General features: G+C 46.3%; 52 protein-coding genes and 1 pseudogene (2 of these 53 cut by a window edge). 51 read left to right on the top strand and 2 right to left on the bottom strand.

Annotation, left to right across the window (positions count from 1 at the left end; genetic code table 11):
• The 10 genes from rfbC (DFP95_RS17360) to DFP95_RS17315 form a co-directional block, all read left to right on the top strand.
• Positions 1–304, top strand: the 3' portion of a protein-coding gene (gene rfbC, locus DFP95_RS17360; protein ID WP_115993917.1) for a dTDP-4-dehydrorhamnose 3,5-epimerase. It extends 254 nt beyond the left edge of the window; only the last 304 of its 558 coding nucleotides appear in the window; the start codon falls outside the window, past its left edge; the stop codon is at positions 302–304.
• Positions 305–312: 8 nt separating this feature from the next.
• Positions 313–1,329 (top strand): dTDP-glucose 4,6-dehydratase, encoded by a 1,017-nt coding sequence (rfbB, locus tag DFP95_RS17355; RefSeq protein WP_115993916.1) that lies wholly within the window; start codon positions 313–315, stop codon positions 1,327–1,329.
• Positions 1,330–1,331: 2 nt separating this feature from the next.
• Positions 1,332–2,189, top strand: coding sequence for a dTDP-4-dehydrorhamnose reductase (rfbD, locus tag DFP95_RS17350; protein ID WP_245987708.1), 858 nt, complete (start codon positions 1,332–1,334; stop codon positions 2,187–2,189).
• A gap of 112 nt (positions 2,190–2,301) precedes the next feature.
• Positions 2,302–2,568, top strand: a complete 267-nt coding sequence (locus DFP95_RS17345) for an alpha/beta-type small acid-soluble spore protein (protein WP_115993915.1) — start codon at positions 2,302–2,304, stop codon at positions 2,566–2,568.
• A gap of 135 nt (positions 2,569–2,703) precedes the next feature.
• Positions 2,704–3,906: a methionine adenosyltransferase gene (gene metK, locus DFP95_RS17340; RefSeq protein ID WP_115993914.1), complete on the top strand. Its 1,203-nt coding sequence runs from the start codon at positions 2,704–2,706 to the stop codon at positions 3,904–3,906.
• A gap of 144 nt (positions 3,907–4,050) precedes the next feature.
• Positions 4,051–8,127 carry a SwmB domain-containing protein gene (locus DFP95_RS17335; protein ID WP_181907484.1) on the top strand — a complete coding sequence of 1,359 codons (4,077 nt, stop codon included), beginning with the start codon at positions 4,051–4,053 and terminating at the stop codon, positions 8,125–8,127.
• The gene (locus tag DFP95_RS17330; RefSeq protein ID WP_115993912.1) at positions 8,124–8,477 is read left to right on the top strand and encodes an MmcQ/YjbR family DNA-binding protein; all 354 of its coding nucleotides are present in this window, start codon (positions 8,124–8,126) and stop codon (positions 8,475–8,477) included. The genes DFP95_RS17335 and DFP95_RS17330 overlap by 4 nt, the downstream gene beginning before the upstream one ends.
• 161 nt (positions 8,478–8,638) lie before the next feature.
• The gene (locus tag DFP95_RS17325) at positions 8,639–11,344 is read left to right on the top strand and encodes a phosphodiester glycosidase family protein (RefSeq protein WP_115993911.1); all 2,706 of its coding nucleotides are present in this window, start codon (positions 8,639–8,641) and stop codon (positions 11,342–11,344) included.
• 148 nt (positions 11,345–11,492) lie between these two features.
• Complete coding sequence (locus tag DFP95_RS17320; protein ID WP_115993910.1) at positions 11,493–12,671, top strand: sensor histidine kinase; 1,179 nt, start codon at positions 11,493–11,495, stop codon at positions 12,669–12,671.
• The gene (locus tag DFP95_RS17315) at positions 12,661–13,383 is read left to right on the top strand and encodes a response regulator (protein ID WP_115993909.1); all 723 of its coding nucleotides are present in this window, start codon (positions 12,661–12,663) and stop codon (positions 13,381–13,383) included. The genes DFP95_RS17320 and DFP95_RS17315 overlap by 11 nt, the downstream gene beginning before the upstream one ends.
• Before the next feature lie 465 nt (positions 13,384–13,848).
• On the opposite strand, the gene DFP95_RS17305 is transcribed toward DFP95_RS17315, so the two are convergent.
• The gene (locus DFP95_RS17305) at positions 13,849–14,529 is read right to left on the bottom strand and encodes a DNA-binding response regulator (RefSeq protein ID WP_115993908.1); all 681 of its coding nucleotides are present in this window, start codon (positions 14,527–14,529) and stop codon (positions 13,849–13,851) included.
• Between the two features lie 318 nt (positions 14,530–14,847).
• Here DFP95_RS17305 and DFP95_RS17300 point away from each other — a divergent pair, with 318 nt between their 5' ends.
• From DFP95_RS17300 to fliT, 18 genes are all read left to right on the top strand, one after another.
• On the top strand, positions 14,848–15,288 hold the full coding sequence (locus DFP95_RS17300) for a hypothetical protein (RefSeq protein ID WP_115993907.1): 441 nt from the start codon (positions 14,848–14,850) through the stop codon (positions 15,286–15,288).
• A 166-nt stretch (positions 15,289–15,454) separates the two neighbouring features.
• Complete coding sequence (locus DFP95_RS17295) at positions 15,455–17,413, top strand: ATP-dependent helicase ComFA (protein WP_115993906.1); 1,959 nt, start codon at positions 15,455–15,457, stop codon at positions 17,411–17,413.
• Between the two features lie 169 nt (positions 17,414–17,582).
• Entirely contained in the window at positions 17,583–18,344 is a 762-nt protein-coding gene (locus DFP95_RS17290) for a ComFC family protein (RefSeq protein ID WP_147304180.1), read from the top strand.
• 124 nt (positions 18,345–18,468) lie between these two features.
• On the top strand, positions 18,469–19,656 hold the full coding sequence (locus DFP95_RS17285) for an acyltransferase (RefSeq protein WP_115993904.1): 1,188 nt from the start codon (positions 18,469–18,471) through the stop codon (positions 19,654–19,656).
• An 84-nt stretch (positions 19,657–19,740) separates the two neighbouring features.
• Positions 19,741–20,154, top strand: coding sequence for a flagellar protein (locus DFP95_RS17280; protein ID WP_181907483.1), 414 nt, complete (start codon positions 19,741–19,743; stop codon positions 20,152–20,154).
• A gap of 181 nt (positions 20,155–20,335) precedes the next feature.
• Positions 20,336–20,602 carry a flagellar biosynthesis anti-sigma factor FlgM gene (flgM, locus tag DFP95_RS17275; RefSeq protein WP_115993903.1) on the top strand — a complete coding sequence of 89 codons (267 nt, stop codon included), beginning with the start codon at positions 20,336–20,338 and terminating at the stop codon, positions 20,600–20,602.
• Between the two features lie 33 nt (positions 20,603–20,635).
• Entirely contained in the window at positions 20,636–21,139 is a 504-nt protein-coding gene (locus tag DFP95_RS17270) for a flagellar protein FlgN (RefSeq protein WP_115993902.1), read from the top strand.
• A 36-nt stretch (positions 21,140–21,175) separates the two neighbouring features.
• Positions 21,176–22,735 (top strand): flagellar hook-associated protein FlgK, encoded by a 1,560-nt coding sequence (gene flgK, locus DFP95_RS17265; protein WP_115993901.1) that lies wholly within the window; start codon positions 21,176–21,178, stop codon positions 22,733–22,735.
• A 32-nt stretch (positions 22,736–22,767) separates the two neighbouring features.
• A complete protein-coding gene (gene flgL, locus DFP95_RS17260) occupies positions 22,768–23,691 on the top strand; it encodes a flagellar hook-associated protein FlgL (RefSeq protein WP_115993900.1) in 924 nt (307 codons plus the stop codon).
• Positions 23,692–23,718: 27 nt separating this feature from the next.
• Positions 23,719–24,285, top strand: a complete 567-nt coding sequence (locus DFP95_RS17255; protein ID WP_115993899.1) for a DUF6470 family protein — start codon at positions 23,719–23,721, stop codon at positions 24,283–24,285.
• Positions 24,286–24,368: 83 nt separating this feature from the next.
• The gene (gene fliW / locus DFP95_RS17250; protein ID WP_115993898.1) at positions 24,369–24,803 is read left to right on the top strand and encodes a flagellar assembly protein FliW; all 435 of its coding nucleotides are present in this window, start codon (positions 24,369–24,371) and stop codon (positions 24,801–24,803) included.
• Positions 24,804–24,817: 14 nt separating this feature from the next.
• Complete coding sequence (gene csrA / locus DFP95_RS17245; RefSeq protein WP_115993897.1) at positions 24,818–25,057, top strand: carbon storage regulator CsrA; 240 nt, start codon at positions 24,818–24,820, stop codon at positions 25,055–25,057.
• Positions 25,058–25,192: 135 nt separating this feature from the next.
• Positions 25,193–25,960 (top strand): flagellin N-terminal helical domain-containing protein, encoded by a 768-nt coding sequence (locus tag DFP95_RS17240; RefSeq protein ID WP_115993896.1) that lies wholly within the window; start codon positions 25,193–25,195, stop codon positions 25,958–25,960.
• Between the two features lie 120 nt (positions 25,961–26,080).
• Positions 26,081–26,476, top strand: a complete 396-nt coding sequence (locus DFP95_RS17235) for a flagellar protein FlaG (protein WP_115993895.1) — start codon at positions 26,081–26,083, stop codon at positions 26,474–26,476.
• 22 nt (positions 26,477–26,498) lie between these two features.
• Positions 26,499–28,007, top strand: coding sequence for a flagellar filament capping protein FliD (gene fliD / locus DFP95_RS17230; protein WP_115993894.1), 1,509 nt, complete (start codon positions 26,499–26,501; stop codon positions 28,005–28,007).
• Between the two features lie 11 nt (positions 28,008–28,018).
• Entirely contained in the window at positions 28,019–29,089 is a 1,071-nt protein-coding gene (locus DFP95_RS17225) for a glycosyltransferase family 2 protein (protein ID WP_115993893.1), read from the top strand.
• Between the two features lie 5 nt (positions 29,090–29,094).
• The gene (gene fliS, locus DFP95_RS17220; RefSeq protein ID WP_115993892.1) at positions 29,095–29,487 is read left to right on the top strand and encodes a flagellar export chaperone FliS; all 393 of its coding nucleotides are present in this window, start codon (positions 29,095–29,097) and stop codon (positions 29,485–29,487) included.
• Complete coding sequence (gene fliT / locus DFP95_RS17215; RefSeq protein WP_115993891.1) at positions 29,480–29,809, top strand: flagellar protein FliT; 330 nt, start codon at positions 29,480–29,482, stop codon at positions 29,807–29,809. The genes fliS and fliT overlap by 8 nt, the downstream gene beginning before the upstream one ends.
• A gap of 26 nt (positions 29,810–29,835) precedes the next feature.
• Here fliT and DFP95_RS17210 read toward each other — a convergent pair whose 3' ends face one another.
• Entirely contained in the window at positions 29,836–31,752 is a 1,917-nt protein-coding gene (locus DFP95_RS17210) for a glycosyltransferase family 2 protein (protein ID WP_181907482.1), read from the bottom strand.
• A 189-nt stretch (positions 31,753–31,941) separates the two neighbouring features.
• On the opposite strand from DFP95_RS17210, the gene fliB reads away from it, so the two are divergent.
• The 23 genes and pseudogenes from fliB to secA all read left to right on the top strand — a co-directional run.
• Entirely contained in the window at positions 31,942–33,177 is a 1,236-nt protein-coding gene (gene fliB, locus DFP95_RS17205) for a flagellin lysine-N-methylase (protein WP_147304179.1), read from the top strand.
• A gap of 482 nt (positions 33,178–33,659) precedes the next feature.
• A complete protein-coding gene (locus tag DFP95_RS17200) occupies positions 33,660–34,703 on the top strand; it encodes an NAD-dependent epimerase/dehydratase family protein (RefSeq protein ID WP_115993888.1) in 1,044 nt (347 codons plus the stop codon).
• Positions 34,704–34,741: 38 nt separating this feature from the next.
• Complete coding sequence (locus DFP95_RS28955; protein ID WP_181907481.1) at positions 34,742–37,378, top strand: hypothetical protein; 2,637 nt, start codon at positions 34,742–34,744, stop codon at positions 37,376–37,378.
• A complete protein-coding gene (locus DFP95_RS17190; protein WP_115993887.1) occupies positions 37,375–38,091 on the top strand; it encodes an IspD/TarI family cytidylyltransferase in 717 nt (238 codons plus the stop codon). The genes DFP95_RS28955 and DFP95_RS17190 overlap by 4 nt, the downstream gene beginning before the upstream one ends.
• A gap of 18 nt (positions 38,092–38,109) precedes the next feature.
• Positions 38,110–40,233 carry a hypothetical protein gene (locus DFP95_RS17185; protein ID WP_115993886.1) on the top strand — a complete coding sequence of 708 codons (2,124 nt, stop codon included), beginning with the start codon at positions 38,110–38,112 and terminating at the stop codon, positions 40,231–40,233.
• 40 nt (positions 40,234–40,273) lie between these two features.
• Entirely contained in the window at positions 40,274–41,554 is a 1,281-nt protein-coding gene (locus DFP95_RS17180) for a glycosyltransferase family 2 protein (protein WP_115993885.1), read from the top strand.
• A gap of 20 nt (positions 41,555–41,574) precedes the next feature.
• Complete coding sequence (locus DFP95_RS17175; protein ID WP_115993884.1) at positions 41,575–42,588, top strand: polysaccharide biosynthesis protein; 1,014 nt, start codon at positions 41,575–41,577, stop codon at positions 42,586–42,588.
• Positions 42,576–43,427 carry a sugar nucleotide-binding protein gene (locus DFP95_RS17170; protein WP_115993883.1) on the top strand — a complete coding sequence of 284 codons (852 nt, stop codon included), beginning with the start codon at positions 42,576–42,578 and terminating at the stop codon, positions 43,425–43,427. The genes DFP95_RS17175 and DFP95_RS17170 overlap by 13 nt, the downstream gene beginning before the upstream one ends.
• A gap of 13 nt (positions 43,428–43,440) precedes the next feature.
• The gene (wecB, locus tag DFP95_RS17165) at positions 43,441–44,565 is read left to right on the top strand and encodes a non-hydrolyzing UDP-N-acetylglucosamine 2-epimerase (protein ID WP_115993882.1); all 1,125 of its coding nucleotides are present in this window, start codon (positions 43,441–43,443) and stop codon (positions 44,563–44,565) included.
• Between the two features lie 12 nt (positions 44,566–44,577).
• Positions 44,578–45,810 (top strand): glycosyltransferase, encoded by a 1,233-nt coding sequence (locus DFP95_RS17160; RefSeq protein WP_115993881.1) that lies wholly within the window; start codon positions 44,578–44,580, stop codon positions 45,808–45,810.
• Positions 45,811–45,818: 8 nt separating this feature from the next.
• On the top strand, positions 45,819–46,892 hold the full coding sequence (locus tag DFP95_RS17155; RefSeq protein WP_181907480.1) for a glycosyltransferase family 2 protein: 1,074 nt from the start codon (positions 45,819–45,821) through the stop codon (positions 46,890–46,892).
• Between the two features lie 31 nt (positions 46,893–46,923).
• Complete coding sequence (rfbF, locus tag DFP95_RS17150) at positions 46,924–47,694, top strand: glucose-1-phosphate cytidylyltransferase (RefSeq protein WP_115993985.1); 771 nt, start codon at positions 46,924–46,926, stop codon at positions 47,692–47,694.
• Complete coding sequence (gene rfbG, locus DFP95_RS17145; RefSeq protein WP_115993879.1) at positions 47,691–48,758, top strand: CDP-glucose 4,6-dehydratase; 1,068 nt, start codon at positions 47,691–47,693, stop codon at positions 48,756–48,758. Before rfbF ends, rfbG begins: the two co-directional genes overlap by 4 nt.
• A gap of 3 nt (positions 48,759–48,761) precedes the next feature.
• Entirely contained in the window at positions 48,762–49,997 is a 1,236-nt protein-coding gene (locus DFP95_RS17140; RefSeq protein ID WP_115993878.1) for a class I SAM-dependent methyltransferase, read from the top strand.
• Positions 49,997–50,530 (top strand): dTDP-4-dehydrorhamnose 3,5-epimerase, encoded by a 534-nt coding sequence (gene rfbC / locus DFP95_RS17135; protein ID WP_115993877.1) that lies wholly within the window; start codon positions 49,997–49,999, stop codon positions 50,528–50,530. The genes DFP95_RS17140 and rfbC (DFP95_RS17135) overlap by 1 nt, the downstream gene beginning before the upstream one ends.
• A 293-nt stretch (positions 50,531–50,823) precedes the next feature.
• Positions 50,824–51,471, top strand: a complete 648-nt coding sequence (locus DFP95_RS17130; protein ID WP_245987713.1) for an acetyltransferase — start codon at positions 50,824–50,826, stop codon at positions 51,469–51,471.
• Positions 51,465–52,637 carry a DegT/DnrJ/EryC1/StrS family aminotransferase gene (locus tag DFP95_RS17125; RefSeq protein WP_115993876.1) on the top strand — a complete coding sequence of 391 codons (1,173 nt, stop codon included), beginning with the start codon at positions 51,465–51,467 and terminating at the stop codon, positions 52,635–52,637. Before DFP95_RS17130 ends, DFP95_RS17125 begins: the two co-directional genes overlap by 7 nt.
• Positions 52,630–54,039: a glycosyltransferase gene (locus DFP95_RS17120; protein WP_115993875.1), complete on the top strand. Its 1,410-nt coding sequence runs from the start codon at positions 52,630–52,632 to the stop codon at positions 54,037–54,039. Before DFP95_RS17125 ends, DFP95_RS17120 begins: the two co-directional genes overlap by 8 nt.
• 113 nt (positions 54,040–54,152) lie before the next feature.
• Positions 54,153–54,380 (top strand): hypothetical protein, encoded by a 228-nt coding sequence (locus DFP95_RS17115; RefSeq protein ID WP_115993874.1) that lies wholly within the window; start codon positions 54,153–54,155, stop codon positions 54,378–54,380.
• A 769-nt stretch (positions 54,381–55,149) separates the two neighbouring features.
• Positions 55,150–55,707: pseudogene (locus tag DFP95_RS29815) on the top strand (CatB-related O-acetyltransferase); the annotation flags it as partial.
• 402 nt (positions 55,708–56,109) lie between these two features.
• Positions 56,110–56,307 (top strand): cold shock domain-containing protein, encoded by a 198-nt coding sequence (locus tag DFP95_RS17100; RefSeq protein ID WP_115993872.1) that lies wholly within the window; start codon positions 56,110–56,112, stop codon positions 56,305–56,307.
• 233 nt (positions 56,308–56,540) lie between these two features.
• Entirely contained in the window at positions 56,541–57,107 is a 567-nt protein-coding gene (gene hpf, locus DFP95_RS17095) for a ribosome hibernation-promoting factor, HPF/YfiA family (RefSeq protein WP_115993871.1), read from the top strand.
• A gap of 212 nt (positions 57,108–57,319) precedes the next feature.
• Positions 57,320–57,671, top strand: the 5' end (the start) of a protein-coding gene (gene secA / locus DFP95_RS17090) for a preprotein translocase subunit SecA (RefSeq protein ID WP_115993870.1). Its footprint extends 2,162 nt past the window's final position; only the first 352 of its 2,514 coding nucleotides appear in the window; the start codon lies at positions 57,320–57,322; the stop codon falls past the right edge of the window.

Here is a 57,671-nt window from a genome sequence, read left to right as displayed (position 1 = left end):
CGTAGACCTCAGACAAGGATCGCCCACTTTCGGGCATTGGGAGGGTTTTATTTTATCATTTTCAAATAAACGTCAATTATTTGTTCCGCAGGGATTCGCCCATGGATTCTGTACTTTGGTGCCGCAAACAGAAGTGACGTATAAAGTAAATGAGTTCTACTCTCCGGAGAACGACAGGGGGATCGCTTGGAACGATCCGGCTCTCGGAATCGATTGGCCGCTCCGTAATCCGATTCTTTCGGCCAAAGATTCTCAACATCCGATTTTGGCCGATGCGGAAATTAATTTCAAATATGAAGGGTGAAATATGCAATGAAGCTACTGGTAACTGGGGGGGCTGGTTTTATTGGCAGCAACTTCGTTCATTACTGTCTCCGGGAGCATCCCCAAGACGAAATAATAAATGTCGACATTCTGACCTATGCAGGGAACCTGGAGAATCTAAGATTGATTGATTCCAATCCGAATTATCGGTTCGTCAAAGCCGACATTACGGATCGGGCAGCTTTGGAGCCATTATTTCAGGCTGGAATTGACGTAGTCGTGAACTTCGCCGCGGAATCTCACGTGGACCGTAGCATCCTTGATCCAAGCATTTTTGTTATGACGAATATCATGGGAACGCAAGTATTACTTGACCTTGCCAAGCTGCATGGCATTGCTAAATTCGTTCAGGTATCTACGGATGAAGTGTATGGGACTTTGGGAGAGACGGGATTGTTTACGGAAGAGACGCCTCTTCAAGCGAATAGTCCTTACTCAGCAAGTAAGGCGGGTGCGGATCTTCTTGTCCGAGCGTATCACGAGACATTCGGTTTGAACGTCAATATTACTCGTTGTTCGAATAACTATGGGCCTTACCAGTTCCCCGAGAAGCTGATCCCTCTTATGATTCAGAATGCTTTAGCTGACAAATCGCTTCCGGTTTACGGAGATGGTTTGAATATTCGCGATTGGTTGTACGTTGAGGATCATTGCAGCGCGATCGACCTTGTCATACGAAAAGGCAGAACCGGCGAAATATATAACATCGGCGGTAATAACGAGCGGAATAATATTCAAGTCGTGAATACGATTCTTCATGAGTTAAATAAACCGGAGTCATTAATCACATACGTTCAGGATCGGCTGGGACATGACCGTCGTTACGCAATCGATGCCACTAAGATTAGCGAACAATTAGGCTGGAAGCCGAAACATAATTACGAATCGGGTATTCTTGAAACGATTCGGTGGTACCTTAGCAATCTTGAATGGATGGAGCAAGTCCGATCCGGCGCCTATCAACAATATTATGAGAAGCAGTACGGTGAACGCTTGGGAGGGTAATGATGGGCGAGTACAAAATTACGATACTGGTTACGGGGGCAAACGGACAACTTGGTCGTGAATTAATCGGATTTTCCGATCAGCGATTCAGGATTATTGGGTTCGGTCGACTAGAACTTGATGTGACCAACTTAGCTCAATGCCGAGCTGTAGTTGCCGAGGTTCATCCGGACGCGATAATCCATGCGGGAGCCTATACTGCCGTTGACAAAGCGGAGACCGACGCTGATGAGGCTTATCGAGTAAATGCCATCGGGACTCGAAACCTGACGATTGCTGCTAACGAGATTGGCGCAAAGCTCTGTTACGTCAGTACGGATTATGTCTTCGATGGAATGGGATCGCTGCCTTACAACGAATACGACAATACGAATCCTCAATCCGTCTACGGAAAGTCCAAACGTGCCGGAGAGGTGCTTCTTCAATCGCTTAGCCAACGTTATTTTATCGTAAGAACGTCTTGGGTATACGGCAAGTATGGCAACAATTTTGTGAAAACGATGCTGAAACTTGCATCCGAAAGAGATTCCTTATCGGTCGTTCATGATCAGGTCGGGTCGCCGACATATACTTACGACTTGGGACGATTTCTTATCGAGTTGGTACAGACTGAAGCTTATGGGATTTATCATGCCTCGAATACGGAAACCTGCACTTGGTATGAGTTCGCGCAGGCTATTTTCGAAGAAAGTGGACTATCTACTAAAGTCGAACCCTGCTCGACCGATCAATTCCCTCGACCGGCGCCTCGACCGGCATATTCCGTTATGGATCATTCGGCTATCCGCCAGAATGGCTTCAGTCAACTGAGACCTTGGCGCGAAGGGTTGAAGGCGTTTTTAATAGATTTGAATTCTTAGGTCCGACTGTTACGCAATCCTAATTTTCCCCCAACCCCCAACATCTAATACGCCTTGAATAGGATGCCCCGGCACATACTATGTCCATCACATTCAAGGAGGTTCTAATCACATGGCGAGAAGCAACAAATTAGTGGTTCCGGAATGCGCGAACGCGCTGAAGCAGATGAAGTATGAGATTGCGGCGGAGCTTGGCGTGCCGATTAGTGGGTTCGGCGGGGGAACCGCGGATACGGAATTCGCGGGGGAACTCGGAGGTATATCCTCGGCGAGCTACGGGAAACAATATTATGGAGATTTGACGTCGCGGGAAGCCGGAGCTTTAGGCGGGGGAATAACCCAAAGGCTGATTAGGCAAGCGCAACAAACAATCGTATAACTTGACAATCTTCAACATAGTCTGATGTACGTTGACACCTCTCGACAATTCCGGTATTATTATTAATCGAAGGTTTCTCTTAACAACCTTTTCCCATTGGAAAAGGTTGATTTTTATATGTGGAGGTTGGAGACTTTGTCGATTAAAGGACGGCATCTCTTCACATCCGAATCGGTCACCGAAGGCCATCCGGATAAAATATGTGATCAAATATCGGACGCGGTACTGGACGCGTTCTTGGAAGCGGACCCTTACGCCCGCGTAGCATGCGAAGTATCCGTTGCAACAGGACTGGTTCTTGTCATTGGCGAAATCAGCAGCAAAGCTGATTATATCGATATTTCCGCAATCGCGCGTCGCACGATTAAAGAAATCGGTTATACTCGCGCCAAATACGGTTTTGATTCCAGCACTTGCGCAGTTTTGACTTCCCTGAACGAACAATCCGCTGATATCGCGCAAGGCGTTAACGCGGCGTTGGAAACTCGCGACGGAAAAGACATTTTGCTCGAAAACGAAGATATCGGCGCTGGAGATCAAGGACTTATGTTCGGTTTTGCGACGAACGAAACTCCTGAACTCATGCCTCTTCCGATTGCATTAGCGCATCGTTTATCCCGTCGTTTATCCGAAGTTCGCAAGAACGGTACGCTGCCTTACTTGCGTCCGGACGGTAAAACGCAAGTTACCGTTCAATACGAAGACGGTAAACCTGTTCGCGTAGATGCGATCGTCGTATCGACGCAGCATTCCGAAGATATGACTTTGGAGCAAATCCAAAGCGATATTCGCGAGCATGTTATCTACCCTGAAGTTCCTTCGGAGTGGTTGGATGCGGACACTAAATTCTTCATCAACCCGACAGGACGTTTCGTCATCGGTGGACCTCAAGGAGATGCCGGATTGACAGGCCGCAAAATTATCGTTGATACTTACGGCGGATACGCCCGTCATGGCGGCGGTGCTTTCTCCGGTAAGGATCCGACTAAGGTTGACCGTTCCGCGGCTTACGCGGCGCGTTACGTAGCGAAGAACATCGTTGCTGCCGGCTTAGCCGACAAATGCGAAATTCAACTCGCTTACGCGATCGGAGTAGCCAAGCCGGTTTCCATCAACGTGGATACTTACGGTACGGGTAAAGTGGAAGAAGAGAAGCTCGTGGAGCTGATCGTCAACAACTTCGACCTTCGTCCGGCTGGCATCATCAAAATGCTGGATCTTCGTCGTCCGATCTATCGTCAAACCGCTGCTTACGGCCACTTCGGCCGCACGGACGTCGATCTTCCTTGGGAGCGTCTAGACCGTGTCGAAGCGTTGAAACAAGGCGCGCAGGCATAATTCACCGGTTATCGAAAGGCTTCCGCGAATGCGGAAGTCTTTTTTCGTGCGAAAAATAGGAAATAAGTCCTTCGTCCCTAATTTTATTGCCGTTCGATGCCGAAATATAGAATACTATGTGTGTTCACCGGGAGGTATTTTCTTTTGCAGCTTAAACGTACTCTTTCACTTGCTTTGATTCTCGCACTTCTTGTCCAATCCCTATTTTCCATGGTTACGTTTGCCGCTCCGAAAGGCAATGAAGTTCATGCCTTGGCGGGACCTAGCGGACCAACGCTAACCAATATGATTCCGAGCAATGGAGCGACATCGGTCGTGACCGACACGGTTTTGAAGCTTTCGTTCGACGAAGAGATTACTCGGGGAACGGGATCGATTGAACTTTATCAAGTCGTTTCTGGAATTCCAACTCTTAAAGCTCAATACGATATCACCAATACGACTTCTCCTGTCGTTCAGTTAGACGATGCGAATAGATCGATTGTGATCAGACCGCAAGCTAGTCTTGATTCAGGCGGTTCTTATTATGTTCTAGTTCCAAACGGAGCTATCTTAAGTTATGCAACGGGTGAGAAATTTACGGGGACGACGAGTACGCAATGGGCATTCACAGCGCAATTACTCGCTCCCAACGCAAACAATTTTAGTCCCCCCAATAATTATTTAGCAGTTGATCCAGCTAATTCAGGCAGTCTTTCTTTCGATTTTACGCGGGAGGTTATTAAGGGAAGCGGTTTTATTCAAGTGAAGCGCGTATCCGATAACGTTACGGTTAAGACAATCGATGTAACTAACGCCGAAGTGGCGGTTACTGCTATTAACGCTAATATATGGAGGGTTAGCGCCCCTTTAACTGGGCTGGATTATAATACTTCCTATTATGTTCTCATTACTCCAGGGGCGATTACCTCAAAGGTTATAAATAATGGTCCTTATGCCGGAATATCGAGTCCTGGAATCTGGGGATTCAAGACTAAGCCGGCATTGGATACGACGAAGCCGAAGGCCATCCTATTTACGCCGGCTAACAATGGAGTACTGGCCAATCTTGCTAGTAATGTATTGTCCTTGAAGTTTGACGAGACCGTGTTCGCGAATTCTAATAAAAGCCTTATCATCCGCAATGGAGCCAATGCGGTCATGTGTACGGTTTCGGCGGCAAATACGGTACCCATCTCCGGGAGCGACACCGCTACGATTAATCTAAGCGGCGCGTCCTGTCCGCAGCTCGTTAATAACACGGATCTGACCGTTGCGATTGATTCTGACATATTCCGCGATGCCAGCGGTAATTATTTCGATGGCGTCTCTTGGAGATTTAAAGTGCTTGCCGATTCGACTGCTCCGGCGATTACCGCTTATTCGCCTGCTGTAGCTTCAACAACGATTAGTGTGTCGACAACGCAATTCATCGTCACTTTTAACGAACCCTTAGTGGCGCTCGCTTCATCTTCCGTAGCTCAAATTCTGCCGCAGAACAGTCCGGCGGCGGCAACTAACCTGCCCATGGTGGTTGATCCCACCAACAATACAAGATTACTTATAAACTTGGGGAACTACAGGCTAAGCCCAACGACGTCTTATTCCGTGCTTATTCCTAACGGTATCGTTAAAGATACGTCAGGTAACACTTTTTCAGGGATTACCACCCCGTATCAATGGACCTTCCAAACGGCAACGAATAGCGTGCCAACAATTAATAACGCTACTATAGATGGGACCGGTATTCTGATTACTTATAGCGAGAATCTGGATTCTACTAAGGTTCCTTACACCAATAACTTTTATGTGACTGTAAACGATGTAGCAAGATTGGTGACAGGCGTAACCATTAATAATAACGAGGTGCGCTTAACGCTTCAGAGCGCTGCTTTAGCTGGGCAGGCCGTAAAGCTGTCTTATTTCCCCGACAGCTACTCCACTGACAGGAGATTGAAGAACGTAGCCGGTAACGAGGCAGCGGCGTTCAGCAATCGGGTTGTCGCTAATTCGACGGATACTGCGATCGTGAAGCCTACAAGTGGAATATTTAATGGTTCCTCGATCATTCTAATATTTAATCGTTCCTTGACAACGCCAGCCAGTACGATCGGTCTTCAGAGTCAATTCGTCGTGAAGCAGGGCGGAGTTCCAGTTAGTATAAGTTCTGTTTCGGTCACGGGAACTTTTGTGACCATGACTTTAAGCTCTGCTTCTACGAGCGCGTTACCGGTATCCGTATCCTATATCCCGGGCACGAATCCGGTTAAGGATCAAAACGGTAGCTTGCTCCTGACGTTTACGGATTATTACATCCGGAATGTTCTCGATACGCTTGCGCCGCAGATGTCGTCGGCCATGTTGACCGGTAACAAGCTGATACTCTCCTACAACGAAGGCTTGAATACGGCCACGGTTCCCGACAAAGCGAGCTTCTCCGTGGTCACTAGCGGAGCTGCGGCTACGATAACCGCAATCACGGTCGTCAATAATACGCTTGAGATGACGTTGTCTCAGAGCGTCAACAGCAACGTGCCCGTGCAGCTCTTCTACTATCCGGGCAGTCCGGCCATTACGGATCTCTCGGGCAACCCTGCTCCGGCGATCGCAGGGTACTCATTTACATCGGGTACGGCGGGCGCTCTTGCACAATTGTCGTCGTCGACCATTTCGAATAGTCAGGTTTCCTTAGTCTACTCTTCGACTTTAAATGCTTATTCGACGCCTAACGCATCGCAATATTCACTTAAATATGATGGAGTTGTCATTCCGGTCAATAGCGTATCCGTCTCCGGCGCGCAAGTCGTACTTACGGTATCGACTGCGGTTAGATCCGGCCAACGAGTTACACTCTCCTATACGAGCAGCATAGGAAATCCGCTTAAGGATTCTTTGAGTCAGCAAGTCGCCTCGTTCAGCGAAATCGCCGTCACCAATCAGGGTGGCGGGGGGAATGTAGGCATAGGCGTTCTACCCGAGTATCTCGAATCGGACGGAGCGGGTGCTCTGAGGTTTATTAACGACAAGGCGGCAACGCCTGTTTCCGCAGCGACATCTTCGGGCAGATCGGCTAATCGGTACATGATTAACGGCGACAAGTTCATCGCTGCTTTCGACGCGTCGAAGTCTACGGCAGGGGTAACCGTACCAATGGTCACGTTTAAGATTCCGACATCCGAAGCCGGCGCTCTGGTCGGAATTCCTCTGAGATCGCTGATGGATGCCGCCTCGAGGTCGACAAACGCATCGTTCCGATTGGATTACGGCGATCTGTTATTCACTCTTCCGCTCAAAGCGATTAATTATAGCGTGCAGCTTCAGAAGAACGGCGGGGATGTGTCGTCCGCCTATCTGTTGCTTAATATCGAGAAAGCGACGAATTCGGCCCTTCTATCGAAGCTGAGCGGTAAAGGCGCGCAAATGCTGACGACGCCGGCCAATTTCTCTGCGGCGATATTGTCGGGCGGCAGGGAGCGGGAAATAGACGCGTATGAAACCTATGTCACCAGAACGTTCGTGCTCCCTTCGACGGGCGGGGCGGCGACGTCCGATATCGCGGTCGTTCGCATGGACAACGATTCGGGAGATGTGTCGTACGTTCCGACGACGGTTGCGACTTCTACTTCGGGAATCAATGTGAATTTCATGAGAAAAGGAAACAGCTCGTACGTGGTTATCCGTAACTCGGTTTCGTTCTCGGACATGAAGAGTCACTGGGCCAATGGAGATGTATCCGAACTCGCAGCGAAGTTCGTCGTTACCGGACCTACAGCAATTACCTTCGCGCCGGGTAAAAATATCACCAGGTCCGAATTTGCCGAATACATCGCGCGAGGATTAGGGTTGAGCGGTGCCAGCGCTTCCGCTGCGAAGTTCAAAGATGTCGGAGCGGGATTCAGAACAGCTTCATACATTGGAGCAGTAAGCGACGCGGGTATTGTGGAGGGCAGCGATGGCAAATTCCGACCGAACTCGCCGATCACGCGCGAAGAAATGGCAACGATCCTCGTGAGAGCGATGAAATATGCCGGGGTAAGCGATACGGCCAGCAGCACGGAGCTTAACGCGTTCAAGGATCGGACGAAAGTAAGCTCATGGGCGAAGGATGGAGTTTCCATCAGCGTTAAAGCGGGTTTCATTAAAGGCTCTACGACGAAAACGATCAACCCGCAAAGCAATGCTACCAGAGCCGAAGCCGCCATTATGATCAAGCGATTCCTTGAGTACGTGGATTTCCTATGAACCATGAACGGCTAATTAAGCATGGATTGCAGTGGTCGGGCACTCAATTGAAATACCCTTTCTATCCCGATCTTCCGGTACTCTTCGTGGGCAGTAAAATGTTCGCGTTGTTCGGTAGGACGGGAGACAGGGAGAGCGTAAATTTAAAGGCGGACCCGGAAGAGTCTTGGTTGCTTAGGCAGCAATACCCGGAAACGGTTCTCCCGGGCTACCACATGAATAAGAGGCATTGGAATACAGTCGTTCTCGACGGCAAGCTGCCTGATGACGAATTGCTTGCGATGCTTAAGCAATCTTACCGACTCTCCTGGAGCAAGTTGACCAAGCGGGAGCGCGAAGCTATAGAGTAAGGAAAGAAGAAGCGGCGCCCGTTGCCGCTTCTTTTCTATTATTTTTTTTCGGAGGACCTATGTCATGTAACTTTTCGGCTATTTAAGAGTCTAATAGAATAGAGAGTTCAGGAGGCTTCGACGCTTTCGCTCAAATTCTAATAGACTTACAGGAGACTTACATGCCACAACTAACCCCACAAGCTCGACATAAGCGTTCGCGCTTTATTTTGCCGTTCCTCGCAGGAGTGCTCGTATTCACAGGACCATTGAACGCTGGATTCCCTCCCGTTGCTCATGCCGCATCCGTTTCCGAGAAGGCGGCGCTCACTTATAAACTAGTCAAGCAATCCGAAACTACAGTTACTTCGGGCGTACGTCAAATCAACTACGCATGGGTACCCTCCGACGCTTCCAAGCCGACCGAAATGCTTTATGTCTTGCAAGTAGACCTTAAGAACCCCTATGTGCAATTAAACGCGATGGGCGGACCTAAAGGTAGCGTAACCGCAAGACAATCCGTCGGTGCAATGGCCACGGAAACCGGAGCCGTCGCCGGAATTAATGGAGACGTGTTCAGGACGAATATCAGCAGCGAGGGCGTTCCGATGGGAGCCCAGATAACTAACGGTCAATTGCTGGTCAGTACGGAAAAACTGAAGGGCATGTATGCGTTCGGCGTTACTAAGGACAAAAAACCGATCATAGACAGCTTTACGTTCTCCGGATCCGTTACGGCTGCCGACGGCGTGACGACTTTCCCTCTGGCGGGATTAAATAAATCGGCTTATCGCACGGAGCCGGACAAGGCCTATAGTCATGTCGATGCTCTGTATATGTATACAAATGCTTGGACGGCACCCGAGAGGCCCACAAACAGTGCCGCTACTCCAACCGAAGCATTGGTCGTTGACGGCATAGTCACGGAAGTTTCCGTCGACAGCCCGATTACGACTCCGATACCGGCTAACGGTTATATTTTGCGGGGGCATGGGAAGAAGACGGCATCTAATTTCATTACCGCGCATCTGGCGGTAGGAGATAGAATTACTTCGCAATACTCTCTTCAAACGGCCGACGGGAAATCCTATAATCAAGAAGATTTTCAGATGATGGTGAGCGGGCACACGTTACTGTTGGACAATGGAGCTGCGGTTCCTTTTACTAGGGACGTCAGCGGAGTCGATGGCGCTTATGCCCGCGGCCGCACGGCAGTCGGTTACTCGCAAGACGGCGGTACCGCTTATCTTCTGACGGTCGAGGAAAACGGCGGGCGCGAAGGCGTTACGCTGAAGGAGCTCCAGCAGATGATGGTCGAGTTGAACGTCTGGAAAGCCGTCAATCTGGATGGCGGAAGCTCGACGACGATGGTGACCAGGCCGCTCGGCGAGTTCCAGACGCAGTTGACTCATCCGACCATCTACGGAACGACCCAACGTCAAGTGACGAACGGAATCGGCGTGTATACGACGGCTCCGCAAGGGAGCTTGGAAGGGATCGCGGCAAGCGGACCGCGTACTTTATTCATCGGGCAAACCGCGACATATTCTCTGAAAGCCTACGACAATTATTTTAACCCGATGGATCCAAACGGACTCCAGCCCACTTGGAACCTGGATAAGCCGCTAGGGACATTCACGGATGGCACGTTACTGGTTGCCCAGCAGGGCACGGCCGAGCTTAGCGTCAATGCGGGAAGCGCAACGGACAAGATTCCTCTGGAAGTCGTCGGGGAGGCGCAGATCGCTAAGTTGACCGTCGAGCCTAATTCGACCGTATTGAAGCCAGGCGCCGTCATCAGCGTCCCGGTAAAAGCGCAATTGACGGATGGCAGACTATTACCTGTTCCTGCCTCTTCGATCGTTTGGGAGTACCGCGGATTCACCGCCACTAACGCCGACGGCAGGATTACCGTGGACAAGGTTCAGAACAATATCCAGACGGGATATGCGATCGCGAGATACGACGGATTCGGTGCGGTAGCGACGCTATCCTCGAGTACGGAGCAATCGCTCGAGAACTTCGAGCAGGTTACCTATAACGTCGGATTCAGCGGAACTCCGGCCGAGACGGTCGGAACGGCTTCGATCGCTACGGGAATTCCGGGTAGAGAGACATCCAAGGTGCTTCTATTGGATTACGATTTCACGATGGCGACCGGCAAGAAGTATGCGAATGCGCTTCTCAATGAAGGCAAGGGCATAGCGATGAACGGATCGCCGAACGCGCTCACCCTCGACGTATGGGGGGACCAAAGCATGAACTGGCTTCGCGCGGAGTTCATAGACGCTAACGGCAAAGCCGCATTCGCGACGATCGCCGATCACGTAAATTGGTCGGGATGGAAGAATATCCGGATCGACTTGACGGCAGCGGGACTTAAGCTTCCAGCCAAGTTGAATAAACTCTACCTTGTCGACGATATAACGGGCCAAGATGAACGCGCGCGCTCGGGAGAATTGGCATTCGACAATCTAGCCTTGCAATATCCATCCGATCTGTCCCAGGTCGCTCATCCGACCGTCGTCATGACCGTCGGGAAAACGGCGGCGACCGTCGACGGAGAGAAAGTTAAGCTCCCTGGAGCACCGTTCGTCCAGAAGGGAACAAGTACCAATTACCTACCGCTCAGATTCGTGGCCGATTCGCTTGGGGCTCAGGTCGTATGGAACAATAAGGAGAAAAGAGTTACAGTACTACGAGGAGACAGAATGCTGGAATTATGGGTCGGAAACGAGAATATGACGGTTAATGGCGTTCGCCAGCCCGTGACCGTCCCTCCGGTCGTCATAAAAGGCAGTGTCTACGTCCCGGTTCGCGTCATATCTGAGCAATTAGGGCAGAAAGTAGACTGGGTCAGCAAGACAAAAACGATTACAATTCACTAATTTTGAATCAAAAGGCCTATTCCCCTCTCAACCGCTCTTATTAATATGGTATGATGTAGGCATTGCTAGCAAACGCTGTGCGGCCTTTGGTTAAGGGAAAGTACATCGACGCAAATCGGCTGTCAATGAATATAGGGGAGTCGTAAACATGGATTATCATGTGGACCAAATAGATCGTGTAATCCAGAACGCCATCTCCGTTATGGAAGATAGCAAAGTCCAAGTGTTCGAAATTTGCGAAGTTGCAAGGCGCGAGCTGCACTCCCTGACGCAGGAGCTTGAGAAGGTGCTGCGGGACACATCGGAAACCATCGACAAAGTAGATCGGTTGGAGCGGGATTATCGGCTCGCGAGAATTCGACTGACGGAGGTCAGTCGGGATTTCGTCCGGTATACCGAGAAAGATATTAAGTCGGCCTATGAGAAAGCAACCCAGTTTCAGTTGGATCTCATGGTCTATCGGGAGAAAGAAAACTATTTGAAAGCTCGCCGGGACGAGTTGCAAATCCGGGTCAAGAACGTAGAGCTTTCAATAGAGCGTGCCGATACGATCAACCTGCAGATGAGCGTTGTTCTGGATTATCTATCCGGTGATCTCAACCAAGTGACGCGGATTCTGGAATCGGCGAAAAACCGGCAAATGATCGGATTGAAGATTATTCTGGCTCAGGAAGACGAGCGTAAACGGATCGCGCGTGAAATTCACGACGGACCGGCTCAATCCTTAGCCAACCTGGTTTTGAGGACGGAGATCGCGGAGAGGCTGCTCGATACGAAGGACCTGGTAGTCGTCCGCAACGAGCTAATCGATCTGAAATCGCAAATCCGCATAGGACTGGAAGAAATCCGTAAAATTATTTTCAACCTTCGCCCTATGGCATTGGATGATCTGGGGTTAGTGCCGACTCTTCGCAAATTCGTGCAGGATTTCGAGGAAAAGACGAGGATCAGGGCCGTTTTTGAGACGTCCGGCAAGGACAAACGCTTGCCTAGCGCGATGGAGGCGGCAATGTTCAGACTCGTTCAAGAGGCTTTCAATAATGCTTTGAAGCATGCTCAACCCACTTTCGTATCTCTCGAAATTACTTATCAGGATGATATCGTTCAGATGCTTATCGAGGATAACGGAGTCGGTTTTCATACGGATGTCGTCGAGTCGCGGGCGAGATCCCACTCCCATTTCGGATTGATCGGAATGAAGGAACGAGTAGATTTGCTACAAGGAAAGATAGATATAGAATCCACGGTTGGGCAAGGCACTCAGATCAAGATCAATGTCCCCATAAAAGCGGAACCGGGAAAGGAGTTAATGGCACATGGAGAATAAAGCATTAGCTCGTAAGATTAAAGTACTTCTTGCCGACGATCATCAACTCTTCCGTGAAGGATTGAAGAGAATTCTAAACATGGAGAGCGATTTAGAAGTCATCGGCGAGTGCGGTGACGGCATTCAGGTGCTCGAGTTCTGCAATCACTCGAAACCGGACGTCGTGCTGCTCGATATTAACATGCCGACGGAGAACGGCGTTATCGCGACCGAGCGTCTTCGCGACATTTTCCCCGAAATCAAAGTAATCATCCTCTCGATACACGATGATGAGAGCTACGTATTCGAAACCCTTCGCAAGGGCGCGACGGGTTATCTGTTGAAAGACATGGAAGCGGAATCTCTTATTAACGCCATAAGGACTGTGGCGGAAGGACACGCATACATACATCCCAAGGTTACGGGTAAGCTGATTAACCAACTCAGGCGCATGACCTATCTCGATGAGATCGGAGCGACTTCGGGGGCGGCGGCCAGCCGCGAGACCGTAACTAAGTTCATTCCTCGCGGAAACAATCCGTTAACCCGTCGCGAAGCAGAAGTGCTTCGTCTGATGGCCGAAGGAAAGAGCAACAAGACGATCGGCGAGAACCTGTTTATCAGCGAGAAAACGGTCAAAAACCACGTCAGCAGCATTCTGCAGAAGATGGAAGTGGACGATCGCACGCAAGCGGTTATCAACTCGATCAAATACGGCTGGGTAACGCTTTAAGAGGAATAAAGCCTCAACAGGAATAAACCTCTTAATAGCAACAAACTACATAATCGCAGCTTACATCGTTCGCGGCTTCCCTGGTCTCTCACCGACCAGGGCGGCCGCGAATTTTTGTTGCGACGGAACCAGAAACAGTAAGTCTCCGCATTCCGCAAACCCCGCAAACCCAGCAAACCCGGCAAACCCGGCAAACCCGGCAAACCCGGCAAACCCGGCAAACCCAGCAAACCCAGCAAACCCAGCAAACCCAGCAAACCACTACCTATTCGGCCTAAAGTACGATGATATATATCGTTGTTTCCCGAAATTAGTGAAAACGAACCTAGATAGCAATGTGATACATCGTACTTTGATCGCCATGAGGTGTTAGTTCCGAGAATTTGCGGAAAGTAGAATGTTCTGCATCTTTATCTACTACAAAACTATTGAATGGCGCCGAATAATGATGAATGTAATCGTTATTTACAGTCCAAGATCATCAGCGGTCACGAAATCAGCCAACTTATAGCTGAAAATACGAGCGCTACCCGTACCATGCGGGATCAATAAATTCTTATTACACAGATTGCGTAGAAGCTTGCGAGCCTTCTGGCTCTCTACGACTAATAACTGACAGACATCCTTAGGGCGTATAATTCTCCTGCGTCTTAACGCCATGCGCAGGATATCGCGTTCCTCGGCTTTCAGAGTAGATAGGAGATTGAACCGTCTACCATCTGTCCACCTGCCCATGAATTGTTGTAGGATTTGTTGACACATGCGCGGACGTTCAACTATGTCGTCATACGAAAAACGAAGGATTCTCCATCCATCAAGAATGAGGTGATTTTGTCTCATGAGGTTGTCTGAGAATTTGTTGCGATCAATATCTTTCGCATGGGATTTGTAACCGTCAATTTCAACGTTCAGCAGCATGTAATCTAACAAGAAAGCATAGTCCAGAAACCTCGCTCCATCCTTAAAGTCGCTAACCTCGTACTCCGGATGCAAGTTCTCGAAACTACGGAATGCGGGCCACCATACATTTTCAAGTAACATTTTCTCCGCGTGGCCGTGTCCTTCCGTTAACCTCCGAAATCTCTCTCCTCGCCTTGCTTTCTTGTGGTCCTCCATAAACTGCGCATAAGCCGTTTCGAATTCCATTATTCATTCCTCCCGAAAAAATAAAATAGCCGCTCCTCGTTCAGCTAGAGCTGACGAGAAAGCGGCGTGTGCTTCACGACCGTATACGATATTAACGATGAAAATTAAGCTTATTGTAAAATGAATGCAATAAAATTGTCAATATATAGATAAAATTCTTCTTTGAGGGAATCTGATAGCGTTACAAACTGGAGTTCGGAACTCCATTCTCTCAGGCGGCATATATTGTTGAACGAGTAGACGATCCACTGAGGCTAAGGGGAATTTTGGCGCTTAGGCGGACGTGTACTTACCTTCACGACAAAGGAGGTGGCCGTATTGATTCCGGATTTATTATGGATTCTCGCGTTCTACGCGGTTGCCGCGGTATTTGCGCACTGGATCATCCGGCGCCGTTCAAAAGAGGATCACCACCATTACGTGCTAGTCGCTGGTAACCACCAAATGCAGATCGAAGGGTATATTAGAGCGCTTCAGCAATTTTCGAGACGGACCGGTACGGAAATTGGAATAACGGTCGTGCTTGACCAGTCTACGGACGATACGGGAAAAATCATGGAGCGCTTTGCACGGACGGATACGGGAATCGAATGGGTAAGAAGGACAGGCGCGACGGAAGCTCCGACGGAATCGGATGCAGCCGAAGGTTTGGAGGTCGGGAACTCTGCTCCGAGATCGGAAAGCGTTCGCAATGGAAACGGGAAGGTCGTCTGGGTAGAATTGAACCGGATGGACGACGTCATGCGATTGCCGCTGTAAAAGATCTGCCGTATTGAGAGGAAGGAATAATCATTGCCGGCGTTCAACATTTGTCATATACTTGCGATATCAGAAAAGAGTTGGGAATCCGGGTGAAGCACACTTTCGGACGCCGTTATGGCGATCGGGGTGTGTTTTTTTGTTGTTCGAAGAAGGGGGCGATAGGATGAAAGTCGTGCTTTATGCGGTGAATGAGGGGACGAGCTATCGGGCCTTGTTCACGATTGCTTGGGAAGCGGACCAATTCTATTGGAGTAATAGAGAGGTTCATATGATACGTATCAGAGAAATAATTCCTCTGGGAGTAGCGGAAAGAGTGTGTCGAGTGCTGGAGAAGCGTTGGAGTGGGGAGGATCTAGGGGTTAAAGGTGACACGCCACGCAGGGATTGGGCAGATGATTTCCGTAGTATCGTTCACGAGGTATGGGCGGCGGAAGTGCGAGAGAATGGCTTGACCTTTGAAATGGTAAAAGAGGTTGGGCGGAGTTTAAAGGTGCAAGCCTTGGACAGGTTGCCGCAACTGGCACGAATGGTTGCTTCGCTGTTGGAGGGGCGCTCGCTGCTCCTCGAGGAAGCCGTCCAATTGCTGGACGGCCTCCTGCCGGCGGAGTATCCCGCCGCCATGCACCGCGCCGCGCTGCAGCTCGCGGCGCTCACGGGGGCCATGCAGCTGACCGCTGCCGTGGCCCCCAATCCAGTCGCTCCGCCGCTGCGCGGACTCCGCGCTTGGGCCGAGCGGCTGCGCGCCGCTTGCCTGCCGGGGCTCGCGGCTTCGCGGCGCGGCCCCGAGGTACTGGCTTGCCGGCGTTGCGGCGGCAAGGACAAGCTGCGGCGCACGCATTGCGCCGCCTGCGGGCAAGCCTGCGCATACTGCGAGGCTTGCCTGACGATGGGCCGCAGCCGGGAGTGCGGCCTGCTTATCGTAGGCGTCCCGAAGTCTTCGGGGACGCCTGATCAACAATCCCTACCTGTCCCTTTAAGCCCGTTTCCGACGCTGACTAACCTGCGCCCCACAAGCCTCGCAGACCGCTGGGGACTCAGCCCCGCCCAGAGCGAAGCGGCAGAGGCTGCTTTAAGCTTCATATTGTCGCCGCACGACAATACCGTGCACACCCGGAGCCGCTCCTTCCTGTTATGGGCCGTAACTGGAGCGGGTAAAACGGAAATGATTTTTCCGCTGCTCGAAGCGGTGTTAACTCGCGGCGGTCGGGCTCTCGTGGCCACTCCGCGCAAAGACGTGGTGCTCGAGCTGGCGCCGAGGCTGGCAAAGGCATTTCCCGATTACGGAAGCTCCGTCTTATACGGCGGAAGCTCCGACCGGTGGGAGAACCGGCCACTCACTCTGGCAACGACCCATCAATTGCTTCGGTTCCAAGAAGCTTTTGATCTTGTCATCATAGACGAGTTGGATGCTTTTCCGTTCCATAACGATCCAATGCTCCATTACGCGGCAGAGAAATGCCAAAAAACTTCGGGAACCACGATCCTCCTGAGCGCGACCCCACCGAAAAAAATGCAACAAGCTGTCGCAAAAGGAAAATTACCCTGCGCGCGAGTTCCCGCGAGATTCCACCGTCACCCTTTGCCGGAGCCCCGACGTCTTGAGTTGCCGTTAATATCGGGTCTGTTGCGCAAACAAGTCCTTCCGGCAAAGTTTTCGATATCTCTTAAGCATTCGATCGGAAGGGGGGCGCAGATCTTTCTGTTCGTCCCTTATGTTCGGCAAGTTGATCCATTCGTCAACCTGCTTCGCGATAAAGCTGCGGATCTGGGCATCTCCCCAGAAATCATAGCGGGAACTTCGTCCAAGGACGGGGACAGATCCGACAAAGTGGTTTCTTTCCGGCAGAAGAACACTCAAGTGCTCGTGACGACCACCATATTGGAGCGCGGCGTAACGATTCCCAAGAGCGACGTTTATATTCTTGACGCGAATAATCCCTTGTTCGACGAGGCTTCGCTAGTTCAGATGGCCGGAAGAGCCGGAAGATCCGGTGCCGACCCTGCAGGGTTCGTATTTTACGGCGCGCCGACGTGGACGAACGCTCAGAGAAACTCTATAAGGCAGATTCGCAGAATGAACTCGATAGCGAGACGTAAGGGTTACCTGCATGCCAATGCCTAATCCTCTTCAGTTTTTATTTTTTTATGCGCATGGAGTAGGAACATCGACTTATCCCTATTCTCTGAATATGCTCTATCACTGATTCAACGTTGAAAATCCCACCGTTCTCTCTGCTGAAATCGAAACTTAATAGTATCCATCCTCGTCTTATGATAGGTGGTAGTTAAATATGCCCATCAACTTCCGTTCGTGGTTTGCGCCGAGTGAGGCGGCTTGTCCGGTATGCGGACGCAATGCCGTGAATTCAAGCTCTGCCATTCCGGTTCGACACCCGACGCCGCGCCGAATCTTGTCTTCCCTTTGCGCCTCTTGTTTGAGATCGATCCCTTGGATCGTTCATCCGTTATGCCGGATATGCGGCAGAATGGAACGATGCGAGGATTGCGTCAGAAGGAAGGCGAGGAATTACGCGCTTAGCCGTTGCGCGGTTCGTTACGACAATACGATGAAGGATTGGCTGGCCCTCTATAAATATCGTGGAAACGAACAACTGGAGTCCGTATTGGCTGCCGTACTCGCTTTCGCATACGAACGGCTTACAGGAACTGTGACAACTGGTTTCCAAATCATAACCGCAGTTCCGATAGCGCCGGAAAGAATGCGGGACAGAGGATTTAACCAAGCGGAACGGCTTGCTCGAAGGTTGGCCGAATGGTACGGCCTTGACTATGAGACTTTGCTCTTTCGTTTACGTCACACCGAGAAACAAAGCCTCAAAAGCCGCCGGAGCCGGGTGGTCGACATGAGAGGCAACTTCGCGGCCGAATCCTCGGGATTATTTTCGACGAGCGTCGCTTCTACGGGGATTCTTCTTATCGACGACATCTATACCACCGGAAGTACGCTGGACGAGTGTGCTCGTGTTTTGAGGGAGTCGTTCCATATGGAGAACAGACCCGATGTTTATGGACTTTTATGGGCGCGTTCGTAGAAAAATCAGTAACAGATGACAAACGATTCTACTATTCGACGAGATTCTCGCTGTGCTATGATTAAGAGACTTGTCTGCTCGCAGTTATAAAATGAAATCGGTGAAGCACCGGTGGGAGGCCCTCATGGAACGTCGCGCGAAATTAACGGAAATCGACATAGTACGGGGCATCGCCATTCTAGGCGTGTTAATGGTTCACTCCACCTCGTTCGCAACGGTGGACATGAAGGAAACGAGCCTGTACGGCGTCTATAATTTCCTGAATATATTCTCGAAAATAGGAACGACGTCGTTTATCCTTCTCAGTAGCTTCGTGCTGTTCTACAACTATTATCCGCAGCCGTTAACGGTACAACGCTTCAAGAAATTTTATCGTAATCGGTTGTTGTACATCGTAGTGCCGTACATGATCTTTTCCACGATTTATTTTGCGTTGCGTTGGTACCAGAACGGCTTCGCGTGGGAGCTATCCCGAATGTGGCCGAGTTACTGGGACAAAATTCTGCACGGTCAGGCGTATACTCACCTCTATTTTGTGTTTATAAGTATTCAGCTATACTTGATGTTTCCGATTTTACTTTATCTCTTCAAGCGCTTCCGCTGGTTGGCGGCTACCGCCGTTATCGTCGGAGTCGGTTTACAGTGGGCATTTTTCTTGTACAACAGAGAGTACTGGCAGGTTACAAATCGAGGAAGTTGGTCACCGACTTACTTCGGTCAATATTTTCTCGGGGCGTGGCTCGGTATTTATTTCGACAAGATTAAAGCTTGGCTCATTATCGCCAAGGATACGATCACAAAAACAAAAATCGTGCTTTGGATCGCTCTTTGGTCCGCGTGGCTGGCTTCGGGCATCGCTTATGTAAGGATTTTCTACAATCAGAGAATGTATCAGACGGTATACCACAATGCGCTATATGACGGCTTATGGGACATCTATACGATGCTGACGCCTCTGGTTCTGATACAGATTGCTTTCCTGATCGGCGGCCGCATGAATAGCTCCTTCTGGGTCGGAAGGCTTCGTCATTTAGGTGTCGTATCGTTCGGCGTTTACTTGTTCCATCCCCTTATCTTGCTCGTCTACCGCAAATTTCCGTTGGATGGCGGAGGCACGATGGTCTACCATGCTTGGTATGCGGGCGGATTCTTATGCGCTTTGCTCATATCTTGGGTCGTCGTTACGTTGATAAGCAGAATGACCGGTTGGTCCTGGCTATTGTTCGGAAGCGTACCCGCACAGCTAGAGGCGGCAGTTCCGCGGAAACCATCGAAGGAAGCTCCGGTCTCATCTCCGTCCGCATCGGCGTAAACAAATCGATGGCGATAATTTCAAATATTTAGTACAATGCATGTATATTAGTCGATTGATGTCGGAAGTCGAGGAGATGATTAAGTGAATTTAACCTACTGTCCGAGATGCGAGAAATTGTTCGACAAGAACTTCCGCGACGTTTGCAATAATTGTCATCAGTTGTTAGAAAAAGATTACGAGAGAACCGTGGATCATTTGCGTTCGAACAAAGGGCTGGATATCCAAAAGCTCTCCGAAGATATGGAGATTAGCATTAAGCAGATTACCAGATGGATTCGAGAAGGCCGGATATCTTTGGTCAACGCACCGAATATGTCCTATCCATGCGAATCCTGCGGGATGCTTATTCGGGAAGGCCACATCTGCGATTCTTGCAAGAAGCGCTTGCAACGCGACGTAAAGAACGCCAGCTCCACGGGGATGCTCCAACATAACCCGGATGACCGGAACAGAGGCGCTTACCGGATCGGCGATCGTCTTCATGACAGGAAATAATCGCAACTCTAAACATTTCATAAACATTGACCGATAATAGGGGTAGACATTATCGGTTTTTTTATTTCGATCAGAAGGCATAAGTCTTTGAATCCCTTATTCTCGTCTGATCGCTCGATACAAACGCGTTCTGCCGTTTTTTATGATGGTGAAACCGTTTTACTTGATTGGGGTGATACTCGTGAAAATTAATGATACTCAACGCATCGGTGCCTACCGCACTTATCAGCAGCAATCGGAAGCGCGCACGAACCAATCTACCGGCAAACGCCGCTTGGACGAGGTTCAATTTTCCGCAGAGGCGATGGAACTGCTTGGCGCTCAACGCGCGGACGATCCGAATCGGGCTCAACGCATCGAGAGCTTGAAGAACGAAGTTCGCTCGGGCACGTATGAAGTCGATTCGGGCAAGCTGGCCGAACGATTGCTGCCTTTCGTTAGGGAATAGACGATCGCTATTTTACAGGCAGAAGGTGACTGCATGGGATTTCATAAATTATGCGAGGCCTTGGAGACTTTGCTTCTGCAGCATGAGCAGATGATCGCTTTCGCGCTGCGGAAGAAAGAAGCCTTGGTCGCGAACGAAGTCGATTTGTTGACCGAAATCGTGAACAAGGAAGCTAGGTTGTTGAAGTTAATCGTCGAGACGGAGAATACTCGCGTCGGAGCTGTTAACGATTTCCTCAAGGAACAGAACCTGACTCCTACACCTTCCTTCAAGGTCGTCACGATGATCCGTATGATCACGATCGCGGAAGACAAGTTGAGATTGACGGAGCTGGCTGACAGATTAAGTACCGCGGTGGAGCGCTTGAGAGCGCTTAACGATCTGAACATGAAATTAACGCAGCAATCGATCGAATTCAATGACTTCTCCTTGGATCTATTAGCCGGCGCTTACGACGATCAGGATTACGTTTATAAACGTCCATCGGATTCGTCAAATGCGCAGCATAAGCTTAAACTCTTCGATTCGAAAGTATAGAACGTACATTCAAAAGACGAAATGGGGAAGAGAGTTATGAGATCAACCTTCCACGGGTTGGAGACGGCTAAACGCAGTTTGTTCACGCAACAGGCCGCCCTCCAGACGACGGGACACAACGTAGCGAACGCGAACACGGCGGGATATTCCCGGCAGACCGTTAATATGGTCGCAACCAGGCCGATGGAAGCGATAGGAATGAACCGCTCGACGGATAAAGGCCAGTTGGGAACCGGCGTCGAATTCACCTCCATTACGCGTATTAGGGAGAAGTTCCTGGACACGCAATTCCGCAATGAAAACAAGACGAATGGCAATTGGGCCGTTCAAGCCGATACCCTGCAGAAGCTGGAGACGATCGTGAATGAACCTTCGAATACGGGACTTCGAGCCGTCATGGATAACTTCTGGAAGTCATGGCACGATCTAAGCGAGAATCCTGAAGATATCACCGCTAGAAAATTGGTTCGCGAGACCGCCAAAGCGGTTACGGATGCCTTCAACCAAACTGGCCGGCAGTTGGACGAGCTGAGCGCCGACATTACCGAGAATATCGGAGTTAAGGCAAGCCAGATCAATACTTCTCTCGATACCATCTCCAACTTGAATCTTCAAATTCGAAGAATAGAAGCATTAGGCGATAACGCGAACGATCTGCGCGATCAACGCGATCTTCTGATGGATGGTTTATCGAAAGTCATCAATGTAACCAGCACGGAGACGGCCGACGGCGGATACCAGGTTAACATGGGCGGAGTAAACCTGATCACAGACGATGCGTTCACTCCGGTCACCGTGGAGAGCTTGCAAGCGGGAGTCGCTTCGGGAGATCTGAACGGCGGCGAAGCTTACGGGATGATCGTATCCCGCGATCAATACGTGGCCAACTATCAGCAACAGCTTAATACGTTAGTAAACGGGATGGCAAACGGAGATATTCAGGTTACGATTCCCGCAGGATCCGTTCTGCCGGATGGAACCGTGTTGAATGACGTGACGTATTCCGGTGCCGCAAGAACGCTTGCTACCGATCTGACGGTTACCGTGAAGGGTCTTAACGGACTGCATCAATTGGGGTACACGATGATGGATCCTCCGAAGGCAGGTGGAGCTTTCTTCGTATCCCAAGACGGAGGACCTTTAACCGCGGGAAACATTCAATTGAGCGCTGATATTATCGAGGATGCCGGCAACATTGCTTCTTCCATGCGTACATCGGGGACGCCGGAAACCATCGTCAAAGGAAATAAAGATTTGGCAATGTTGATTGCCCAGTTCAGCGAAATGAAAATCGATTTTTCTTCCGTTTCCACGGGGGCGGCAACCGCGCAAGGAACGGTCAACGATTTCTTCCGTTCCGTCGTCGGTCAACTCGGGGTCGAGGCGGAAGAAGCCAATAGGCAAGAGGGCAACTCTAGAATCGTAGTCGACCAGGTAGACGCTCGTCGCCAATCCGTAAGCGGCGTTTCGTTGGATGAAGAGATGAGCAACATGATTAAATTCCAGCATGCTTACAACGCGGCTGCCAGATTCATGACAACGATCGACGAAACCTTAGATAAAGTAATCAACGGCATGGGACTAGTAGGCAGATAATATAGCATTTCTCGAATGAGAGGGTGATCGAGTTGGTAGGACGCGTTACGCAAGGGAGCATAACAAACCAACTGTTGCGCAATATCAATAAGAATCTAGGCCAGATGCAGGGCCTTCAAGAGCAGCTTTCGACGGGGATGAAGATCAATCGTCCTTCCGACGATCCCGTAGGAATCACCTATTCGCTTCGTTACCGCAGCGATCTTTCTCTTAACGACCGCTACCAAACGAACGTGGATTCCGCGACGTCTTGGTTGGATTTTAACGATACTCTGCTTTCCCAAGTCAGCGACATCGGCAAACGTATTAAGGAGTTGGCTGTTAATGGCTCTAACGGAACGAACCCGCAGGTTGCGTTAGACAATATCGCAGGCGAGATGAAGCAGTTGAAGGAACAACTGGTCGATATCTCGAATAGCCAATTCAAAGGGAAATACGTTTTTAATGGTCAATTTACGGATAAAATATCGTACGATCCTAGCGTAAACCCTGCGAACGTAATTACCGATACGGGCGATCTTGATTATGCGATTAATACCGGGATACAATTAACGGTAAATCTAACGGGTAACAATGTATTCGGGTTTCCACCTACGGGAGTCCCTGCTCCGAAGAATGAAGACGATAATCTGTTCCATGTCATCGACCAGATGGTCGCCAGTTTGGAGTCTGGTAACTATTCCGGCGTTTCTGATCAGATCTCCGCGTTGGACTCCAGAATGGACAAAGTTCTGACGCAGCAAGCGGAAGTCGGAGCGCGCGTTAACCGCGTCGAATTGATGCAACAAAGATTGAAGGATCTAAACGTAAATCTCGAAACACTTCAGTCCAAGACGGAAGACGCGGATATCGAGGATTTAATTATTAAGTCCAAAGTAAACGAGAGCGTCTATCAAGCTTCGCTTTCCGTCGGGGCAAAAGTCATCTCTCCGACGCTCGTAGATTTCTTAAGGTAGTATAGTCAAGAGCGAGGTGCAGGGCAGATGGTGCCGTTCATATCCATACAGTCCCAAAGGGGCTTGATCGGAATCGAATCCGAACGGGGTCGATATGATATTCGGAGGCCCAAGCCCGAGTTGCAGGTGCAGTCTATCAAGGCAGTAGTGACGGCTACCAATCGACCGGGGAATCTCCAGATCGACCAAACGCTAACCAACAATGCGTTAACCGGCGGCAAACCGGAAGTGTTCTGGAACCGAATTTACTCCCAGTACAAACAGATCGCGCAGCAGAATATTCAACAGATCGTGGAGAAAGGGAATCGGATGGGAAATATCGCTCGTCGCGATAATCCGATTCCGGAACTTGCTCTGAATGATTTCGTTGAAGGCGCACCGGATCTTCAGGTATTCGGATTCGCGTCGCCTACCAATATCGAGTTCCAATATACGCCGAACGACGTCAATCTCCAAGTCGATAGAGGGCGTTTGAATATCGACGTTCAAGTTCACCGGCCGGAAATTAATTTCGAACGCGGCAACGTAAACATCTATATGCAACAATATCCCAAAGTAACGATTACGCCTCCGAAAATCGATATAACTGCATAACGGCTTTTGTTTTCTATCGAGCTGTAGGCGAGTACTTTGCGCTTATAGCTTTTCTAATTTCGACAGGGTGGGGGCAATTAACAATGGTTAGCGGGAATGAAATCGGAAATAATGTAGTAGCGGAGACGGTTGTTATCGTATTCGAAGAAGGTATTCCCGGATTTGAGCATTGCAAACGTTTTGAGTTCGGCGAAGTTGAGGAGGCTGCTCCTTTCGGAACTTTGCGTTCTTTGGATGACGAGGAAATAAGCTTCTTGGTCGTAGATCCCTTTTTATTTTACGAGGAATACGAATTCGATCTACCGGAGACGGCTACCGGGGAACTGCGTTTAGAGTCCGCCGAGCCCCTATTGATTAGAGCGATCGTAACATTGCGGGAAGAGCTAGAATCGGCAACTATTAATTTAGTCGCGCCCATAGCGATTAATATCGAGAATAAACTAGGTAAACAAATCATCCTTTCCAATACTCCGTTTTCAACGCGGCATCAATTATTCGAATCAAACGCAGATAAGTAGAAGGAGGTATACCTATGCTCGTACTATCGCGGAAGAAAGGACAATCCGTCATTATTCAGGATAATATCGAGATCACTGTTTTGGAGATTGAGGGAGACGTTATCAAGCTGGGTATCGCCGCCCCCAAGGAACTACAGATCCTGCGAAAAGAACTGCTTGTCTCGGTACAAGAATCGAACCGAGACGCCGCCGTCCAAAAGGTGGATATTCAAACTCTATCCGATCAACTGAAAAAAATAAAAAAGAATTTATAAAAGCCTATAAACCTTCTCGGTCCGATTACCGATAAATATTTTAGAACCTGAATATAGGGCGGCCGACCTATTATTACGGGTAATGGAGATTCGCAAGGATGCGATTCTCACCAACATTCAAGGAGGAATATTATTATGCGTATTAACCACAACATTATCGCGGTGAACACTCACCGCAACATGACGCTGAACAACTCTGCAACTGGTAAGAACATGGAGAAACTGGCTTCCGGTCTCCGTATCAACCGTGCAGCTGACGATGCAGCAGGCTTGGCAGTATCCGAAAAAATGCGCGGTCAAATCCGCGGTCTTGAGCAAGCTCAACGTAACGTTCAAGACGGTATCTCTTTCGTTCAAACAGCTGAGGGCGCAATGAACGAAGTTAGCTCCATGTTGACTCGTATGAAAGAATTGAACGTTCAAGAGTTGAACGGCACATATTCTTCTACTGACAAAGCTAACATCAACGAAGAGTTGACTGCTCTTGGCGCTCAGATCGACAAGATCATGACTGATACTACATTTAACGGCATCAACATCACTGCAGGCGCATCCATTCAATCGAATGACAGCGCGCAAGTTATTTCAATCGGCTCGATTGCAACAACAGGTTTCGTTGGTTTGACAGCTACTTCTTCTCTTGGAGCAGTTGAAACGGCTATCGAAAACGTTGCTACGCAACGTGCTAAACTCGGAGCTCTTCAAAACCGTTTGGAGTACACTTCCAACAACTTGGGCACTACGGTTGAGAACCTTACGGCTGCTGAATCCCGTATTCGCGATACGGACATGGCTAGTGAAATGGTTGCTCTATCGAAGAACCAAATCTTGCTTCAATCTTCCCAAGCGATGCTTGCGCAAGCAAACTCCGCTCCGCAAGGCGTACTTTCCTTGCTTCGTTAATTTTAACGAAAAAAGGCTTCGGGTTCTCCCGAGGCCTTTTTCTTTTTTAAAAAACTAAATAAAGCGACGGATGAAGTCGATATATATACTAGAGCGTTATATATGGAACGGAGTGAGAGAATGAACTTGCAGAACGTGTCAAGCGCGTCTTCGACGCCCATTCAGAATCCTTCAGTAAAAGTAAGCGCGGAAGTAGAAACTTTGAAATTGCAACAAAACTCCAGCTCGCAGTCGCTTCGTACGGGGAAACAACTAGATACTGCGGAAAAGCAAGGAATGAAGATTTCCATCGGGGAAGAGCAGTTGATCAAAGCCGTAGATCGCGCCATCAAATCACTGGAGGGTCCTACGACAACCTTTGAAGTGAAAGTACACGAACAAACGAAAGCGGTAATGGTTAAAGTATTTAATAAAGAAACGGGTGAACTGATCCGTGAAATACCTCCGGAGAAAACACTTGATCTTGTCGTGAAAATGATGGAGTTTGCCGGAATATTAGTAGATGAGAAGGTATAAATGGAAGGGGAGATAATAAGCAATGGTGACCAGAATATCAGGACTTGTCTCTGGAATGGATATCGATTCGCTCGTGAAGGATTTAATGAAGGCAAAGAGAGCGCCCCTAGATAAGCTTACCCAGCAGAAAACCACGTTAGAATGGCAAAGGGAACAGTATCGTGACATTAATGCTAAGCTCGTTGATTTCCGTAATAACAAACTATTCAGTTATGGCTTGGAAGGGACGATTAACGCTAAGTCAATCAGCGTCGCCGGAAATACCTCCGCCGTGAGCGTAAAGGCGAATGCGAATGCAGTTGCGGGAAACATGTCTATCGAGGTTACAAAACTCGCGGCAGGTGCGACTTGGAAGTCCGCCCCCGGGACTGGACTTGGGAAGGTCGATTTGAATACCAAACTCAAGGATATCGGCGGAAGCTTTAATTATACAGCGGTAGGCGGCAAGATCACGATACAGACCGGCAGTAGCTCAATTGTATTGGACGAGAATACGGATACATTAGCCACCATGGTATCAAAGTTGAATAATAGCAAAGATGCTAACGTTAACGTTTTTCTTGATAGTCAGACGGGAGAAATGTCGATAACATCCAAGACGACCGGAACTGCGAGCGCAATTAACGTATCGTCGGATATTCTGAATAACTTCGGAATGGTTGGAACGGCCGGTAACGATGCAGAACTGAAGATTAACGGTATAGCGACCACTCGTTCAAGCAACAAGTTCGTTGAGAATGGCTTGGATATTACTTTGAATTCCGCTTCGGCAGGTTCGGCAACGCAGTTAACGATTGCTTCGAATACGGACAAGATTATGGAAACGGTGAAGTCCTTCGTTAAAGATTATAACGAAATCCTCGAATTAGTTAATAAAAAGCTCGGAGAAGAGAAGTTCCGTACCTATACTCCATTATCCAGCGAGCAAAAGAAAGAAATGTCGGATGACGAGATTACTTTATGGGAATCCAAGGCGAGAAGCGGGTTGCTGCGCAACGACTCGACGTTCACGTCAATGATCAGCAGTTTCAGGCTTGCCGCGATAACGGATGTTAACGTGAACGGAACGAATGTGAATTTGACTAGTTTAGGGATCAACACGGGGGACTACACCCAACGTGGGAAATTGGTTATCGATGAGGCTAAGCTGCGCGAGGCAATCGAAGCGAATCCGGATCAGGTCATTGGATTTTTCACTAATAAAACAACCGAGGGCACGGTATCGCCAGCGGCATCCGCGACAAACGCCAATAACGGTCTATTTAGCCGTATTGCAAACATTACTTTGACCTCGGTGCAAGAGTTAGCAACAAAAGCAGGTACATCTAGAGTGAGTACAGCAAACGATGCTGCTTTTAATGCGAATAGCCGGATAGGCGAACAACTAAGACTACTGGATATTCGTATGTCGGACATGAATAGACGCTTAACCTTGGCTGAAGACCAATATTATAAGAAGTTTACGGCGATGGAAACGGCGATGAACCGTTATAATGCTCAATCGACTAGTTTGTTTAGCAATAATTCCTAATGAGGTTTTGAATGAAAAAGATTGCTTTGGTTGTCATTGCCTTGAACGAAGAGACGAAAATTCGGCGTTGTTTGGAGAGCGCTATCCCGTTCGTAGATGAAATGGTAGTAGTGGATACGGGTTCGATCGATCGAACCAAAGAAATTGCTCGCGAGATAGGCGCAAAAATATACGATTATCAGTGGAATAATGATTTTGCAGCGGCGCGGAATTTCTCCTTAAGCTGTTCAACTGCAGATTGGTTTCTTGTCCTTGATGCTGACGAATGGATAGAGTCGTTTGATGAGCAGGCAATTCGTAGATTTATTAATGTACCGAGTACCGTTGGAAGAATTAAGAGGGTTAGCCAAACAACGGTCAATGGAGATGTGACTGAAACTAACGACTACATCACTCGTTTTTTCCCCCAGGGAGAGGTATATAAGGGGAGAATTCATGAGCAGGTAGATACGAGTTTATCTCGCTGCCATATTCCAATCGTCATACAACATGATGGATATTTGGAAAGCAATAAGTCAGACCGAAACATCCCGCTTTTACTTTTAGAAATCGAAGATAATCCTGAGGATCCTTACTATTTATTTCAATTAGCCAAGGAGTACAATGGGCTCGAACGATCAATAGAAAGCGAGAGCTACTTTGCAAGAGCATATAGCTTGCTACATGGAAAAGAACGATATGCTCCTAATGTTGTAACTGAATATATCTACTTGCTCAATAAGTTAAAGAAATACTCCGAGGTGCTTGCAATTCTGGAAAGAAACCATGAGTGGCTGAGACTGTATCCGGATTTCCACTTTGCATGCGGGGTATTTTACTTAGATCTAATTCTCAGCGATACCTCCAAATATATATCCAAACTGGCTTCCATCGAACAATCTTATCAATGGTGTCTTGAGATCGGGGAAACGGAACATTATGACAGCGTTAAAGGTACGGGCTCCTTCGCTGCCTATTATAATCTAGGCAATTATTATGAAGTATTAGGGGACCTAGAACGTGCTGTAATTTGTTATCGCAATTCAGCAGACTTAGGGTACCGCAAAGCTGAGCAACGATTATTGAAAATGAATGAGGAGTGAAGAGATTGATATCTACGCCGCATAATAAGTACCAACAATCTTCCGTTCAAACTGCTTCTCCTTCCCAGTTGATTCTCATGTTGTACGACGGAGCAATACGTTTTACCAAACAAGGGATCCACGGTATTAATAATAAAGATTATCAAAAAGCGAACGATAACCTTTTTCGTGCTCAACAAGTCATTAACGAACTAATTGCTTCTTTGAACCATGAATATCCCATTTCAGCGAATCTCCTTGAAATTTATGATTATATGAACCGGAAGTTAATGGAAGCGAATGTGCGTAAAAGCAGAGAAGCGGCTATGGAAGTCATTACATTTCTGAGCGATTTAAAGGAAGCGTGGGTTCAAATTATTAAGCCTAATAATTCCCAGAAGGAATCAATGAATGGATGAATTAATCTTAAAGGTATTAGCGGAGACGAGAAGATTAAGCTCGATAGGGGAAATTACCGAATACGAAGAATTTGAAGATTTTATCGAGTTGAGGCAAGTTCTTACGGATGCAGTTCAAGAACGAGCAGGAAATCTAACGGATGATCAAAAAGCGCGGATAGAAGAATTGCGCTCGTTCGATTCGGCGATATTAAAAGAAATGCAGCGTTTACGTGATGAAGCGATGGATGGAATGAATCGATTGAGTTCATCCAAAAAGCAGCATGCTGCTTATAATAATAGCGGAGTTTACGATAGTTTTATGGTAGACAAGAGAAAATAAAACCTTGGCATTCAGCCAAGGTTTTATTATTTCAAAAGCCTTATTGCGCTGTATTGCGGTTCGATATCCAACAATCGCTTCTTCATCATTTGTTTCTTTATTGGATCCTGACAGGCTTCGTAATATTGAATATAAAGCTTCTTTCGAGAAGGATCGAGATTTATGGCTTTCTCCCAGAGAACTAGAGCCTCAGAAGTCTCCTTTTGAGAATACTTATAGAAGGCCAAGTTAGCATAACTATTTGCGTACATAGCATCATGATCTAACAAATGCTGATAATATTGAAGGGCTGTTTTCGATTGATGCGAGGCTAAGAAAAAATTCGCCAAATAATTTATTACTTTTGGGGTCTCATAGTGACTGAGTGTAGTCTCATAAGGATCCCATTGTTGTAGACTGTATAACTCGCTGATGATCATGCATGCCATTTCCTCAGCTTCATCAGAATGCTCAGGCACGTCTTCGTTTAATAATTGGCTTGTGAATCGGGATAGTAGAACATCGCTTTCAATGAGGGAACTCCATTCTTTAACTTCCCATATGAGAATGCCTAACGCTATTAACCTTTTTACCATTGGATCTTGAAGGATTAGTTCAGAGGTTAGCTTATTTAATACAGATTGAAATAAAGTTACGTTTGAAATGATAAGAGCATATCTCAATTGTTCAGAAGGATTGTATAATCCGCTTAATAATTTATCGTCGCAATAGTGCCGGGCAAGCTCCAGTTTGTTTAGTGAGATGGATAGCTTACCTACGATTGCGTTCGAAGTAATCTCGGAATCAGCTTGAATGAGTTTTTCCAAGATTTGAATGATTATTTCCGGTTTTTCATTTAAAGATGCAATCTCAATAAACTTCCCGATTGACTCCAGATCGCTTTTGTTAGCTATAAGAAGTTTCGCTAAATAGTCTATAGTCGGATTATAGTTCTGCTCATTCTCATTCATAATGGCAAGATTCCAGGTAGGAATTCGAAAACTCAAATCCCCGCTTACAAATACATCTTCCTTTTTCGTCTTTATTTGGTTTTCTGCAATTTTATAAGCTTCTTCGTATTCTTTTTTAGCTAGGGACCAAAACCCGAGCCTTTCCAATACCATTGCATATAAACCCCGAATATCCGGATAATGTAGATATTGCGTAAAATGTTTCTCCATAAAAATAAAAGCATCAATTGCTTTATTAGTACTGAGATAAACCTCTAGCATTGATATGAGATTATGTTTATACCATACTTCCTTTTTGTTCCCCAGCTTTAAAGCTTTCTGGAGATGCTCCAATGCTTCTTCATGTAAATCCATCATAATTAACTGTCGGCCTATCATGCAGTGATCGTAAGGACCAAGCTGGGAATGCTTTTGCATCTCAGAAAAGATGTTCATATTCCGTTCATGTTTGTTTTTGGACTTAATGACATCCTCGGTGTACCCGGAATGATAAATCTTCACGGGTAAAGGTACTACTTTTGTAGTGGGGCTTGAATGGGTTTTCGGTTGCTCATGAATAGGCCGCACGTAACTAATGTTCGAATAATTGGCGAAGACTCGAAAAATAGGTTCCTCGGTTGTTGGTTGATTTCTACCCTTGTAGTTAACGACCTTTAACTGATAAAGAGTATCTGTCCGTGGTTCCACCTTAGAAAGCGAATCTCTTAGTAAAGAGAGATTTGCTTCATCCATATACTCGTCCGCATCAAGAGTGAGTATGAAGCGCCCAGTAGCATATTTAAGAGCTTCGTTTCTTGCCGCGGAGAAATCGTTAATCCAAACGAAATCATAAACATGATTTGTAAACTTTAGAGCGATCGCTTTAGTTGCATCGCTAGAACCGGTGTCAACTACTATAATTTCATCTACGAGGGCGGAAATGCTTTGAAGGCATCGATTAAGAACGGCCTCTTCGTTTTTGACTATCATGCAAACGCTAATGAGCTTAGTCATAGTGCCTCCAGTGAAATTATGCATTAATTAATGATGATAATAGCTTAATATATAATGGCAGAAAACTCCAAGAAATATAAGGGTTTAAGCTGAAAAATAAAGGATTTTGTCGAACATTCGCCGAAATCTTAACGTATTGCAACTTATATCCATTCATCATGAGAAATGACGACGGAAACGAGATGAACTATGAACAATCAAACCCTTCAGCCTGAATATATGAGTATGTTTCGGTGTATTGGCTCAGAATGTGAAGATACGTGTTGCGCAGTCTGGAATGTGGCTGTTGACAGGGAAACTTACCAGAAGTACCAGGGAGTCACCGATTCGGAAATGTCCAAAAGATTAAAGGAGGATGTAGTTCTTAGGAAGAATTCGGAGCGAACGGATCATTCTTATGCCTCTATGAAATTGAATCAGAAGACGGGTTCATGTTCGTTCCTTGATGGGGGTCTATGCGCGATACATGGCAGGCTCGGAGAAGAATATTTATCCTCTACTTGCGCCTCTTATCCCCGGAAAATCAATGAAATCGACGGTGCTCAAGAAATGTCGGCTGTTTTGTCTTGTCCGGCGGCGGCAAGATTGGCTTTGCTGAATCCGAATGGAATCGAATTCGAGTACGTCCAACGCAATGACGCTAGGAATACGCGGGTCAACGTACAGCTGTCTTTAAGTGCACCGGACTTGCCTCTAACGATGACATACTTCTGGGAGTTAAGAGTATTATCGATCGAGATCATGCAGAATCGAAAGTATTCGTTATCCCATCGCTTTATGTTACTTGCCGTTCTTGCCGATCAAGTGGACGAAACCATCCAAAACCAATCGAGTGACGGTCTGCCCCTCTTGATTGAGCGCTTTAGAGAGAATATGGATACGAATCCGGAGCTGACGAACCCGGATGTGTTTCCAATTAATCATTTGTTTCAATTGCGGTTTCTGAACGATATTTTACTAAGCATAACGGAAAATAAGATTTGGACCAATCCGCGTTATAAAGAGTGCCTCGACTCGTATATAAGCGGCATGCAACGTTCGGAAAATGAAGGAATTAATGAGTTGTTGATATTCTTTGAGACTAGTTATGAAAAATGTTACAGCGGATTTTTAAGAGAAAAAGAATATATCTTGGAGAATTATTTGGTTAATTATATCTTCTCTACTTTATTCCCCATATCGGCAAAAGGAAGTATGTTCGATCAAGTATTCTATCTTGGTATACTCTTTTCATTGATTAGGATGCAACTCGTAGGTATATTCGCAAATAGCGACAGCATTTCCGAAGAAGATACTGTGAAGCTTATTCAATCGTTCACCAAGAACTTCGATCACTCTGTTTCGTTTAAAAAAGACCTTTTGAAAAAGTGCGAGCTTGAGGAAGCGACTACTTTGGGACATTTATCTTTGCTTGTCATGTATTAAAGAAATCAAATAAGTGTGTGCCATGTTTATTTCTTTTCGTTTGTCGTCATTTGTCGAGAATAATAGCGTAATCTCATTTAGCTGTAAAGTCCAAGTCGTAAAATGTCGATAAAGAAGGTAGCAAGAGCGCTGAAAGGCGATGATCCATTACGAAATGCTGAAATATAGTCAGAAGGAATTGTCGCGAGCCGAGCTGCGACAAATGCAATTGATTCAAATAGAGTTGCTTGCGGAATTTGATGCCATATGCAGGAAGTATGGGCTAAGTTACATCATTGCGTAAGGAACGCTTTTGGGCGAGGTTCGACATGGTCCGTTCATTCCTTGTCGTGAATGTGGGTTTGAGTTCGATCGGTGGAGCCGATATCGACAATGACGATGTCATCTAGACAGTCGCGAACTTTGAGTTAAAGTCCAAATGGACGTGTAAATAAAGATCGTATTTTGTAAATTCGATTTAGAAGACGCAGGGGGCGAGCTTGTTGTCGCAAATTTTAATGGAGGATATGGATGAGATCGTCTCCGATAGAACTGTACCGTGGCAAGAGCTGCGTGGCCGTACCATTCTGGTTACGGGAGCAACTGGAGCTATTGGTGGTATGCTTGTTCGTGCGCTTTCAGCAGCAAATGTTAGACATGAGCTTAGTCTCGACATTCTCGCCATTGGCAGAAATTATGAACGAGCACAGTCCTTGTTCGGAGATGCTCATGGCGTTCGATTCATTCGGTATGACATTCGCGAGTCGTTGGAAGTAGATCAGTCTATTGATTATATTATCCATGGGGCGGCGATTACACAGTCTGCCGAGATGGTGGCTAACCCTGTAGGTGTAATGGGCACCGCGCTAAGAGGTACGGAGAATCTATTATCGCTTGCCCGAGAAAAGCAAGTTAAGAGTATGGTTTATTTGTCCTCGATGGAGGTTTATGGATTAACAGATCCCGCGCTGCAATTTGTGACGGAGAACGATCTGGGTTACATCAATCTTCAACACCCAAGAAGCAGTTATCCCGAGAGCAAGCGAATGAGTGAATGTTTATGCAACGGTTATTTTGCTCAGTATGGCTCTCCTATAAAGGTAGCTCGCTTGGCGCAGACTTTCGGAGCGGGCTACCCGAGCAATGATCCGCGTATATTTGCGCAATTTGCTCGCAGTTCAATTGCCGGGGAAAATATCGTATTACATACTGATGGTCGGTCACGAGGGAATTATTGTTATATCAGCGATGCGATTCGTGCGTTGCTTCTGCTGTTGTTGAAAGGCGTGAATGGCGAAACTTACAATATCGCGAACCCCGATGCAAGTGTGACCATTCGCGAAATGGCAGATTTGGTCGTGCAAGAAGTTAATGGAGGGCGAATTTCAGTCGATATAGACAAACCGGCTGATATCGACAAGCGTGGATATGCCCCTGATGTAACGATGAGGTTGTGCGCTAAGAAAATCGTAGGGCTGGGATGGACACCTAGATACGGACTCACGGCTATGTACAAACGCATGATTGCCGATTGGCGGGAGAGTTGAATGGCCGCTCTGAGGACGAGTTGGGGAGATGAAGTAGCTTGAGAAAATTTCAGCATGAGAAAGTACTGGAACTCGTCAAGACTTTAAATGAAGCGCATCGTGAACTTATGCGGTTACATGTAGAGCGTAATAATAAGCTATTTGTAGGGCTTCTGGCTGATTGTCAAGAGTTCGCCGTCCAAATCGGCAATTATGTAGAGGGAATCGAAGGAGAAGGAACGGCGACAGTAGCGTTGCTTGAGGAATACTGCGATACTCTGTATTTTACGAGCATCGAGACCCATGACGGTAGTGATAACGCGAGCGCTATTAAGCGGTTACGAGAGCAGTTGGGCAAAATTGAAGATAAAGTTAAGAGTGAATTGATGCCGAATAAAATAGAGATCGCCTTTCTACCTTACAAAGCTAGTATGTGGGACAGCTGTGAATCCGTGTGGCTGGAAGCGAAGGATGACCCGCAATGCGATGCTTACGTCGTGCCGATTCCCTATTATGACAGGATGCCGGGCGGCACGCTCGGGCATATGCATTATGAGGGTAATCAATTCCCGGACTACGTACCGATTGTGAATTGGCAAAGCTACAATATCGAGGAACGTCGCCCGGATGTAATTGTGACGATCAATCCTTACGATGATAATAATCTAGTTACAATGGTGCACCCGAACTACTTTAATAAGCGGCTCAAGGATTTGACAGAACAGCTTGTTTACATTCCGTATTTTGTGAGCATGGACAAGGTTGAGGAGCACTTCTGTACTTGTGCAGGAGTGCTGTTTGCGGATCGTGTGATTGTTCAATCCGACAAAATTAGAGATACATATATTCGCGTGTTAAAGCAATTTGAACAAGCAAATCGCTGTATAGGTCGTTTCGGAAATGTGGAGGAGAAGATCGTTGCGCTCGGTTCGCCGAAGTTCGATAAGGTGGTGAACACGAAGCGCGAATATTGTGTTGTTCCAGATGAATGGCGGAAGCTGATCGAACGGACGGATGGTACGAGTAGAAAAGTCGTGTTATACAACACCTCCCTTGCTGTACTACTTGAGGGGGGCGAGAAGGTGCTAAATAAACTTCGTAACGTATTCGATCGCGTCGAGCAACGGGATGATGTCGTATTATTATGGCGTCCGCATCCTCTTAGCCAGTCGACATATCAGTCGATGCGTCCGCAACTGCGAGAAGAATACGAGCGATTCGTTCAACAGTACAAGCAGCGGCAGATAGGCATTTATGACGATACGGCGGATTTGCATCGAGCCATTGCGATATCTGATGCTTACTACGGTGATATGGGGTCGTTGGTGTCGCTCTATGCGTGCACCGGTAAGCCGATTATGGTGCAATGGATAGATCATTTACCGTTAACGGATAAAAGCGTTCGTGCAAGCATTATACTTGACGACGATCAGTATTGGTGGGTTTCCGTCTATGACTTCAATGGATTGTTCAGAGTAGACAAGCATACGATGATTGCGGAGTACATGGGAAGCTTCGAGGAGGAGAATACCCAGTTTCTCTATCTTGATGCAGTTGAACAGGATAGAAAGTTTTATTTTGCTCCCTTCAACGCCGATCACATTGCGATCTATGACAAGGAAAAGAGTATATTTGAGCAGCTGTCATTTCAAAATAAAGAAAAATTGAACTGGCTCCGACCGGGTGAGAATGAATATTTCAACAGGGTCATTCGATATAAGCGGTATTTGTTCTTTGTAGCGCATATGTACCCTGCAATTATTTGTTATGATACGACAAGTGGTGAGATGACCTATTGTTCAGATTGGCTTGGTCATGTGGAGCATGCAGCCAAGCGGTCACCTCATTGGCTGAATTGGGACCAAACGAATGATTTCGACGGTCTGTTCTGTCCCGGCGGCTTTGTAGTCGGTTCTGAAATCGTTTTAAGCTTATATATGTCGAATGAACTTATGTTCTTTGATATGGAAACCTTGACCTACCAGTTCTATAAGGTCGGCAAGCAAGACGAAAGATTTTTCGGCGTTTGTTATGATGGAGAGCACTACTGGTTAGCAGCAAGAAAAGGCAACTACATCGTGAAATGGAAGCGAGAAACGCAGTCGTATGCAAAAATAGAGTTCCCTGAGTATGTGATAGATGGAAATGCTGTCAATTATCAAGCGGTTATATATGCCGGCGGCTTTGTGTGGTTAATCCCGCATGAAGCAAGTACTGCGTTGAAAATTGATATTAGTAATAATAGCTTTCATAAAGCAAGTGAACTTGATCTTCCTGAAACAGGAAAAAGTATCGCTTATTTTAATGTGAAGCAGTTCGGTGATACGGTTTATGCGCTGACGAGAAACCGTGTTTTACAATGGGACACGAGGAAACATCAGCATAAACTTCATCAATTTTCGATTTCGAACCAGAACGCCCGTTCGGTTATGCGGGCGAGGATGGCGGCGCTCAGAAAACAACCGATGCAATCAAAGAATTTGATGGAGTTGCTGCATAATGAAGCACGCATAAGCCTGGACACTTTTTTGGACTACGTCGTACAGTTTAATCATCTTCCGTTTGCCCTACTCCAGTCCGACAAGCAGATTCAAATGTGCAGTCAAATTGCTAACAATATGGACGGTACATCCGGCAGAGCCATCTACGAACTAAGCAAACAGCTCCCGCAGGCTGGCGGAGGAGGTAAACGATGAATACAGCTCTCATTTTTGCGGGTGGTACGGGACAACGGATGAATTCGCGTGCCAAACCGAAGCAGTTTCTTGAACTGCATGGCAAACCGATTATTTTATATACGTTGGAGCATTTTGAATACCATTCGGAGATCGACAACATCATTGTTGTCTGCTTAGAAAGTTGGATTAATGAGTTAAAGCTATTGCTGCGACGCTATGAAATTGAAAAGGTCAGCCAGATCATTCCTGGCGGCGAGACGGGTCACGAGTCTATTTACAACGGCTTGCGGGCTTTGAGCGGCGTATGCCAAGCAGACGACATTGTGTTGATCCATGACGGTGTGCGACCATTGATCACGGAAGAGTTGATCTCGGAGAACATTTCAAAAGCAAAAAGATTCGGAACGGCGATCACGGTTGAGCCTGCCACGGAAAGCGTTATACAGAGCAGCACGGGAGATCATATTGATGCAGTTCCTCCGAGAGCTAGCATGTTCATAGCCAAGGCTCCGCAAACGTTCCAATTCTCGTTGATTTGGGAATATTACCAAAGGTCACATCGCGAAGGGCTTATGTGTATCGACTCCGCTCATTTACTGAGCCTCTATAAAGCAGAGATGCATACGGTTAAGAGTCCGCCGAACAACATGAAGATTACTTCGCCTGCCGACTACTATATTTTCCGTGCGTTGTATGAGGCGAAAGAGAATCAACAAATTCTTGGAATATAAGTGAGATGGACTGAAAACATGGTGAATGAGAAACAGTATGTGATTGACGCATTCCAGACTTATTTCGGTTCATTTCTGAACAGTCGGTTAGTTATATATGGCATAGGTCAGAACACAAAGCATATTTTAGAGCATTTTACCGATTTCAATATCATTGGGCTGATGGATGAAGCTCGCGCAGGCGAAACCATCTACGGGAAACCAGTTTTTACACCGGATGAGGTTGTGGAGCGGAAGGCCGATCTCGTTGTTATTGTGGCGCGCAGTAATAATGTTCGCATCATCTACCGAAGAATCTCTACGCTAAGTTCGATGCATTCAATCCGTGTATATGACATTCTTGGTAACCAACTTCACATAGATCATCGGAAGATGAAGACTTTTGATTCCTATCGCACGATCAGCGAGGAAGTTTTGAAAGAGAAGATAATACGATCCGAAGTCGTTAGTTTTGATTTGTTCGATACATTGATTATGCGCCGAGCGCTTTATCCGCAAGATGTGTTTCATGTGATGGAAAGCAAAATCAACAATAGTGGATTGGTCCATTACGATTTTGCCAAGGCGCGAATCCATGCGGAAAGAGAGTTGTATGCTGAAGGGGAAAATCCGAAACTAGAGGTGATCTATGGTCGTATACAGGCGATGCTAGGCTTGTCTGATGCTATAAGGTCCGAAATGTTGGATCTTGAGGTCAAAACGGAAGGCAAATTTTTAATTCGGCGGCATAGAATGTGCGAGATATTTGATTTCGTGGTGTCATCTGGCAAAGAGGTCTATCTGGTTTCAGACATGTACTTACCAGAAGCTATCCTACGCTCTCTATTAGACGGGTTGGGCATTCATGTAAAGCCCGGGCATCTGCTAGTTTCTTGCGAATATGGCGTTTCAAAGGGGAACGGCTTGTTCGAAGTTCTGCAATCGATGACGAGAGGTCAAAAAACTGTCCACATTGGTGATAACTATGAAGCGGATGAACTGGCTGCTCGACAATTTGCAATCGAGGACACCTTCCCCCTTAAAAGTGCACTGGCGATGCTGGAGGACTCCTACGCAAGCCAGCTTCTGGAGCATACGAGTACGTTAATAGATCGGCTAGTTATCGGCGAGTTTATCGCGAAGCAATTGAATGATCCTTTCTTGTTTAGCGAAACGGAAGGGAAATTTCGGATCGCGCGAAATTATGATATGGCGTTCTCATACTTTTCCCCGCTTATTTACTGCTTCTTTGGTTGGATGTTGAAGAGGGCGCACGAGCTGCGACTGGACCGAATTCTGTTTAGCGCACGAGATGGCTACCTGTTAGAGGAAATTAGCAGAAGCTTGCGTGGCGCGATTCCCGGGTTCCCGCAAACCTATTATTTCTATACCTCAAGAGCTGCTGCGGTGTTGGCCGGACTGCATGATGACGAGGATATTTTATTTGCTTCAAGGCTGGCTTATTCGGGTTCTTCACAAGAAATGCTTAAGGACAGATTTCGTCTGGCGGACGAGGATATTCAGGAGCGAGGCGAGGAAGAAGACGCCGTATATTTGTTAGGGCACAGAGACGCGATCTTGAAGCAAGGGCAAATCGCAAGAGAAAATTATCGCAAATATTTGCAGACGTTGCCCCTCAAACCAGGCGACCGAGTCGGTTTTTTTGACTTTGTGTCTTCCGGGACCTGCCAGAGGGCATTGTCCAATTTCGTTGATTTTGAGTTGATAGGTATTTATTTCGCTCGTGTAGGCTATGAGACAACGTATAGGCCGCAGACTCCAATCGATGCGATGTACACCGTTCAGAATGTGTTTGAGAAACAGTGGCATTTCATGGACAATTATTTTCTTATGGAGAACGTGCTGACATCCGATGAACCGACTCTGGACGCATTCGATGAAGTAGGGCTTCCTGTATTTGGAGCCGAGCATCGAACGGAGAAGCAATTGGATAATCTGAAAGAGATGCACCAAGCGATAAAGGACTATATGAGCCAAGCGAACTGGGACGTGAGCAATGGTCATGACATTGACCTCGCGATTCCGGATTTGATCTTCCATATGCTGAAGGGTTCGAACAGCGCGATGCATACAGACTATTTTGACTCCGAGAAGTTGGTTGACGAGTTCAGCAATCGAAAGTTTGACTTGCGTGAACCGTAAGCACGACGACAGATATTCACACGGGAGCGGGTACTGATCGATGATGAAGATAAGTGTCATTATTCCCGTTTACAATATGGGGGCATATATAGAAGTCTGTCTAGAAAGCGTAATGTCGCAAACGTTGAAGGAGATAGAGGTCATTTGTATAAATGACGGCTCAACGGACCATTCTCTTAATATATTGCGGAGATATAGCAATATGTATTCGAATCTAGTTGTGCTGGATCAAGATAATTGCGGTGTTGGGGCATCGCGAAACCGCGGATTGTCAATCGCGCGGGGCGAATTTATTGCTTTTATGGATTCGGATGATTTTTATCCTGAGAACGATATACTCGAATGCTTGTACCGTAGTGCCAAAGAGAACAATGTGCTAGTATGCGGAGGTTCTCTTAGCAGATTTGTAGACGGTAAAGTGATAACAGCCTTTTCTCCACGAGATCGCGATTATACCTTCCATGCCGATCAGATCGTGAGTTTTCGAGAATACCAATTTTCTTATGGGTTTACACGATTTATTTATCGATTGGATTTTTTGAAAAAGAACGACTTGTGCTTTCCGCCGTATGGTTATTTCGAGGACCCGCCATTTCTCGCGAAGGCTTTGCATCGGGCTGAAAGCTTCTACTCAATCAAAAAAGTGACGTATTGTTATCGGATCGGGCATAAATTGCTCCGTTTATCGCGGTCTAAGATATTGGATTATGCAAGCGGACTTCTTGATTTGTTGCGTTTTTCAAGCGAGGAGAAGCTCGGCAAACTACATCATAAATTGATCGAAGCCTTGCATGACGATCTCGCTCCTGCCATCTATCGCGCAGCAGAACAGAACGCGGTACCGCAAGAATTGGCTGCGCAAATCAACCGCGCCATTGACATGCCACTATTACATATGGTGGATTTGGAAAGCGATACTATATATTTACTGGAAGGGGACAATATTTCGAGGTACGTCGGGCAAATGCGTGCCAAGGAAAAGGAGTTTGTCGAGCAATTAGTCAAATATAAAGAAATTATTATTTATGGCGCCGGTAAAGTGGGAACAGCGACTGCGGAGTACATTCAAACGCTTAATAGTGTCCATGCCATCTGCTTTGCGGTTACGAAAGGCACGAACAACCCAAGCCGTGTGAATGGTCTGGAAGTGAAATGGATTGATGAGCTTATAAGCTATAAAGAAAATGCACTTATTCTAGTCGCCACCTATCCTTATCTTCATGAAGAAATTCAAAATGCACTATCTCAGTTAGGTTTTCATCATATTTTGCCGATCAATTATCAGGCGTTGCAGTTGTTTGGAATGAGAGCCGACGTTTGACAACTTAGGGGGGGGCATTTTTGTTCGCGAATAAGACGTTGATGATTACCGGGGGAACCGGCTCGTTCGGGAATGCGGTGTTGGATAGGTTCATCCACACGGATATTAAAGAAATTCGTATTTTCTCCCGCGACGAGAAGAAACAAGATGACATGCGTCGTCACTATAAAAACAACAAAATTAAATTTTACCTCGGCGACGTTCGTGACCTGCATAGTGTACGTAATGCGATGTTCGGAGTGGATTATATTTTTCATGCCGCTGCTTTGAAGCAGGTACCGTCTTGCGAGTTTTTTCCGATGGAAGCGGTCAAAACCAACGTTATCGGGATGGACAATATCCTGACGGCAGCCATCGAACAAGGCGTGGAACGAGTGGTTGGGTTGTCTACTGACAAAGCGGCGTATCCAATCAATGCGATGGGCATCAGCAAGGCCATGATGGAGCGGGTGCTCGTAGCGAAATCGAGAACGACGGATAGAACGATCATTAGTGGAACCCGCTATGGCAACGTTATGTGTTCGCGGGGGTCCGTCATTCCGCTGTTCATTGATCAGATTAAAGCGGGCAAGCCCATTACGATCACCGATCCCAACATGACAAGGTTCATTATGAGCTTGGATGAAGCTGTGGAGCTTGTACTGTTTGCATTCCAGTATGCGCAACCAGGCGATATTATGGTGCAAAAGGCGCCTGCCTGTACGATAGACGTGCTAGCACAGGCAGTTATGGAACTGTTCCCATCAAGTAGCGAGATTCAATATATCGGTATTCGACATGGCGAGAAGTCATATGAAACTCTGCTTACGCAAGAAGAATGCCTCCATGCGCGCGATTTAGGAAATTACTATCAAGTGTCTGCGGACAACCGGGATTTGAATTATGCACAATACTTTGAAGAAGGAAAGCGAACGGCTCCAACGCTTCAAGAATTTACTTCTAACAGCACAACGAACTTGAATGTAGAGGAAGTGAAAGACAAGTTGCTAAGCCTAGATTATATTCAAAGCGAGTTGAGATCATGGAAGTATTAGTGCTTGGAGCGGGTGGCATGGCCGGTCATATGATCGCTATTTATCTGCAAGAAGCGGGCTATCGAGTGACAGGCTTCGCAAGATCGCCGTTATCCTTTTGCGAAACGATCGTTGGGGATGCCACGAGTCAAGAAAGGATATGGAGCGCTGTCACGAGGAAGCCGTTCGATGCGGTTATTAATTGTATAGGTGTGCTTAATAAGGCAGTGGATCAGAATGTAGCAGATGGTATTTATCTGAATAGCTACCTGCCACACTATTTAGTGAATTGTTTGAAGGGGACGGCTGCTCGTGTGATTCACTTAAGCACCGATTGTGTTTTCTCCGGCAGGCAAGGAAACTATCGCGAGGATAGCTTTAAGGATGGCGAAACGCTGTATGATATCACGAAGTCGCTTGGCGAGATTGACGATGGTCGCAATTTAACTTTTCGCGCGTCGATTATCGGTCCAGATATGCGTAAGAAAGGCATGGGGCTGCTTAACTGGTTTCTCCAGCAGAAAGAGACTGTTAATGGTTTCACGGGTGCGATCTGGACGGGGGTGTCCACGTATACATTGGCACAGGCGATTGATCATGCTCTGAAAGAGAAACTCACCGGACTGTATCATCTTGTGAACAATACCCGAATTTCTAAGTATGATCTCTTGCAACTGATCAATCGGATGATCCGGGAAGAAGCAATTACGATCATTCCTAGCGATGCTGTTCAAGTAGACAAATCGCTTGTTAATAATCGCACGGATTTCAGGTTACAAGTCCCGACATATGAGCAGATGATGATGGACACCAAAGAGTGGATGAGGGCTCATCGCGAGTTATATCCACATTACCATTAAAAGGATGATTCCAATGCGAAAGCTGAAGTTGATGACGATTGTCGGAACGCGACCGGAAATCATTCGATTGTCTGAGATCATCAAAAAGGCTGATCTCTATTTCGACCATTTGTTTGTACATACAGGGCAAAACTACGACTATAACTTAAATGAAATATTTTATGAGGACCTAAACCTTCGCAAGCCGGATCACTTTCTGAACGTTGTTGGAGATCATCTAGGAGCAACGATAGGGAACGTTATTGCCAAGTCTTACGAACTGATGGCGGCAACAAGACCGGATGCGCTCTTGATTCTCGGCGATACGAACTCTGCTTTATCTGCGATTTCGGCCAAGAGATTAAAGATCCCAATCTTTCATATGGAAGCGGGTAACCGTTGCTTCGACGAAAACCTTCCGGAAGAAACGAACAGGCGGATCGTTGATCATATAGCGGACGTAAATCTCCCTTACACCGAACACGCTCGGCGCTATCTTCTTGCTGAGGGAGTGCGCAAAGAGCATATTTACGTAACCGGCTCACCGATTGCCGAAGTGCTGCATGCGCACCGTGACGGGATCTTGAACAGTCGGGTGCTCGATACGCTTAGCTTAAATAAAGGACAATATATGATTCTCTCCGCGCACCGCGAAGAGAATATTGATATTGAGGAAAACTTTTACTGTCTGATGGATTCGGTAAACATGTTAGCAGAGCAGTATCATATGCCGGTCATTTACTCCATGCATCCACGCAGCGCCAAAATGATTGAAAAACGGCAGTATCAGTTTCATCCGCTCGTCCGTTCGCTTTTGCCTTTTTCTTTTACCGACTACAATTGTCTCCAACAACACGCCTATTGCGTGATTTCCGATAGCGGAACGTTGCCGGAAGAGAGCGCGATTTGCCGTTTCGCCGGCGTGAGTATCCGCACTTCAACGGAGCGCCCGGAAGCATTGGACAAAGGCTGTGTAATCCTGGGGGGGATAGCACCTAATCAGGTTTTACAAGCGGTAGGCATGGCTGTAGGAATGGCCCGTGACGGAGATTACGGTTCGATTGTCCCCGATTATGCGGAGCTGAATGTGTCCTCAACGGTCATTCGCTTGATTCAAAGCTATACGGGCATTATTAACAAGAAAGTTTGGAATAAGTAAGGGGGGAGCGCGGTGCGCCGAGAGTATCCGTTAGTGTCCATCGTTATTCCAGTCTATAACGGTTCCAATTATTTGCGAGATGCAATCGACAGCGCTCTGGTACAGACCTATCCGAACGTAGAAGTGATAGTCGTTAATGATGGATCTTGCGACGATGGAGCGACAGAACGTATCGCGATATCCTATGGCGATCGAATTCGTTATTATGCGAAAGAAAACGGCGGTGTCGCAACAGCACTTAATCGTGGAATTCAAGAAATGAAAGGTGACTATTTCTCTTGGCTGTCCCACGATGATATGTATAAGCCGGACAAGATCGATAAAGAAGTCGGGGCCATATTCCGACTGAACGACTTGACGCGCATTGTGTATAGCGAGTATGACCAATTGGATGTTCATTCTGGACGGACGACTCCGATTCGAGATAGTCAGAGTTATTCAATCGAGCAACTCACCAACTCTGTTTTTCCTGCTGTGCACAACTTAATTCATGGGTGCAGCCTTCTTATTCATCGCATGCATTTCGACAGAGTCGGCATATTCGACGAGAAATTAGTCACTACGCAGGATTATGATTTATGGTTCCGAATGTTTCGACATCAACGGCTTGTGTTTGTGCCCGAGCCATTGCTGATTTCTCGACAGCATGAAGAACAGGGAAGCAAGACGATTAGTCGACATGGTCTGGAACGAGAAGAGTTATATTTGGGCTTCATGAACCAGTTATCCGAAGATGAAATGGGTTCTATGTACGGAAGCCCTTACAATTGTTACTATCAGTTGAGTCGTGTTTTAAAGGATGCCGGGTTAGAAACGGCTTATCGCTATGCGAAACAAAAATTTCTAACGGCCACCGTTCCGAATGACGTGAATGTGAAGCTGGGGCTGTTCAATGAACAAATTAAACAATTTTCGGACGGCAAAGCTCGGCAGGTATGCATCTTCGGTGCAGGCAACTACGGCTTGCGTTTATTGCAAGAATTGAAGGATAGACAGGTACAGGTCGATTTCTTTTCTGACAATGATCCGAGCAAATGGGGGCTTAATTTTAATCAGGTTGAATGTATCGAGCCTGCGGCATTGTCGCCGTATAAGGAGAACATGCTTGTGTTGGTTGCTGCTCGAACGCCAGGGGAAATTGTGAAGCAGTTAACATTCGCAGGGTATCCTTACGTCCGTAAGAAGCAAGATTTAGATACGAAATTTATCGAGATTCCGCCAGGCCGTCAACAAGTATTGGATTGAGAATGGGGTTGAGCCAGTTGCTAGTCTCTATCATTATTCCGGTGTATAATACCGAGGCTTTCGTGGGGCGAGCGATTGCAAGCGCGATGAATCAATCGTACTTGGCTATAGAAATCATTCTTATCAATGATGGCTCTTCAGACCGATCCGGCGATATTTGCGATGAATATGCAGTTAAGGATAGTCGAATCAAGGTGATCCATCAGCAGAATCAAGGTGTATCCGCTGCACGCAACAAGGGGTTGGATGAGGCGACAGGGAGCTACATTCAATTCATGGATTCCGACGATGAAATCGATCACGATATGACAAAATGGTTGGTGCAAGCGATCGCCGAGAATAAGAGCGATCTTGTCATTTGCGGCTATGCGAATGTTTCGGACAAAATTATTGAGAATAGAACAGAAGAACGTAGTTTTACTGCAGAGCAATGGATATTCCATTCTTACGTCAATCCGAAGCTAGCCCCGCTCTCATGGAGTTCTTGCAATATGTTGTTTAAACGTTCCATTATCGAGGAGCATAAATTACGCTTTGAAACCATCCTTTTAATGGGGGAGGATGTTCTCTTTGTGCTCTCTTACGTTAGGCATTGTCAAATGATATATACGCTGAATCGTGTTCTGTACAAATATTATATTTTCAAACCCGACGATAGAGTCAGCGCGATCTCCTATTTTTCACCGGACCTCTATCGTTTTCGCATCTTACATCTTGAGCGGATGTTCGCCAATTTAAATTCAGAATTGGGTAAAGAAGAGTTGCGCCATGTTTATCAAGCTTTCATGAATGTTTTGATTTTAAGTTTGGTTCACATGGGCGGTTACGCAGATTTTTTCGCCGGAAGAGATATCGTCAAGGAATTGTCGTTTATTGTTCATCATCCACGCGTCATCGAAGCATCTAAAGTATATAAGCGGCCGAGAAGGGCTGACAGCCGAATCATCCCGTTATTGATCAGATGGAGACTACCTCGGTTTTTGTTGCCATATCTTCTCTCCAGAGGGAGAAAGTACATAGAGAAAAATGGCAAGAGGGCACATGTTAGGTCTATATTTAGGGGCGCAAAAACCGATATATAATAAAGATGCGGATGTTAAGGAAGGAGCGCTTATGAAAGCTGTCATTCTAGCAGGTGGATTTGGAACTCGTATTAGCGAGGAGACGCATCTCATGCCCAAGCCGATGATTCAGATTGGCGGCAAGCCGATTCTCTGGCACATCATGAAGATGTATTCGTACTATGGCGTGAATGATTTCATTATATGCCTTGGGTACAAGGGGTATATGATCAAAGAATACTTTTCGAATTATTTTCTTCATACGTCGGATGTCACGTTTGATTTGAGAACGAATGAGATGTCGGTTCATCGGAATACGTCGGAGCCATGGAAAATTACTCTCGTGGACACTGGCGAGAATACGATGACTGGCGGTCGTCTCAAGAGGGTTCAGCAGTATGTGGGTAATGAGACATTTTGTTTCACCTATGGCGATGGGATAAGTGATGTAAATATTAAACAATTAATTCGTTTTCATAAGCAAAAAGATAGGCTTGCTACTGTAACGACAGTACAGCCGCCTGGGCGATTTGGCGCAATAGACCTTAATGCAGATCGGATTGTCGGCTTCAAAGAAAAGCCTCAGGGAGACGGCAACTGGGTCAATGGGGGGTTCTTTGTGCTTGAACCGGGGATCTTTAATTATATTTCAGGGGATGAATCCATATGGGAACAGGAACCGATGGAGGCGTTAGCTTCAGACGGACATTTATCCGCTTTTTTCCACTCGGGATTTTGGCAACCTATGGATACACTAAGAGATAAAGTGAAGTTAGAAGAAATATGGCAGTCAGAGCACCCTCCTTGGAAGGTATGGATATGAGCATATCTAGTTTTTGGAATAGAAAAAGAGTTTTCATTACTGGGCATTCCGGTTTTAAAGGATCATGGTTATCTTTATGGCTCCAAATGCATGGAGCTGAGGTGGGAGGGTATGCCTTACCCCCAACGGAAGGTCCTAACTTATACCATTTGGCTCGAGTCGGTCACAATATGACATCCATTTTTGGAGATATTACTGATAGTCATAAATTGAGCACCTCTCTTAGCGGGTTTCAACCTGATATTGTTTTTCATTTAGCTGCACAACCATTAGTACGTTATTCTTATATCCAACCGATTGAAACGTTCAACACGAATGTGATGGGGACCGTACATCTTCTTGAAGCGGCAAGACAATGCGAAAGTGTTAAGGTGGTAGTCAATGTAACTAGCGACAAATGCTACGACAATCCAGGGAGCCAAAGATCAGGTTTTATAGAGAGTGATCCGATGGGAGGACACGATCCTTACAGTTCGAGCAAGGGCTGTGCTGAATTGGTGACAAGCGCATATCGAAATTCCTTTTACTCTAAATCAGGAAAGTGTTTAGCATCTGTGAGGGCTGGAAATGTAATTGGAGGCGGAGATTGGTCGGAAGATCGAATCATTCCGGACTACATTCGTTCTCTCACAGACGGAAAGCCAATGCTAATTCGCAACCCGGACGCTGTTCGACCTTGGCAGCATGTATTAGACCCGCTATCCGGTTATTTATTATTAGCACAAAGAATGTGGGAACAGGGCGATGATTACTCCAAAGGGTGGAATTTTGGGCCCAATTCTGAGTCGGTTGTTACAGTCAAGAAGCTCATTAATATGACCGAAAAAATATGGCCGAATGAAGTCATATATTCCTCCGAGGGGCAAGTCGAAGCTCACGAGGCAGCATTACTTACTTTAAATAGCACTAAGGCGAACCGCGAGCTTGGCTGGAAACCGAGACTTAATGTCGATGGGGCAGTAGCTTGGACTATCCAGTGGTATAAGGCGTATGCAGAACATAAAGACATGGGTGATTTTTCAGCACAACAAATAAAAAGATTCGATGAGATGGAGGGGGTGTAACCGATGAGAAGCCAAGATTGTCGGATCTGCGGAAATGCATTAGAGTATACATTTGTGGATTTAGGTTTATCTCCTCTTGCAAATTCTTATGTAAGTTCTTCAAAGCTTCAGCAAATGGAGCCAATGTATCCTCTAAGAACCTTTGTATGTGAACGATGCTTCTTAGTCCAGGTAGAGGATTTCGAATCGCCGCAACATATATTTGAAGATTATGCGTATTTCAGCAGTTTTTCGGACAGTTGGTTAGAGCATTGCAAGATTTACGTCGACAAAGTTGTTCGCCAATTCCAACTAAACGAAGCAAGTAAAGTCGTTGAAATAGCGAGTAACGACGGTTACTTGCTTCAATACTTTCAGCAGCAACACATCCCCGTACTTGGCATCGAACCTGCAGCGAATGTAGCCAAGGAAGCAAAAGAAAAGGGAATTCCGACCATCGTTGATTTTTTTGGAACCGAGCTAGCTCAGAAATTGATCGATGAAGGAATTCAGGCGGATCTTTTGCTCGGCAACAATGTGCTTGCCCATGTGCCGAAATTGAACGATTTTGTTAAAGGTATGAAGATGTTGCTTCGTGATGGTGGGGTTATCACCATGGAATTCCCTCATCTGATGAAGCTGATTCAACAATGTCAATTCGATACGATTTATCACGAACACTTTTCTTATTTTTCCTTTACTACGGTATATCAACTATTTGAAAAGCATGGCCTTCAATTATTCGATGTCGAGGAGCTTCCTACCCACGGAGGATCGTTGCGTATTTACGCCAAGCACATTAGCGATGCAGGCCACCCCGTAACAAGGAACGTTCAATTGCTTTTGCAAGAAGAGGACGTGTTCGGCATTAGCAATATGGTCACCTATCAGAGGTTTAAAGAGGACGTCAAAAAGTTGCGGAGACAATTAGTCCGATACCTGATTAATTTAAAGGAAAACGGAAAAACGATCGCAGGCTATGGTGCTCCTGCGAAAGGGAATACATTGCTGAATTACTGCGGAATAGAAAAAGATTTTTTGGATTATACTGTCGATCGCAGTCCGCATAAACAAAACATGTTTTTGCCAGGGTCGAGAATTCCTGTCTACGCACCTGAGTATTTAAAAGAGGCTCATCCGGATTATGTTCTTATACTCCCCTGGAATCTAAAAAATGAAATTATTAAACAGACTGAATTTATCCGTGAGTGGGGTGGGAAATGGATTGTTCCGATACCGGCAGTTGAGGTGATCGACTAATGAAGTTTGAGGAGTTATCCATTCGAGGTGCTTATCTCATAGGATTGCAGCCTATTCAAGATGAAAGGGGTTTTTTTGCCCGTACTTATTGTGATAAGGAATTCAGAGAGAACGGACTAAACCCCCACTTTGTGCAGTGCAACGTTTCTTACAACGTTCATCGAGGAACAATAAGAGGAATGCACTACCAGTCGGCTCCTTATGAAGAAACGAAACTCGTTCGTTGTATAAGAGGAGCCATTTATGATGTCATTATCGACCTGCGTGCTGACTCGGAGAGTTATCTTCAATGGGCGGCAGTCGAATTGACAAGCGATAATCGTAAAATGCTGTATATACCAACGGGGGTCGCACACGGATTTCAAACGCTTCAAGACGATACGGAAGTTTTCTATCAAATGGGAAGTTTTTACGAACAAGCTGCTGCAAGGGGTATTCGTTGGGATGATCCTGCTTTTAACATTACGTGGCCTTTGAAATGCTGGAATATGTCAGATAAGGATGCGACCTATGGCGGTTTTGAGCTGCACTAGGGAGTAAATAAATGTTGTCATCAGTCCCTTTAAATCTCTATTGCTCTTCCTATCAGTGAATATTATCAAAATGGCCTGAATCATCATCTTGTCCAATGTCAGCTGAGGGTGCACTGATCGGAGTACGCTGCTCGGCGGGTTTCGAACGCTTGTGGACAATGCCGACGTGATTTGTCAACCTGAAAGTACCATTGGAATTCGCTGTTGCCTCTCGAGATAAGCGCGATTTCACTTAAGGATAGTGAATATTAATTATCTAAACTATTAGAATGGAGCCTATTACTTTGAATATCGTGATATGGGGAGCAACAGGACAAGCAAAGGTCATACATGAATGTCTTTTAGAAGGAGAGCACAAGATTGTTGCGCTCTTTGATAACAACATAGATGTACCCAGCCCGCTTGACGCTCCTATTTATTACGGAAAAAAAGGGTTTGAGGAATGGATCGCTAAACAGGATTCCAATCATGGTTTAGGCTTTATCGTTGCAATTGGAGGCGATAAGGGGAAGGATAGAGTTAAAATATTCGAATATTTGATAGATTTTGGATTATCGCCGATAACAGTAATACATTCATCGGCTTATGTTTCTTCGTCTGCTGTGATTGGGGATGGAGCGCAAATTTTATTCAACGCTACAGTAGGTGTTGATTGCAATATTGGAAGGTGCACTATCATTAATTCCGGTAGCATCGTGGAGCATGATTGCAACGTAGGAAATGGTGTCCATATAGCTCCGGGTGTCCGTATGGCAGGATGCGTTGAAATTAAGGATTATGCAACGATCTATACTGGCGCAACGATCATTCCAAGAGTAAAGGTTGGGAAATATTCGATAGTTGGAGCGGGGGCGGTTGTAACGAAAGATGTACCTGATAACGTAGTTGTAGTTGGAAGCCCTGCACGAATAATTAGAAAAGTAGGAGAATGGGAATGGTGAATAAGAAAATAGCCGTGTCCGGTCCTTCTATCACAAGTAAAGAGATCGAATACGTTAGCGATGCTGTGAAAAATGCATGGTACGAAGACGCAAATATATATAATGATCGATTCGAACGAGCTTTTGCAGATTATATTGGGGTGAAATATGCCGTTTCTCTGCCATCCTGCACCTCTGCGATTCATTTATCTTTGCTGGCAATGGGGGTCGGTGCCGGGGACGAAGTCATTGTGCCTGATATTACATGGATTGCGACATCCGCTCCTTTGAAGTATGTGGGAGCGGATCCGGTATTTGCAGATATTGATAGAGATTCTTGGTGCTTATCCGCGGACAGCTTTGAAAGTAGAATTACATCAAAGACAAAGGCTGTTATACCTGTCGATTTGTACGGGAACATCCCGGATATGGATAGCATTATCCAGATCGCTCGCAAACATAACCTATACGTGATCGAAGATGCGGCTGAAGCGATTGGCAGCGAATACAAAGGTAAAAAAGCGGGAGCGTTCGGCGATGTCGGCGTCTTTAGTTTTCATGGCTCGAAAACGATGACGACAGGCGAAGGCGGAATGCTTGTCACCGATGACGAGAATATTTGGAGAAAAGTGCTGTACAACCGAGATCATGCAAGAAAACCGGGGGACAAGTTATTCTATAATCAAGAGGTGGGCTACAAGTATAAAATGAGTTCACTCCAGGCTGCACTTGGTTTAGCGCAGTTGGAGAGAATAGATGAACTAGTGCAACAAAAGAGAGAAATTTTCAGCTGGTACCAAGCGTATTTGAAAGATACGCCATATATCTGTTTAAACTCGTCATCTCTTGAAGTAAAGAATACTTATTGGATGGTTACAGCTGTCGTTAATCCAGAATTAGAGATGGAAAAAGAACAATTGATGAGGCTGCTCGATCAGCACAACATCAGTTCTCGTCCATTCTTCTATCCACTAAGTTCTTTACCAGCCTATGAGTTTGAGAGCTCTAAGTTTAACTACCGGGAATATAATGAAGTTTCGTACTCGATTTCCCCGATAGCGGTCAATTTACCGTCTGGTCTAAATTTAACTCGGGATGATGTGAAGTATGTTTGCGATACGTTGAAGGTGATTTTAAAAACACGCAGCCTGAATAATCGATTGCCGCGGAGGTGTAACGATGAGTGAGGTTGCCCCTAAATTCTCTATACTGCTTCCGACTCGCAATCGAAGTTTTGTTGTAGAAACGGCGATACAAAGTGTAATGAACCAATCATACGTCAACTGGGAACTCATAATCGTAGATAACGATGTTGATGATCGAACCTATCAAGTTGTTCGTAAGTATATAGGTGGGAAGGTCAAGTATATTCGAACAGGCCAAATGGCTATGCATGCCAATTGGCAGACCGGACTTAACCAAGCGACTGGAGAGTACATCACCGTGCTTCAAGATAAAGCGCAATATGCCCCCTATGCGCTTGAGGTCATTGAAAAGCACATCAGACAGCACATGGATATCCGATTATTTGTGTGGGGCTTTATTTTTAACGAAGCCCAATTTTCTCGTTATCCAGAGGAAAACATTCGCACCTATCGGTTTACTTCGGGCGAAGTGCTGCAACTGTTTCTGAATGAAGAGCATAGCGTCATCAATCCGGTTTTGCCCAAGATGATTTTCTCTTGTTGTCATCGCTCCATATTGGTGCGTTGCAATCAACTCAATCAAGATTTATTCCAGCCGATCTCTCCGGACTACACGTCCATGTATGCCCAACTATCCTATTTCAACGAGTTGGTTTGTATCGAGACGCCGTTAGTCCATTTTAATGACGAATTTAGCAGCGGAAGAATGATTAGATATAAAACCGAAGACAGTGCGGTCGTTAGAGATTTCAAAGAACTAACGTTGAACGGTTCCATTGAAGGGTTGTATGAGGGGACAAGTGTAAATTCTGACACTCAATTCAATTCGATTCTAGGCGATTTTTACCGAATAAAGAGCGTGTTCGGGGGACATTTAAATCAATTAGAAGGCAATAGAATGAATGTTTATCGGGAAGCAGTCAAACAAATATTCGAAATGAACGCTCTAGGCGTAAATACAGAAGTTGAACGCAAACAAATTGATGAAGAACTTGCCAAACAGCCTAAATTTGTCAATCAAATTGTGAGAGATTATGAGGCTTCTTTGCTTGTTAAGCATCATGCAGTTCAATATGAAATGGCGTCGGAATTAGTCATAAGTATTTTAAAGTTCTATTTGGACTCAGGAAAACGAGTTGCTCTGTGGGGAGCAGGAGCAACCGCGAAATACTTCTTATCTCAACTTAATTCAGCTTCCGTTAAGGTATGCTACATCGTCGATTCCAATGCAGATAAATATGGCTCAGCAATTTGTGGGGTTACAATCGGAGCTCCGGAACTACTGAATGAAGAGCCCGTTGATCTCATATTCGTGTCGATGGCAAGTAGGTGGCACGAGGAAGTCGTTGCGCAGATTAAATCTATTTGCGAGAAGGTGTCTATCCTATCTCCACTAAATATAGAAGAGTTTTTGGGAAGGTATCGACTTGCTCACGAACGGTAATAAAAAGCTGATTGCTGACCATATTACAAATTCCAAGGAAGAGAAAAATTATTTGGAGAACTATAGAAAACGGCAAGGTTAAATGATTTGTTGATAGCGGCGAGAAAAAGAAAATGGTGGGCTTCCATGGAATCCCGGATTATCAAGCAGGGGCGATAATAAACTTCGAATATCGCGATTCTCTCGGAAATGAAGTCGTGGGAAATGCGCAAGGCATCAACAGCAGCATCCTTATTAAAGGCGGCAACAATAAATTGATTATCGGAAAAGGGGTTTTTTGGAAGATACGCAGATCGTTTTCCAGAATGATCATGGGATTTGCATTAATGGGAACAGCGTGAAGTACCGAGGAACAATCGTGATTGGCATGGGATGTGAAGTTAATCTCGGCGCTTCCCTTATGGTGACGAAGAATTGCGAGATCAATACCTCGGAGAGTATGCATGTACGTGTCGGCGACGATTGCAGTTTGCGACGGACATTAAAATCTGGACGCATGATTTTCACCCGTTCTATGATGTGGAGAGCGGAGCGAGGTTAAATTCGAGCCAGTCCGTAGATATAGGCAATCACGTTTGGTTTGGCTATGAAGTTGCCGTTTTGTCCGGTTCTCAAATCGGGGATGGCAGCATCATTGGTTTCAGGAGCATCGTTAAATCTCTTATTCCGAATAATTGCGTCGCAGCAGGCTCGCCTGCTCGCGTTATTTAGCTCAATATAGTGTGGGATCATACGAATTTGCATGTCATTCCGCCCTATAGCCTGTCGAATGACGATTTTATTTCTGATAAACGATACTGGAATCGAACAGATGAAGGTACACAATAATAACGTCGTGATCTCAAGGAGGAGTTCTCACTGCTTGAAAATATCATTCATTCTATCGCTAGCACATACCCAAAAATTGCCGGTAAAAAAGTGGCCCTATTCGGTGCGGGGAAAGCAGGTCAACTTGCCTTCTTTGCTTTGAAAACGTTAGGGATTTCCGTTGAATACTTTATCGATAATGCTCTTAACAAACAAGGTACGCAATTGTTTGGAGTTCCTGTTTACCGTTTTCAATCGTTAATTGAAAATCGCGGCTGCGGAGTGCTTGTCCTCATTGCGACGATGTCGTACGCAGAGATTGAAAAACAATTGATTGATAACGGATTTACTGTTGAAGATGAATTTTTAACTTTGTCATTATCCCGTCCAATTGAAACCTTGTATGATCCAATGAAAGACTTCACAAAAGCGCGTGTTATTAACGGAGTCGAGATTGGTCGGTATACCTATGGCTTTGAAAGACTTATTACTCACGGCCGCATAAAAAGTATAGGCTCTTTTTCATCAGTAAATGTATTTGCAACCGGTGGGGTAAACCACATTATGGACTATATCACGACAAGCCCCATTTTTCATTTTGCTTCTGGCGAATTGATTCATGAGAGCACAAATTATGGAAATATGCTGGGGTTTATATCGAGGGATCACGTAGTTCCGGCAGAAGAAGTGACGGACAATGAAAAGTCGAGTATCGGCCACGATGTGTGGATCGGCACGAATGTCGTTATCCTGCCTGGCGTAAAGATCGGTAACGGAGCCATCATTGGAGCAGGCGCAGTTGTGACAAAGGATATTCCAGATTATACAGTTGCGGTTGGTGTGCCTGCTCGTGTTATACGATACCGTTTTTCGTCGGAAGAGATCGAGAAGCTGAATCGAATTCAGTGGTGGAATTGGCCTGAGGAGCAAATTAATGAACACGCTAAGCTATTCATGAATAATCGAGAATTTATTAATAATTTCTCTAAGGAATAGAGAGAAATTGCAGTTACTACTTAGATCTCCCAAAAAACGGGGAAATTTTTCTTTCAGCGGGCTGCTTTTCTTACCCATTTTCTCAGAAAATTAGAAAATATCTGTTTACTATGACACCGTGTTACATAATAAAGGATGAATAGCCCTCTGTATCCGCTTACAAAAAACCGTTGACACCAAATATTCACAAATGTTATATTCGTGATGTGGGCTAGGCATAAATGCTTACGTCTAACGTCATTTGAATATGAAGGGAATGTTTAACACATGCAAGGAAAAGTTAAATGGTTTAACGCGGAAAAAGGTTACGGCTTCATTGAAACAGAGCAAGGTGGCGACGTGTTCGTTCACTTCTCCGCTATTCAAATGGACGGCTATAAGGCACTAGAAGAAGGCCAAACGGTCGAATTCGACATCGTTCAAGGCGCAAGAGGTCCTCAAGCAGCTAACGTTACAAGAGTGTAATCATAACGACGCATCGTCGTCGAACAATCATACAAGATGTGGCTTTCATGTAGTGATGGTTATGTCACGCCAACCCTGGAGAAATCCGGGGTTTTTTTATTTGATTTCAGTATGATTTTTCAAATTTATAGCATATGGGCCAAATTATCTAAAAATTCAATTTTATTAACGGAATGTTTTGAAACCCTTGCCGCGGGTATGTTATCATAGAGTCATGCAAAGGAGGATTGCCCATGAAATACAACATTCGTGGTCAGCGTATGGAAGTGACAGATGCTCTTCGTGAGTATGTTGAGAAGAAGTTAAGCCGTCTCGAACGTTACTTTGAAGCACCTCCCCAATCCGATGTAACCGTAACCTTAAGCGTAACGAAAGGCCAGCAAGCCATTGAAGTTACGATTCCTCTCCCGGGCGCTCTCTTGCGCGCGGAGGAGAAGAGAGAGGACATGTACGCATCGATTGACTTTGTAGTGGACAAACTCGAACGCCAGATTCGCAAACACAAAACGAAAATCAACCGTAACTTCAGGGAAGCAGGTTCTGCTAGGGCACTCTTTAAGGAGGATTTCGGTAGTAGCGGCCAATCCGTTACGACGCTTGCGAGAGACGAAGAGGACGATCTGGAGCTCGTAAGAACGAAACGCTTTAATCTGAAGCCGATGGACGTGGAAGAAGCGATTCTTCAGATGAACTTGGTCGGACACAATTTCTACGTATTCGCCAATACATCCAGTCAAGAAGTCAGTGTCGTATATCGTCGGAACGACGGGAAATACGGGTTAATCGAATCCGCTGAATAAGATGAATACGGAAGCCCCGGCCACTCTAAGCCGGGGCTTTTTTTGCGCGGTTCGGGAAGCGTAGGCAAACTCCATTTACATACCATTATCGGTGCTCTCGGGCATCCTTCCTATTTGGTAATATTGCTAATCGTCGCTTCCTTGCCCCATTTTCTCCAAACTGATAAAATGAGAAGATGTAGTTAGACCCGAGAGAGAGGGGTACATCCTAAATGTTGGGACTTGTCAAAAAAATATTCGGAGATGCCAACGAACGTGAAGTGAAGCGGCTCCTTAAAACCGTAGACCAGATTAACGGACTGGAGTCATCCGTTGCTCCCCTGAGCGACGATCAGCTTCGCGCCAAGACGGATGAATTCCGCGGCCGCATCGCCAAAGGCGAGTCCCTGGATGACATTCTTCCAGAGGCGTTCGCAGTCGTCAGGGAAGCTTCCAAACGCGTGCTGAACATGCGTCATTTCGACGTACAGCTCGTCGGAGGCATGGTTCTTCATCACGGCAAAATCGCCGAGATGAGAACGGGAGAAGGTAAGACGCTAGTCGGTACGTTATCCGTGTACTTGA

Origin of the sequence: Cohnella lupini, from assembly GCF_003386205.1 — a bacterium.
In the GTDB taxonomy this organism is placed as follows: Bacteria; Bacillota; Bacilli; order Paenibacillales; family Paenibacillaceae; genus Cohnella; species Cohnella lupini.
The sequence above is the reverse complement of the archived record's forward strand: the minus strand, read 5'-3'. Positions and strand labels throughout refer to the sequence as shown.

Bases quoted from the DNA above. Each gene is read 5' to 3' on its own strand.
- DFP95_RS17255 (WP_115993899.1), top strand. From the start codon at position 23,719: ATGGTGCCGTTCATATCCATACAGTCCCAAAGGGGCTTGATCGGAATC.
- hpf (WP_115993871.1), top strand. From the start codon at position 56,541: ATGAAATACAACATTCGTGGTCAGCGTATGGAAGTGACAGATGCTCTT.
- DFP95_RS17190 (WP_115993887.1), top strand. From the start codon at position 37,375: ATGAATACAGCTCTCATTTTTGCGGGTGGTACGGGACAACGGATGAAT.
- fliB (WP_147304179.1), top strand. From the start codon at position 31,942: ATGAACAATCAAACCCTTCAGCCTGAATATATGAGTATGTTTCGGTGT.
- DFP95_RS17170 (WP_115993883.1), top strand. From the start codon at position 42,576: ATGGAAGTATTAGTGCTTGGAGCGGGTGGCATGGCCGGTCATATGATC.
- fliD (WP_115993894.1), top strand. From the start codon at position 26,499: ATGGTGACCAGAATATCAGGACTTGTCTCTGGAATGGATATCGATTCG.
- DFP95_RS17120 (WP_115993875.1), top strand. From the start codon at position 52,630: ATGAGTGAGGTTGCCCCTAAATTCTCTATACTGCTTCCGACTCGCAAT.
- rfbD (WP_245987708.1), top strand. From the start codon at position 1,332: ATGGGCGAGTACAAAATTACGATACTGGTTACGGGGGCAAACGGACAA.
- rfbB (WP_115993916.1), top strand. From the start codon at position 313: ATGAAGCTACTGGTAACTGGGGGGGCTGGTTTTATTGGCAGCAACTTC.
- DFP95_RS17270 (WP_115993902.1), top strand. From the start codon at position 20,636: ATGGGATTTCATAAATTATGCGAGGCCTTGGAGACTTTGCTTCTGCAG.
- DFP95_RS17140 (WP_115993878.1), top strand. From the start codon at position 48,762: ATGAGAAGCCAAGATTGTCGGATCTGCGGAAATGCATTAGAGTATACA.
- fliW (WP_115993898.1), top strand. From the start codon at position 24,369: ATGGTTAGCGGGAATGAAATCGGAAATAATGTAGTAGCGGAGACGGTT.
- DFP95_RS17305 (WP_115993908.1), bottom strand. From the start codon at position 14,529: ATGGAATTCGAAACGGCTTATGCGCAGTTTATGGAGGACCACAAGAAA.
- DFP95_RS17100 (WP_115993872.1), top strand. From the start codon at position 56,110: ATGCAAGGAAAAGTTAAATGGTTTAACGCGGAAAAAGGTTACGGCTTC.
- DFP95_RS17285 (WP_115993904.1), top strand. From the start codon at position 18,469: ATGGAACGTCGCGCGAAATTAACGGAAATCGACATAGTACGGGGCATC.
- DFP95_RS17295 (WP_115993906.1), top strand. From the start codon at position 15,455: ATGAAAGTCGTGCTTTATGCGGTGAATGAGGGGACGAGCTATCGGGCC.
- flgK (WP_115993901.1), top strand. From the start codon at position 21,176: ATGAGATCAACCTTCCACGGGTTGGAGACGGCTAAACGCAGTTTGTTC.
- DFP95_RS17320 (WP_115993910.1), top strand. From the start codon at position 11,493: ATGGATTATCATGTGGACCAAATAGATCGTGTAATCCAGAACGCCATC.
- DFP95_RS17115 (WP_115993874.1), top strand. From the start codon at position 54,153: ATGGTGGGCTTCCATGGAATCCCGGATTATCAAGCAGGGGCGATAATA.
- DFP95_RS17290 (WP_147304180.1), top strand. From the start codon at position 17,583: ATGCCCATCAACTTCCGTTCGTGGTTTGCGCCGAGTGAGGCGGCTTGT.
- DFP95_RS17210 (WP_181907482.1), bottom strand. From the start codon at position 31,752: ATGACTAAGCTCATTAGCGTTTGCATGATAGTCAAAAACGAAGAGGCC.
- rfbG (WP_115993879.1), top strand. From the start codon at position 47,691: ATGAGCATATCTAGTTTTTGGAATAGAAAAAGAGTTTTCATTACTGGG.
- DFP95_RS17325 (WP_115993911.1), top strand. From the start codon at position 8,639: ATGCCACAACTAACCCCACAAGCTCGACATAAGCGTTCGCGCTTTATT.
- DFP95_RS17185 (WP_115993886.1), top strand. From the start codon at position 38,110: ATGGTGAATGAGAAACAGTATGTGATTGACGCATTCCAGACTTATTTC.
- DFP95_RS17235 (WP_115993895.1), top strand. From the start codon at position 26,081: ATGAACTTGCAGAACGTGTCAAGCGCGTCTTCGACGCCCATTCAGAAT.
- DFP95_RS17180 (WP_115993885.1), top strand. From the start codon at position 40,274: ATGATGAAGATAAGTGTCATTATTCCCGTTTACAATATGGGGGCATAT.
- fliT (WP_115993891.1), top strand. From the start codon at position 29,480: ATGGATGAATTAATCTTAAAGGTATTAGCGGAGACGAGAAGATTAAGC.
- rfbF (WP_115993985.1), top strand. From the start codon at position 46,924: ATGAAAGCTGTCATTCTAGCAGGTGGATTTGGAACTCGTATTAGCGAG.
- wecB (WP_115993882.1), top strand. From the start codon at position 43,441: ATGCGAAAGCTGAAGTTGATGACGATTGTCGGAACGCGACCGGAAATC.
- DFP95_RS17225 (WP_115993893.1), top strand. From the start codon at position 28,019: ATGAAAAAGATTGCTTTGGTTGTCATTGCCTTGAACGAAGAGACGAAA.
- rfbC (WP_115993877.1), top strand. From the start codon at position 49,997: ATGAAGTTTGAGGAGTTATCCATTCGAGGTGCTTATCTCATAGGATTG.
- DFP95_RS17345 (WP_115993915.1), top strand. From the start codon at position 2,302: ATGGCGAGAAGCAACAAATTAGTGGTTCCGGAATGCGCGAACGCGCTG.
- DFP95_RS17330 (WP_115993912.1), top strand. From the start codon at position 8,124: ATGAACCATGAACGGCTAATTAAGCATGGATTGCAGTGGTCGGGCACT.
- DFP95_RS17240 (WP_115993896.1), top strand. From the start codon at position 25,193: ATGCGTATTAACCACAACATTATCGCGGTGAACACTCACCGCAACATG.
- DFP95_RS17125 (WP_115993876.1), top strand. From the start codon at position 51,465: ATGGTGAATAAGAAAATAGCCGTGTCCGGTCCTTCTATCACAAGTAAA.
- DFP95_RS17315 (WP_115993909.1), top strand. From the start codon at position 12,661: ATGGAGAATAAAGCATTAGCTCGTAAGATTAAAGTACTTCTTGCCGAC.
- csrA (WP_115993897.1), top strand. From the start codon at position 24,818: ATGCTCGTACTATCGCGGAAGAAAGGACAATCCGTCATTATTCAGGAT.